Source organism: Granulosicoccus sp. 3-233 (assembly GCF_052681095.1).
The window spans coordinates 8,820-55,822 of sequence record NZ_JBQYLE010000004.1; the positions used below are offsets into that span (position 1 = coordinate 8,820).

The window sequence follows — 47,003 nt, forward strand, 5'->3', positions numbered from 1 at the left end:
TCTGTGCGTCTGTGCGTCTGTGCGTCTGTGCGTCTGTGCGTCTGTGCGTCTGTGCGTCTGTGCGTCTGTGCGTCTGTGCGTCTGTGATGATGCGTTTACAGAGCCAGCGTCCGTCACGACGCAGGATCGTTACTGACGGGCGTTTTCACGCTGTTGTTCTCACTCAGCGCGGCGCGTAGAGCACGCGCTTGAACGGCCAGACATCCGACAACCACGCTGAGACAGTCTCCCAGAGCACGACATCCAGTTGAGCATGGCTGGCCCTCACCCATGATGCTGCTTCCACATCAAAGTCATCCTGCTTCGCCGGGTACAGGTAGACGCATCCAATGACCTCATCACCATCCAGCACCGAGTAGGTGAATCCCTGCCGGGCTGCGAAATCGTCCGCGTGCATTTCAAGGTCGGCGAGATTTTTCTCCAGTGGCATCGCGAAAGGCCAACTGCTCTTGCCGCGAGGAAACCCGGGCGTTGTCCGGATGTGATCGATACTCGACATCCACGCGTCGTGATCACGCGCGTTGTGTTGCGGGCCCAGCGACTCCAACCGAAAGTGGTCGGTATTCAATCCGGGCGGCACGGAAAAGTCATCGGGCACGAAGGGTGCTGACATGGTTGTGACTCTATCGTTGAGAGATTTACCGATTGATCTTTCCATCGGGGAATATGCAACCGGCCTTTATCAAAACGTCGGTGCCACCAGCACCTTGCCCGCGGATGGGCGCTTTCTGAGCCTGTCCACATACGCAATCAGTCGCGGTAGATCAACCAGAAATCCTTCAGCCGCTGGCAAACCTGACAGATAATCGAGCATCGGCGCGGCTATCGCATCGGCGATACTGAAGGTGTCTCCTACGAGATAATCGCCTTCGGCAAGCTGTTCGTCCAGCAGTTTCAGTACGCGAGCCAACTCCGGTTTGGCAGCATCTACCACCTCCTGACGTACGGCACCCTCCTTGCCCTTGGGGAACACGAATTCCAGCAGGTAGCTACGCACGATCACATGGTCGACATACAATGCAAGCATTGAAGTCCATTGATCCACCTGGGCTCGCAACCAGGGGTCTTCCGGCTGCAGCGCTGGTCCTGTAAAGGTAGTATCCAGATAGCGGCAGATACTCGGGGTCTCGATCAGATGCCTGTCGCCGTGCACCAGTACCGGTATCTTGCCGAAGGGGTGAATAGAGTGTATTCGTGTCACCCAGATCTCGACATTCGCTGTAGAGCCGACAATGCCCTGGAAAGAAGATCACAAATCCCTGACTCGCCAACGCATTCCGGAGTCCGTCGCAGTGTTGTTCAGCCGACTGGGTTTCGACGGTATCAGCATCGACAAGGTGATGGAACATGCGGGTCTGAATTGACTCCAATCCAATTGATCGTAACCAGGCAATGCAACAAGTGGTTCTTCTTATCGGCGGTATCGCAATTTCTCGCAATCTGACCGACGAAACTCCAGCGCAGGAGTTGCTTGCTGTGTGTCGCTCGCTTGCATTGGACCTGGTACCCGTGCAGGGCTGAGCCACTTCTCCCGGGCCAAGCACTCTGGCAAAGCCGAATATCGAACCTGAGATGATCAAGATAGGACGACAGGCACCAGAGGTTGATGCAAGTATTTGCCCGGATAATGATTACGTTCACCTCTATCCGCCCAACGTTGCTCAGAACTGGCTTGGACTTCCCCCTCACCCCGAAAGTGTAAGCTGACGGTGTGAAACACAGGGGAATTAGAATGGCACACAGTCATACGATGCCACAGTTGGGCCACGACCTGTATCTCAGTTATATGGGTGCAGAAACCGATCTGAAATTCAATCATGGAGTTGACCTGCCCGGTTTTGCGTCTTACCCATTGCTCGAATCAGAAAATGGAAGAGATATGCTGCGAGGATACTATTCAAGCCTTATCGAGTTGGCTCAACAGTTCAAGGTAGGTGTAATCATTGACAGCGCTACGTGGGTTGCCAACCGTGACAGAGGCGCACAAATTGGCCAGAGCCGGCAATCGCTGGAACGGTTGAACCTGGATGCAATAGAACTGATTGTTCAGATACGTGAACAGCATGACGATGTTCCCATTGTCCTGTGCGGCCAGGTTGGCCCGCGCGGGGACGGATACGCCCCTGAAGAATTGATGACAGCGGATGAGGCCGAAAACTACCACGACGAACAAATTGAAACGTTGTCCCGGACAGATGCCGACTTCATCTGCGCGACGACGTTATGCTACCCGGAAGAGGCGATTGGAATTGTCCGCAGCGGAAAGACATTTGGAAAACCCGTTGCCATTTCCTTTACGGTTGAGAAAAATGGTTGCTTGCCAACTGGAATATCGTTGAAGAATGCGATCATAGCCGTAGATGAGGCGACCGATACCGACGCCATCTACTTCATGGTCAACTGCGCTCATCCAGATCACTTCACACACGTGTTGGCCGACGAACCCTGGTTTCACAGGGTCAAGGGGCTGGTTGTCAATGCTTCGCGCTGCAGCCATGCCGAACTTGACGAAGCCGTATCTCTTGATCACGGCGATCCTGTTGAGCTCGGCGCACAACTGGCGGATCTACGGCGAATGTTTCCACACCTATCCATTCTGGGCGGATGCTGTGGAACGGACATGCGACACATGAAATGCATCGCTGAACAAGCGAAGGCTGTGATTCCGTAGCTGTTCACCATTGCCAACCCACTGACTCCAATGTAATTGATCGTAAACAGGCAATGCAACCAGCGGTACTTCTGATCGGCGGTATCGCAATTTCTCGCAATCTGACCGATGAAACTCCAGCGCAGGAGTTGCTTGCTGTGTGTCGCTCGCTTGCATTGGACCTGGTACCCGTGCAGAGCTGAGGCGCGTGCATCGTCTTGAGCTCGGCAGTCGTCAAGGGTTGCAGGCACCCGCCGGCAAGGAGTACGGTAAACGAATCACCCATTGCATTACGCCACGGAGTTCGCTGATGTTCGACGAAGTCATCACGACCGAGGAACGTCTGCGCGAGATTGTCGGCACGCCCAGCCACCGCATGGCCGGTAAATGCATTGACCATATCGACGATATCTGCCGGCGCTATATCGCCGCCTCCCCTTACATCGTGCTCTCCACTCGCGGCAGTGATGGATTGCTGGATATGTCGCCCAAGGGTGATGCGGCCGGTTTCGTTCACGTTATCAATGACAAGACGCTTGCCATTCCCGAGCGGCTTGGCAACCAGCGGGCCGATACCTTCCACAATCTGCTGACCAATCCCGAGATCGGAATCATTTTCCTGATCCCGGGCTTCCCCTTCATCTTGCGAGTGAGCGGAACCGCTCAGGTGGTGCGGGATGATGCACTTCAAGCCGGATTTGCCGTGAAGGGCAAGGAGCCGGATCTGATTACCGCCGTCACTGTCGAAGAGGCTTTCGTGCATTGTGCCAAGTCCATTGCCCGCTCCAATATCTGGCATCCGAACAAATGGCCAATGACTGACGACATCCCTTCCTATGCCGTTTCCACCGTAGCCCATGCGGCATTGACCGAGAGTGTGGAGGAGATGCAGGCGATGATCGATGACGACTTCGACAATCGGATGTATTGACTTTCCGAGCTTCCAGGCGGTCCCTTGAATGACGGCAATCCGATCATCACCACGTGCATCGTCAGCAGCCTGTTGTGACGCAGCCAGAAACAGTTACACGGGCCATACAGTAACGTGACGCCCATATCAGTAACGTGACACTCATGTTTACAATCGCGTCGTCGATATCATGAAAGTCGGGGCTGTTGTCATCGGCAACACCCGCTCGGCCGGCATTGGATTTCGGCTGATGGCAACCAGAGTCCGGTTTTTCTCTCAAGCCCAAAGTACGGAGGCCACATGACTGACGCGCAATCGACCAACAGCGCTGCCTGGTTCGAGGAGATTCTCGACGCCATGACGGACATGGTTCTGGTCAAGGGACCCAAGTCGCGTCTGCTGTGGGCCAATCGAGAATTTCGTGAGTACTATGGCCTGAGCAATGAACAGCTGCGCGAGCTGATCGACGGCGAACAAAGCGACCCTGACGACACCCTGCAATACGTCAGTGATGATCACAAGGTCTTCCAGACCGGCAAGATGCTCGACATACCGGCAGAACCGGTCACCGATGCCGACGGTGTCGTGCGCTATATGCACACGATCAAGAACCCGATTTTCGAAGATGGCAAGGTGGTCAGGCAGGTAGGCGTCAGCCGCCCCGTGACCGATCCGGATCTGATTGCGCAAATGTCCAGGAACCGGGCGGAGCGCAAGGAGTCCACCGAGTCACTGCGCACCCTGGTCAGGGCCATGCCCAGTGCGGTGGTCATGGTTGATGCATCTCACCGTATTCTGGCCTGTAGTGAAGCATTTGCGCAGCTGCAATCCAGACTGCTCTCGCAACCCATCAGCATCGAAGAGCTTCTGGAAGAGGACTATGCTGAACGGCTGGAAGCCAGATTGCCCCTGCTGAACGATATCGATGCAAGCATGGCGGGCGAGCAGCCACCAAGGCGCATCGAAGCCGTGTCGCCGGCGGACAGCGCGGAGAGCTGGATCGAGATCGAATGCAGGGCTTGGCGTGGCGCCAATGGCGCCGTCTCGGGGAGCGTGGCCGTACTCTACGACGTGACCCAACAGCACCTTGACCAGAAAAACCTGCTGCAGGCCAACGAAGAACTGTCCCAGTTCAACTACCATGTGTCACACGATCTGGTAGCGCCAATCACCACCACACGCGGCCTGCTGAATACCATCGCCGAGGACATCAGCGATGCGCAGTATGAGCAATTGCCCGAGATGATAAGCATGGCACAGGGGCGACTGCTGAAGCTGAACAACCTGGTCACTGACCTGATGATTCTCGCCAGAGCCGATACCGCTTCGGTCAACGCCACCGAGTTCGATCTGGCCGCCGTCGTCGAGGATATCATTACCACGCAGCTGGCGGACTGTGATCCGGATCCGGCTGACAAAGTCGAGCTGCATCTGGACGTGAGCACACTTCATTCCGACAGGACACGCATTACGCAGGTGATGACGAACCTGTTGTCGAACGCGCGCAAGTTTCGTGATGAATCCGAGGACAATCCGACGATCTCGATACGCTCATTCAGAGAAGACGATCAGGTCGTGGTGCAAGTCAGTGACAATGGACTGGGCATCGACAAGGAACTGGGCGATGACGCCTTCACGATGTTCACCCGTGGCTCGTCGCAGCATATCGGCCATGGCCTCGGATTGTATATCGTCAAGAAGCATGTCGACCGATTGGGCGGTCAGGTTCGGATTGCCAGTCTTCGCAAGCCGACGGTGTTCAGCATTCACCTGCCGGAACACGCGAGGCCTTCGACATGAAAAGGCATAGCGTACTCATTGTCGACGACAATGCGATCGACCTCATGGTGCATAGCCGAGCGCTGAAACGCAGTGGTCGATTCGACACGGTCGACACGGCCCAGTCCGGTAAGGAGGCGCTCGCGCTTTTGCAGGATCATGCGGCCAATCGTCTGCAGGATCCGGAACAGTTTCCGGTGCTGCTGATGCTGCTGGACATCAACATGCCGGTCATGAACGGATTTGACTTCCTCGAACGTCTGAAGGAGATAGGGCTGACTGACGATCCGCGATTCATCGTGATGCTGACCTCCTCCAGCGCTGACACCGACAGGCAAAAGGCGTTGAGCAATGCCCGGGTAGCCGATTATCTGGTCAAGCCGTTCAGTACCACTGACGCACATGCCATAGCGGACAAGCTCGACAGCTGGGAAGACAGTCCTCCGGGCAGTTGAAGGCTCTGAGCGAAAACGCTGGCTGACCGGACATCAGGGGCGTGGTCCGAATGCCCTGTGGCTGTCGCCAAGGAATTGTTCGCCTTGATCAATAACGTCAATCTGCCCTGCGCATCGTCGCTGAGGCAGGTTCCACCTGAAAATCCAGCTCCGCGTTGTCCGTCACTTCCTTCATCACGAAGAAGCTGCGGATCTGCCGCACACCCGGAAACGCGATCAGCTGCTCCCCGTGCAGCTTGTTGAAATCGGCCATGTCCCTGACCCGCACTTTCAGGAAATAGTCGAAGTCACCGGCTACCAGGTGGCAATCCAGCACGAAACTCAGTTTCAGAATGGCGGCCTCGAAGGCGGCGAAACTCTCGGGCGTCGAGCGATCCAGCACCACACCTACCATGACGAGAGCGCCGCGCGAAACGCTCGCGGGATTGATCATGGCGCGAAATCCCGAGATGCAGCCTCCCTCGATCAGCCGCTGCGTTCGTCGGTGACAGGTGGCCGCACTGACGTTAACCTGCTGCGCCAGCTCCGCATTGCTCAGCCGTCCATCGGCCTGCAGGAGTTTGAGAATCTTGCGGTCAATACGATCCAGCTCGATGGTGATGATGGAATCTTCCAATTTCAGCCTCTTTTTCGAGCAATCATGGCAATTCGGAACATCCTATCACCCATTCATGATCACTCAGGTAGCTGATTCTGAAAGCAGCTTCCATGCGATTTCCAGCAGACTTTATCTCACGGAAACCGACACCAGAGGCTGCCTCCATGAACCTGTCCCGATTCGAACGCTACCCACTCACCTTCGGCCCCACTCCCATCGAGCACCTGCCTCGTCTGACAGACGCGCTGGGCGGCAAGGTGCAGATCTACGCCAAGCGCGATGACTGCAACTCCGGCCTGGCCATGGGCGGCAACAAGCTGCGCAAACTGGAGTACATCGTGCCCGACGCCATTGCCTCGGGCGCAGACACCCTGGTTTCCATTGGTGGAGTGCAGTCCAATCACACCCGCATGGTGGCCGCTACCGCCGCCAAGATCGGCATGAAATGCGTGGTCATCCAGGAAAGCTGGGTGCCACACGAGGACGCTGTCTACGATCGCGTCGGCAACATCCTGATGACGCGCCTGATGGGGGCTGACAGCCGCATGGTGGACGAGGGATTCGATATCGGCATTCGCCAGAGCTGGGAAGAGGCCATGCAATCGGTGCGTGACGCCGGAGGCCAGCCCTATGCCATTCCCGCAGGTGCGTCCGTACACCAGTATGGCGGACTCGGCTATGTGGGCTTCGCCGAAGAGGTACGGGCCCAGGAAGCCGAGATGGGCATCCGCTTCGACTACATCGTGGTCTGCGTGGTCACCGGCTCCACCCAGGCCGGCATGATTGTCGGCTTTGCCGAGGACAACCGCGCCGACAGGGTCATCGGCATAGACGGTTCAGGCACCCCCGAGCAATTGCGTCGGCAGGTTCGGCAGATTGTGGACAACACTGCCGAACTGGTGGAACTGGGACGCCCAGTGCGCGATGATGAAATCGTCATCAACCCGGATTACGCCTACCCCGCCTATGGTGTGCCCAGCAAGGAGACCAATGAGGCCATCCGTCTGGCTGCCCGCACCGAAGCCATGATCACCGACCCCGTCTACGAAGGCAAATCCATGCAGGGCATGATCGACCTGATCGGCAAGGGCTTCTTCCCGGAAGGCTCGAAGGTGCTCTACGCCCACCTGGGCGGCGCGCCGGCCCTGAACGGTTACAGCTATACCTATCGCAACGGCTGACAGGGCGATCGCCCTCACGATGTGAATTGGCGGAACTGGCGTCGCCTGAACGCCTGTTACTTGCCTCGTCCGGATGGAATGACAACGGACGAGGCATGTGAGCGTCGAACAGCAGGTTGGGCTGTGCGTTGGACTGCGCGACGACCTGAACGCTGAATTGCAAGGCGAATTGCACGGCAAACAGCACGGCAAACAGCACGCCAAACAGCACGCCAGACTGCGCACTGAACCGCAGATTGAGCTGCAAATCGACCTGGAAATTGAACCGAGCAACGAACTGAACATCGAACCAGCCAGAAGGAAGAACGACGCTTTTCTCAATAGTCAATGGGCCATTTGCCCACTACCATACCAGTTCTCTCGCTTGCTACTCTCGAAATCGATCTGAAAGCGCTTGATATACCGCACAATTTCGGTGCATTGGAGGCTGTCTCGGTAATGCTTGCCGAAGGCTTTTGTTCCTCAGGCCGCTAATACCTGACAGTAGTCGCAGATCGGGACTGGTTCGACGGCTTCAACTAGAAAATCGGTCACGACTCCTGTGAGCGTCTGCAATCGTCCTCACGATTGACTATTGCACACTGCATACAACATATTGAGACCACCCTCCAGGCTGGGAGTTTTGCATGAAATATCACACCTACGAGATGGCCCGTTCAGCACTGATGCCCTTGCGCATTCAGGGTCGCTGGATGCGACGTATGGTGAACTCCCCTTTCAACCCCTGGCCTGACAATTACGCACAACGCTGGATCTCTGCCTCGGCCACCATGTTCGAGAACATGACGCGGCGCTATGGCAAGCCGGAATGGGACATCGACAGCACCCGGATTCACGGACTGGATGTGCCTATCACCGAAGAGATCGTGCTGCAGCGCACATGGTGTGATCTGCTGCACTTCGACAGGGACGAGACAGTCTGCGGCAAGCGCTACGACCCCAAGGTGCTGCTGATAGCGCCCATGTCGGGGCATTACGCCACCTTGCTGCGTGGCACCGTCAAGGCGATGCTGCCCGAACACAATCTGTACATCACCGACTGGCGGGACGCCCGGGAAGTCCCGGTGGCAATGGGCTCGTTCAGTCTGGACGACTTCATCACCGAAATCATCGAATGCGTGCGCTGGCTGGGGAACGATGTGCATGTGATCGCGGTCTGCCAGCCTTCGGTGCCGGCACTGGCAGCAACAGCGGTCATGGCGGCCATGCAGGATGAGTGCACCCCCGCCTCCCTGACCCTGATGGGAGGCCCGCTGGATACACGGCGCAACCCCACGGCGGTGAACGAACTGGCCGAGTCCAAGCCCATTGAATGGTTCAGGAACAACGTCATCGAGCATGTGCCCTGGCCCAATGCCGGCTGCATGCGCCGGGTCTATCCCGGTTTCATCCAGTTGTCCGGCTTCATGCAGATGAACCTGAACCGTCATATCGAGGCCCACAAGAACGTGTTCAACGACCTGATCAAGGGCGATTGTGACAGCGTCGAACAGCACAACCGCTTCTACGATGAGTATCTGGCGGTCATGGACCTGCCGGCCGAGTTCTATCTCGACACAGTAGAGCGCGTCTTTCAACAGCACGCACTGCCCAAGGGTGAATTCACCTACAAGGGTGAAGTCATCGACCTCGGTGCCATCAAGGACACTGCCCTGATGACGGTCGAGGGTGAGCGCGACGACATCTGTGGACTGGGTCAGACGGAAGCCGCTCAGGACATGTGTCCGAACATCCCCGACGAGAGTCGCTGGCATTACGTGCAGCCGGGCGTCGGTCATTACGGGGTATTCAACGGCACGCGCTGGCGAACGGAGATTCAGCCGCGCATCCGGGAAATGATCCGCACGGTGCGCTTCCGACGTCAGGCGGGCAACGATACCGAATCCAATACCGATACCGGCGCGGATACCAGCGAGACATCCAGGGCAGCCTGAAGCCCCCCCAGTCGCGGCTGGCAACCGCAGGTCGGCCGTGTTCGCCGGTCGCTTGTGAACGCCGTTCCTGACCCTGAGGGTACGCCTGACCCTGCCTTGTACGGTATGCTGCGCGACCTGCCAATACGCAATATCGTCATCTCGTGATCAGTCCCGAACAACGTGTGCGCGCCACAATGAGCGCAGCCTTCACCCAAGTGGCCAGGAACAGCGGTTCCGATGCGTCCGTCCATCCGGTCGACCCGGTGTTGCAGGCCAGTCGCCATGCCGACTTTCAGGCCAATGCCGCCATGGCCATGGCCAAGGCGCTGAAGAAGAACCCGCGTGAGATCGCCGCGGCGGTTATCGAGGTGGTGGAAGCCGACGAGTTGATCGACAAGCTCGAGATCGCCGGTCCCGGTTTCATCAACATCACTCTGGCAGCCGGCGCATTGGGCGGCATGCTCGAAGAACAGCGTGCCGATACGCTGCTGGGCTTCGAACCACCGGAGCGCCAGACCATCGTCATCGATTACTCGGCTCCGAACGTTGCCAAGGAGATGCATGTCGGCCACCTGCGCTCCACCATCATCGGTGATGCCTGTGTGCGGCTGCTTGAATGGCAGGGACATGAGGTGCTGCGTCGCAATCATCTGGGTGACTGGGGCACCCCCTTTGGCATGCTCATCGAGCATCTGCTGGACCTGGGGGAAACCGAGGCCACTCAGGAGCTGTCACAGGGCGACCTGAACGGTTTCTATCGTGCTGCCAGGCAGAAGTTCGAAGCCTCCGAGGAATTCCAGACCCGCGCCCGCAACCGCGTGGTCTCACTGCAATCGGGCGATGCGGAAACCCTGCGACTGTGGAAGCTGCTGATCGAGCAATCCCAGAAGTACTTCATGCAGGTGTACGGACAGCTGGAAGTGCGTCTCGATGGCTCGGAATTCGTGGGTGAGAGTGCCTACAACGACGAACTGGCCCCGACCCTGGAAGAACTGCGCAATCTGGGCCTGATTCAGACCAGCGACGGTGCCGAATGCCTGTTTCCTCCCGGCTTCAGGAATCGCGATGGCGAGCCCCTGCCCCTGATCGTGCGCAAGCGAGATGGCGGCTATGGCTACGCGGCAACCGATCTGGCCGCCCTGCGCCAGCGCACCCAGGCGCTGCACGCCGATCGCCTGCTGTATGTCGTGGGCTCACCCCAGTCACAGCATCTGGAGATGGTCTACGAGGCCGGACGCATGGCTGGCTGGCTGAAACCGCCCGCCACTGCCGAACACATCGCCTTCGGCTCCGTGCTGGGTGCCGACGGCAAGATGTTCAAGAGCCGCACCGGGGACACCATTCGCCTGTCGGACCTGGTGAACGAGGCCATTGAACGGGCGGCAGCCACCATCGAGGAAAAGAACCCGGAACTCTCGACCGAGGAGCGAGCGGAAGTGGCACAGATGGTGGGCATCGGTGCGGTCAAATACGCCGATCTGTCCAGCGAACGCACCCGAGACTACGTCTTCGATTTCGATCGCATGCTGGCACTGGAAGGCAATACTGCCCCTTACATGCAGTATGCGCATGCACGGGTGCAATCGATCGTACGCCGCGCCATGGCCAGCCACGGCATCGGTGAAGACGAAATCGATCAGGCACCGATGGTCATTGCGGACGAGGCCGAGAAGGCACTTGCCATGCAATTGCTGCGCTTTGCCAATGTGATCGAGGAAGTCAGCGGTTCGCTGTTGTTCCATCGCCTGGCCACCTATCTGTTCGACCTGGCCACGGCCTACTCCAGCTTCTACAACTCCTGCCCCGTGGTGGATGCACCGGATGCGGAAACACGCCTGAGTCGTCTGGCGCTGTGTCGCCTGACGGCACGTACACTGGCAACCGGTTTGTCACTGCTGGGCATACGGGCGCCAGAGAGGATGTAGCGATCGCGTGTGATCGCCGCCGGCATCACGCGATCCTGATGCGGCACTCAGGCCACTGCAAGCTGTCCATGCCCTGCTACTCACACAGGGCATAGGCAGTCTTCATGGTAGTCCGCAGCGAGTCAGCAAGCGGCAAATTCATACCGTTTTACAAGGCGTTTCGACGTCATCCAGTCTCTGCTGCTGCGATCAGCGCGTACCATACACCACAACTGCACGACCTCTGACGTGAATCAAGCCACGGTCTTCCAGTTCCCTGAGTACGGAACCGACCGTGCCGGGAGAGCAGTCGGAAACGCGTGCAAGTTCCTTTCTGGTGATGTCAAGCTGCCTACCGTCAGGATGATCAATGGCATCCGGCATCAGGGTGAGATCCAGCAAGGCGGATGTCACTCGCCTTGTCGCATCGAAAAATGCCAGATCATGCACCTTGTTGTAGTTTGTGTGGAGCCGTGCTGCCATCCGAACGGATAGTTCATACCACAGCTTCGGACTGCTCTCGGCGAGGCGGCGAAAATAATCGCAATTCATTTCGGCCAACGTGCATTCGACACGAGTCTCTACCCGAATGAATGGTTGCGGCTTCTGGTCAAACAAGCCCGACTCTCCGAATATGTCGCCAGCGTATAGATAGGTCAGTACGTATTCTCTATCATCAAGATCATTGACCACGACAGCAACAGAGCCGCTGTCAATGCAATACACGGACTGGGGAACGTCTCCGCCAGACAGAATGACCGAGTTGGCCGGGTATGTTTGTCGGTGGGTTCCATCAAAGAACCGGGTCATGCCGTCAGTATGCGGTGCCACCATTATCACGTGCTCCAGACTCGATGTATGCGCAGCAAACAGATGGTCCACAGGCAAGACCTTGCAGGCGTTTCCTTCAAACAGAAATCAGCAGAAACTGTCAGTCAAGCTACTATAAACGAGTGATCGCGGCAACGATTCGATAGTGAAAGAGCGCTCGTGCTGTCGGCAAGCTGCTCCGCCAGAAGTATCCCCTGTTTCGTGCCGTACGGCGTGGCTCTGGAAGATGTCGACGTCACTGCCAGAACACATGTTCTGGCGGACGCATCTCTGAGCCATGGTCCTGTAGCTGCCTGCTCGACAGCAGGCAAGGCTGGGTTGATCGGCGAGAGAACGGCCAACATTCGATCGGCCTTTACCGTTCAGATCAACGGTCCTGACGATGGCCGCCGAACGCCATCAATTGCCACACAAGCCCCGAATCGTCGTCTGCATTTTCGGCCCGAAGCCTTTGATCCCTGCCAGCTGGCCGGACTTCAAGGCCGCGCACAGGCTTTGCAGGCTGTCGATGCCATGATCCTGGTACAGGGTACGCGCGGTCTTGGGACCCAGCCGGTCGATGGCGGTGAGTTCGAGCACGGACCGCGGCGGAGGTGTGCCGTACTGATCATCATTGAATTTCTCGGTGGTGCCTGTATTCACGATCTCGGTGAGATAACCGGTAATGACACCACCCACGCCATTGATCCGGTGCAATTCGCCGGCCTCGGCCAGCTGATCGATGCAGACAGGCCAGCGGGATATCGCATGCGCCAGTTGTCCATAGCGCCTGGCATGCTCTTCCGGATAGCCGCCAATGATCAGGTACTCGCCCAGTTGCTTGACCACGGCAGCTACCTCATCATTGCGCGTCCAGCGTGTTCGGCCTTTCTCGTCAGTATATGAAGTCTTTTTCATGTCTCTGTTACGGGCTTGCCTGCGCAGAGTATAGGCACACGGCACGATTGGCGGACACTCTATCCTCGTCAGCTGTTCTGCGGCTCGCTAGCGACGTACTGTCGGTCGCTGTGCAGCCTTGGCATGTCCGCTCACCATGCCCCTGGTTCTACGCGAGTTGATCCCTGGATAACGGGAATCATTGAAATTTCGATTGATTACTCCAACCCCGGTCATTGGTACACCTGACCAGAGGTCTGATTTGAAAATTTCTCCCGGTCGGGTGTAAGTCTTTCACGAGATATCGCCAACGATCAGGCAGGACTGAGAATCAGTACACAGTCAGCAACGCAACTATCTGCTTGCGACTACGTTTCTATCTTGAGATGTCGTGTCGATGAAACCTGCCCACACCACGCAATATTCCCTCGGCATCTGCATGGCAAGTCTTGCTGTTCTAACGCTCATTCTCTGGCCGACAGGGTTGGTACTGATCAACGCTACGGCATTGGCACTCTGGATCGCACTGCAGTTCGACAGTCTCTCTGCCAGCCGCCACAAGATGAATGATGCTGCCAGGTTTACCCGTCGTCATGACATCGGTAGCGGAGATAGTCTTGACGATCGCTTCGTGTCCGTGCATCTACCCATCCACAACGAGCCGCCGGACATCGTCAAGAGCACGCTCAACGCTCTGGCGAGACTCAGGCATGACGCCATGGAAATCATCGTCATCGACAACAACACGGATGATCCGGGTTTGTGGCGTCCCATCGAAAGTCATTGTCGTGCGCTGGGACCCGAGTTTCGATTTGTTCACCGGGAGGACGTTGAAGGCGCAAAGGCAGGGGCGCTTGAAATAGCAAGAAGTCTGATGGATGACCGAACGAGCCATATTGCCGTGGTGGATGCCGACTATCAGGTCACGCCTGACTTTCTGCAACTGGCCTTTACCGCACTTGACGAGTCTGGTGCTCAATTCGCGCAATTCCCGCAGTCATACCGCGAGGTCACTGAGCAGCAACAGTGTGTCGAGCTTGAGCTGGGCGACTACTTTCATCGGCACGCAGTAGCAGCTGATCGTCGTGGACAGATGTTACTGACAGGCACCCTGTCCGTGATCGATGCGACAGCCCTGGAAACCGTTGGCGGTTGGCCGATGCAGACCATCACCGAGGACGCCGAACTGGCCATGTCTCTGCAGCGTGCCGGTTTCGCGGGAGTCTTCGTGCCCCAGGTGGCAGGACGCGGCTTGCTGCCGCCGAGTTTGCATGAACTGCAAAGCCAGCGGCATCGCTGGATCGTGGGAAATCTTCAGACACTGCTGCGTGCACTGATTCAGTCCGTGATGGATCATCGTCAACGGGTGTCTGCCGAACATCTGGCCCAGCTGAGTGCGTGGTGCAGCTTCGTCACCATACCGCTGGTGACGCTCCTTGCTGGCGTGTTCCTGTCCCTCGCCGAACTGTCCGACCCCGCCGCCTGGCACCGTGTATCGCTGATGGCAGCAGGCACGATAATCGCGCAGTTTCTGGTCACCGTGTGGCTCTCACGATCCGTACCCGGATTGTGGTTCGTGCGATGGACTCTGGCGTCGAGCAGTGGGATGGCAACGCTGAGCGGCCTGACAATGCGGCGGATGCGTTTCCGTTGCACCAGACGAAGCAGTACCGCAGTCGCTCGAATAGACACATGCCAGGTGCTGGTGCCGCTGCTGCTGCTCACGAGCGCGATCTGCGCTCTCAGCCTGTCGTGGTTCATGGCCACAATTGCTCTTCTTCTCTGCGCGTTGGGCAGTGCATCAACACACTCACTCGACCGCACACTCCGAATATCGTCCTCAGCTCAATGCATGAATCAACCTCAAGGGGTGACAAGCAGTCATGGAAAATAGCGTCAATGTAGTCATACCCACGTTCAATCGTGAATCCATCATCGGTGATGCCATCGAAGCGGCTCTGGCTCAGGATCATGAGGATCTGGTGGTCACGGTAGTCGATGATGGTTCCAGTGACCAGACAACGGAAGCCGTTGCTGGCTACCTGCCTCACCCGCGATTCCGCTACATCTCGCTGATGCACAATGTCGGCACGGCACAGGCAAAGAATGTCGCCATTGCCCTGAACGACTGCAGATTCATCACGTTTCATGATAGCGATGACTTCCCCCACAGCAACAAGATATCCACTCAGGTGGCTGTCGCTGCCAACCCTGATATAGAAGCACACCCGATCCTCAACTGGCGATTGTCAGGCATCGAGCCCGGTTCCAGGCTTGATGTAGATCTGGTGGTCAGCGAACATACGCTCGTCCGAGCCGATGGCTCACGTCATCACATACGTCGTGCACTGAGTCTTGTTGATGACGTGTTCCCGAATCTGCAAATGGCGGCGGGGGTACCAGGCGACTGGATTCTGATCAACTGCGGCCTGTTCCGGTCATCGGTATTCAGAAAGGTCGGCGGCTTCAGGAATTGCATTGAAGAGGACCGCGAAATACGCAATCGTCTCATTTTCGACGGCGGCGTGCTCTGGCTGGTGCCACAGATTCTCCTGACAAAATACGAGTGTGAGGACTCCCTGACGGTTCAGGGTGAGACGAATTACGACAGCGAGCGCCGTTCGCGTGATCGGGCATCGATCTGGTCAGATGCCAGCGCCTTCCGCCAGGGCGAGTCGATAGACCCGGTTGTCATGGATCTCTCTGATGTGCGCTTCAAGTACCTGTCCGATGATCTCGGATTGTCGGACGTACCGATGACTCCCGCATCGCGGCGCAATATGCAGCGGGAGATCGCCCGAGTGCGCACGGATTCGAGAGAATTTCAATGCTCCGCGTAAGCATCGTCGATGGATTCTGTCCACGAGCGTATGACCATCGTAGCCTGACCACCGAGCCCATGGGGGGTACCGAATCGGCTGTCGTACTGCTCGCTGAAGCGCTGGCTGGCAATGCCTGTGTGGAGGTGATACAGCACTGCCGGACAGATAGCTGTACCAGTCCGGGAAACGTGCGCTACAGGGGCCGTATCGGCAACGATTGGCGCACGGAGGCGTCCATGGCAAGAAGAGATGTGACCATCATCATCAACTCGCCGAAACTCATGGCTCTGTGGCGACGGAAGGATCCCGGCTGTCAGATCATCCTGTGGCGCCACAACTTTCTGAGCAATCGTCATCGCCGTCTGTTCGATGAGCTGGAACAGTTCGATACGAGGATGGTCTGCGTTTCCCGCTTCCATCAAATGGACAGTCGGCGCGCGCAGCGCGGATTCATGACATCGGATCGCACTTCATTCATACCGAATCCGGTGCAGGTGTATCACCAGCGCCAGGTACAGCGAAACCCGAATCATCTTCTTTTCTGCAGCTCGCCTCACAAGGGCCTGGAACAGGTGATCGAGCGATTTGACGAGGTGCGCCGGCAGATACCCGAGTTGCAGTTGAGGATATGCAATCCCGGCTATCTGCGCGACCCCGTGGTGAAGAATTCGGGCATCGTGGTTCTGGGCGCGCTTACTCGGCCACAACTTCACACTGAAATGGCCCGAGCGCTGTGTGTGTTCTATCCGCAGACTCGTTTTCGTGAAACCTTCGGTCTCGTCGGCGCGGAGGCCAATGCCCTCGGCACTCCGGTACTGGCACCGGCCGGAATGGGTGCGCTGTCGGAGGTGTTGGGCGGCAGAGAACAATTGCTGAGATCGATCGACACGGCAGCCATCCTGAATCAGCTGGAAAAATGGCGCAGCGGGCTTACCCCGCCTGTACACGGGCGTTCCGAGTTCGACCCTCAGTCCGTCGCCAGACACTGGATGACGTTGATGGGTCGCCGGGATACCGACAAGTCCTCACGCACCACCACTGTCCAGAAGCATCATCGTGCTGTGGCTGAACCGGGAGAAGCCTGATCAACTGCATCATGACAAGTGTCGCCACTGTGGATGCCCTGGCCGCGGAAAGTCGTTCTGCGCCTATGCCGGTTGAACGCCTTCGGCATCTGGCAGCAGCAGAGGATCAGGACAATGGTCGTATAACTGCCTCGGTCGACGCACTGCGCGCCGCTGGCTGGTTGATTCGGTGCCTGCCCCTCTCTCTCGGTGGAGAATCGCTGGGTGCCGGGGGAGCAGTTGCGCGCGCATCCGTTCGGGCGTTGAGCCACATTGCCGAGTACAGCCTTCCCCTGGCGAGACTGCTTGAAGGGCATGTCAATGCGCTGGGTCTGGTCTGTCGATGGGGAACTGCGGATTTGCAGTCTCGGGTGGCGGATCAGGTCAGGAATGGTCTTCTGCTGGGTGTCTGGGGAGCAGATATGGAGACCCCTGTCAGCCTCGACGCTGCCACCAACAGACTCACCGGAAAGAAACGTTATGCCTCAGGTCTGGGCGATGTGGGACAGGCCGTCATCACCGCCAGAACCGACGCTGGTGTGCAACTCTGCCTGGTCGATGTCAGCGATCAGGAACGCGCCGATGTGTCGCCCTGGCAGATGAACGGAATGCGGGCCAGTGCGTCCGGCCACTATGATTTCAGCAACCTGGCTGGGGATTCTGTCGAACCCTTCGGCAAGCCCAATGTGTACCAGATAGAACCGTGGTTTCATGGTGGCGTCTGGCGCATCGCTGCAGTGCAGATCGGTGGAGTGTTTGGCGCACTTGAACTGGCTCGCGACGAGCTGCGACAACTCGGCCGGCTGGATAATGATGCGCAGGTGGCGCGACTCGCCCCGATACTCTTTCGGGCACGTGCAGCACGTGAACTGATCACCACCGTGGCGTCGCATGTGGATGAAATGCGAACTCCGGCTGATCCGGACACGCTCATGGCCGAATCCATTTCGACCCGACTGCTCACCGAGGAAATCGGACTCGACGCGATCAGCGCGGTGCAACGCTCCATCGGCCTGCCCCTGTTCGAATCGAATTCTCACGTGGGCAGACAATGCCGTGATCTTGCCACCTATCTACGACAGGCTGCACCCGACGGGCTGTTGCAGCTGGCGGGACGTGTGGCACTGCTGGGAAACGAATCACTCTCTGGAAGAGACTACCCATGAACGTATCCGATGCAGCATCGCAAGGTGCCTCGAACGAGGCGCAGGAAATGAGCGTTCAGGAGTTGACACTGGGCGCCCCGATACTGGTGCTCGCACCGCATCCCGATGACGAGAGCCTGGGCTGCGGTGCGCTGTTGTCAGCGGCGTTTGCGGACACCGGTGCCAGTGTGGTCTGTGTGACCGACGGGGGTTGCTCTCACCCCGGCTCCCAGCGGTGGGATCAGACCCGGCTCGCCGTCGAGCGTCAAAGAGAGCTGGTCAATGCGGTGGCTGCGCTTGGCGGGACACATGAGGATGTCTTCTGGCTGGGCTTCCAGGATGGTGCGGCGCCACACCATGTTCACGAACTTCAGGGTGCCGTGGACTGGCTCGCACAGCATTGTTCCAGTCGCGGCATTCGTCGCGTGTTTGCGACCAGCCCCGCCGATGCACATGCTGATCACCAGTCAACCGCATTACTGGCCCGGACACTGTGTGAGGAAGTCGCAAGCTTGTCCCTGCTCGAATATCCCGTGTGGTCGCGTTGGGAGAACTTTCGTACGACCGGCGTGGATGAAGTATCCGGCGCGGTGCGGTTTGACACGACGCGCTGGCTGACGCAGAAACGCAAGGCGATAGCCTGCCATCGTTCCCAGCTCGGCCAGGTGGTGACCGATGACCCTGACGGGTTCGTGATGCCCGCCCGGTTCGTGGCACTTTTCGAGTCGGGAGACGAGTGGTTTTTCCAGACAGACTGACAATGAGCTCCGTGACGCAGGCATTCCTCGACGAACTCTATCGTCGCTCATCAGACCCATGGTCATTTCGAACCAGCGATTATGAGCGCAGAAAATATGCTGCGACGCTGGCAGCCCTCGATCGAGAGCACTACTCGACCATTCTCGAAATCGGTTGTGGCAATGGTGAGCTCGCTCGTTCACTGCATCAACGCTGTGAACTCTACGTCGGTGTCGACGCTGTTGCCATTGCACTGGACGAAGCAAGACGGGCAGTACCCTCGGGGCGATTCAGCCAGGTATACCTGCCGGATGAACTGCCGGCATGCGACCCGGAATTGATAGTGCTTTCCGAGATACTGTATTTCCTGGATAGAGAATGCCTGTCAATGCTCGCGGCACAGTTGAATCATCGATGGGCAATGGCGGAACTGCTGTTCGTGAACATGCTCGGGGACACCGGCAACGCGCTCTCAGGAGAAGACGCCTTGCAGCATTTCATCAACGAGCTGAAGAGTGACTACCCACTGGTTGAAGTTGCCCGCACCGGTGACTATCGGATAGACCGACTTCCGCGCGCCGCTGCAGGAGTACGCCTGTGAGTATGACCTCCACAGATTGGCAGACATCGATCACAGTGTATCGATCATTCCGGGAGTATCGCCGTTTTGCCTGCGCGGTTGTCATCCCCGCCATGAATGAGGAACGTCGTATCGATGCCTGTCTGAGTGCCCTTCATCAACAGTCAGGTATGGACAGGTCATCGGTACTGGTAGTCATTATTGCCAACAATTGTACGGACGGGACTGTTCAGGTAGCACAATCGATCATCGAGAAAACGGGCCTGCCCGCACTGATCATCGAGGCCGTAGTCAGTCGTTCCGAAGGTGTCGGCAGAGCCCGCTCACTGGGCATCGATCACGCCATGCCCTATTTGCAGGAGCGCGGAAACGTACTGACCACAGATGCAGACTGTCTGGTCGACCATCGCTGGATAGCACGTTCGATGCGCGCGCTTGACAGCATGGATGCCGTTTGCGGACTGGTCAAGCCCCTTGCGGGCGAAGTGATCGAATTGCCGGTGGAGATCCATACACCGGGCAAACTCGAACATGACTATTGGGAGGTATCACTGGAATATGATGCGATTGTCGACCCCGATCCGCACAACCCGTGGCCCCATCATGGCCGCGCCGCCGGGGCAAGTCTCGGATTCACCCGAACGGCCTATCGGCGTAGCAAGGGATTTGCTCCGATACCCAGTGGGGAAGACAGAGAGCTGATTTCCCGCATGGCAAGTTCAGGATATCGTATTCGCTATGCCTCGGACGTGCTGGTGGAGGCATCCTGCCGCTTGCAGGGACGTGCACCCGACGGCATGGCGTGCGCGCTGGCAAGACGCGTGGCAGACCTGGACAGCCTGGTGGACGAAGCGCTGGAACCTGCGCATACCCGAATTCGTCGAGTCACCGGTCGCGTGCAATGTCGTGAGCTTCTGGATGCAGGCTGCTCGCTCGAACCGCTCCTGAGAGCACTGTCCATAGATCCCGGCATCGCTCCCCCCGGCATGGATACCTGCGCTGCCTGGTGGCACTGGATAGAGAGACACAGTTCGGTTCTCGAACGCGTGCGATTACGCCCGAGCGAGCTTTCGCTGGAAATCGCAAGGCTGAAGAAAGCAGTGACACTTGCGCGACAGTCACATCTGACTGCAGCCCGCCACGCGGTGCAACAAGGACCTTGTGCACCTGCCAACTGATCAGAGAACATGATCGTATGTTTGCAGGTGATGAGCTTATCCGAACCATACTGTTATCCTTGCCCGTCAAGGCCGCAGGCCCACTCAACCGGACTCAGGAACAACGTCATGGAACCCGCAACAAGCACTGAATTCACTCCCTGGCTATCGCTGTCTGGCGGCGTGCTGATTGGCCTCAGCGCTGTCATGCTGATGGGGCTGTTCGGCAAGATTGCAGGAATAAGCGGTATCACCAAGGGACTGACCGGCTTGATTCCCGGGCAGGAAGGGCCATCCGATCGCGGCTGGCGATTATCCTTTCTGGCAGGACTCATCGTCGCACCAGTAGTGTATCTGGTGGTATCCGGCTCGTTCCCGCATCAAAGCGTGCCGTCGAATCTTGTCGGCATGCTCATCGCCGGTCTTTTGGTGGGCGTGGGTACCACGCTGGGTTCGGGATGCACATCCGGTCACGGTGTGTGTGGACTTGCCAGGTTATCACCGCGCTCGTTCGCCGCGGTCGTGACGTTTGTCGTCGCGGCCATTGCAACCACGACAGTCATTCGTCACGTCCTCTGAGGAGAGAAACATGCGCAACGCAACCGGCTTTCTCGCAGGCCTTGTCTTTGGTCTGGGACTGATCATCTCGGGCATGGCTGATCCGGCCAAGGTCCTCAATTTTCTCGACATCTTCGGTCACTGGGATCCCAGTCTGGCCTTCGTCATGGCAGGAGCGTCGCTCACCGCCTTTGTCGGCTATCGATGGGTCTGGCGCATGAAGTCACCGGTCATGGCATCGGAGTTCGATGTCCCTGGCAAGCGCACCATCGATGCGCCGCTGCTGAGCGGCGCCGCTGTTTTCGGGATCGGCTGGGGCCTGGGAGGCTTCTGTCCCGGTCCTGCGTGGACATCACTGGTGATCGGTTCTCCCGGTGTTCTGGTTTTCCTCCCCGCCATGCTGATAGGGATATTGCTGGGTGGCAAGGTGAAATCCCTGCCTGTTTTCTCGAAGTAGAAATATCCAGCGCTCGCCGACTGCGGTGGCAACGACACGATGACCTGTCACACGCTTACCCGACTGGCAATTTGCGATCATCTCGGCGATAGAGCCGACTCTGCTCGATGCATTCGGACATTCGGACATTCGGACATTCGGACATTCGGACATTCGGGCATTCGGGCATTCGGGCAATCGGGCAATCGGGCAATCGGGCAATCGGGCAATCGGACATTCGGTCAATCAGGCCACTGCATCCAGTAAAAATTGCAGCGGGATGGTCTTGCCGTCCGGTTGAGCTAGCTTCTGCCGAAACCGGATGAGAACACCACTGCGGAAACGATAGCTGTTGTGACAGCGTCGAGCGCTGCAGAGCCGACGATGGAAAAGGTATTTTCATCGTTCGAGCCATACAGGTGCAACGCGGCGGAAACTTCCCGGTGCCCTTTCCACAGCAGATACGGAGAAGCGCCTATGAACGATTCCAGCACTGACAAGAATCCTCCCCAGCATCAGGAGCAGCAACCGGGCCACGAACACGAGATGAATCCGGTGCCGGATTACATGCCGAAGTACCCCGGGTCCGGTCGCTTGAAGGGCAAGACCGCCATCATTACCGGCGGTGATTCGGGGATTGGACGAGCAACCGCCGTACTGTTCGCGCGGGAAGGCGCCAATGTGGCCATCGTGTACCTGAATGAGGACGAGGACGCTGAAAAAACCGTGTCCTTGATTGAAGCCGAAGGCGCGCAGGGCTTCTTGATTCGAGGGGATGTCGGCGACAAGACGTTCTGCATGAATGCGGTGACACAGGTCATTGAAAAATTCGCGTCGCTGGATGTCGTGGTTGCCAACGCCGCGGAGCAGCATGCTGTGGAGAATTTCGAGGATATTTCCGAAGACCAGTTGGAACAGACCTTTCGGACCAACATCTTCGGCAACTTCTTCACCCTGCAAGCGGCGTTGCCACATCTGGAGCGTGGGGCATCGATCATCTGTACAACATCGGTAACCGCCTACAGAGGACAGGACCTGCTGGTGGACTATGCGTCGACCAAAGGCGCCATCCTGGCGCTCGTGCGCGCACTGGGGTCCAAGTTCGCTGACAAGGGTATTCGCGTGAACGGAGTGGCGCCAGGTCCCATCTGGACGCCACTCATTCCGGCGTCCTTCTCCGAGGACAAGGTTTCCGAGTTCGGCATGGATTCCCCCCTGGGCCGTCCGGGGCAGCCCAACGAGGTAGCGCCGTCGTTTCTGTTTCTCGCCTGTGAAGACTCCAGCTACATGACTGGACAGGTACTGCATCCGAATGGAGGAGAAGCCGTTTCAGGCTGACCGAATCGAGCAACGCCACGGCAGCTTGACCACGGCGGCCACTTCCTGATTACGTCTCCAGCGTGTTCGGGCTGTTCGGACTGTTCGGACTGTTCGGACTGTTCGGACTGTTCGTCAGTGTCAGATGCGTTCGTCCTGTCTTGAACAAGCCCATGACTATCCTGAGTACCGTCGATGAAGGCAGCACGCAGAGTATGTCAACATCGACAGAATGAGTCTGTCATTCATACCACGCCTGTCGAGCGCCGAGCTATATCTGATAGCTTCTGTTCAAACAATACCCGTAACAGCAGGGAGCACTCACTTGGCTAAACGCATCAAGAAGGAAGACACCTATGAGGCGCTTCGCGAAGAAGGGGCCTCGAAACAGAAGGCCGCGGCAATTGCCAATGCCCAGGCGAACGACTCGGTTGATCACGACTCACGTCCTTACGAACAACGGAGCGTGGACGAATTGAAGGAACTGGCGCGCGAACGGGAAATCCGTGGTCGTTCAACCATGAACAAATCGCAGCTCATCAAGGCCTTGCGTGACGATTGATGGGTAGCCGCGACGCCATCGCATCATCCGACCCCGTATTCGTGATGAACGATATATCGTCTCTCTAAAACTGTTTATTCTACAAGTCCGGATCCAATACGCTAAGGGCGATCGCACTACCACGTCATGGACATTTCGTTCCGTACTCTGCCAAAAAATGCATCCACATTCCGAGAGGAAATCGTTATCAAACCGTCAGTTGGACGGTGGCACTCTATTGATAGTATGCTAACATACCAGGAAGACGCAGCTGATTGGCACCGGAATCGTTAGAATTCTGCAGTGGCAAGCGGAGAGTTTTCGCGCGAACGGCAGCAGAGTTGATCGTGGTTCAGAAACCCAACCCGCAGGTAAAAGCAGCTTGCAACATCGAACCTTGAACGAGGAACGCTCGTGTGCTTACGGCAAGCTTGCTTTTCCAGCTTCCAATCTCCAATACAAGTCAGGATAGAGTGAAAATGAAAACCATCTTAGCGCTCGGCGCGCTGGCAGCATTGAGCACCTTCGCCTTCGCGGATGCGCCAGAGGTACCCACAGACGCTCCCTACATCGTACTGAGCGATAATCTTGACGAACCGAATGGCTTCGGCTTCTGCATTGACACCTATGGCGCAGGTCAAACGGATCTGATGCACACGCATACGTGCAAGCCACAAGATCCCGATCAACCGAATGACAGCATGGGCAACGACACCCGCTTCATGTACAACGTGGAAACCGGGCAGATAGCGTCATACACCTTTGAAGGATTCTGCATGCAGGCCCTGATTGCCACCGACCTGACCGTGTTCGCCATGCTGGAGTGTTCCGATCATCCACGTCAGCAATTCGTCTACGACGAAAACGACATGACGCTGCACCTGGCAGAAGACAGCGAACGTTGCGTCAGCGTGGTATCGGAAACCGTACCCGCAGGACCTTGGGTAAAACGTCCACTGGTATTGGAAACCTGCGAAGAAGTAGATGCCTCACTCAAGCAGTGGACAGTGGTTCAGGAATGACAACCTGAGTATTCGATCGTGTCGGCAACTGGCAGTTCGTGTCAGGAAGCACAATCTGCCAGAGCCTTCTCCAATCTGGTTAAAACCACAGCCTCGGTTGCCGACAGTGTTTTCAGGTGAGCTTGCGTCTCAGCCGGCATGTCCAATTCAAGCGCTTCGGCAATCAAGCGTTCTATCTGTTGCTCATGATCGATGCGGTCTTGCAGGAAGACCTGCGTGCTGTCATCTGCGATGGCGGCCTTCACATGCGTGATGATCTGATGCACCTCTTCACGATCCGCATGCTGAGCTCTGGGCAAGGCTCCTGTTTTCCTCACGGCCTCTGACAGAACATCTGCCGCCTTGGTATGTCCGGTCAGAATATCCTGGAATGTTGCCTGCAGCTGCGTGTCCTCCAGATGATCGATAGCGTCTTCGAAATGATCCGCCGACTCCCGAAAATGGACAATCAGCTCATTGAGCGCAGCTTGATTCTCGTCGAGCAACATGAGCTTCCTCCAAACGTTGATATTGCCGGTGGGCGCGACATTCACTTCACCAGCAGGTTAAGTATCGTCCACACACAGCTACCTTGTCACGTACTTTCCCAAGCTCGGTCTACTGCGCTGTGACGGCTGTCACGCGTCGGTAGAGGAGCGGGAAACACCCCTTCATCACGTGACAACCGTCTGTCAGGAACAAGTAACTACCTACTCATTGAAACCTTGACCAGTACCCGGCAAGACAGAAATCTCCCGTTTTCATCCTGCCAGACATGCGGGCAAACTGCCGTTAGTCGTCAAACTCCGGCAGAGACTCCAACCCTTCCCTGTCCATGCTGGTGACAAGACCTTCTTCACTCACGGTAAGACTTTCCAGCGGTACCACGACATCCTTTTCACCAATGCCCAGAAAGCCGCCGATATCCAGTGACGCGGCCATGCTCGTGCCATCCTCCCCTATCAGCACATCGTCGACCTCGCCCACTTTTTCTCCTGTGCTGTCATAGAGATCCATTCCGTCAAGTTCATCAACCGTCAGATTGAATCCCGGGATCATCATTGCACCGTCTTCAATCTCTATCCAGCGGGTGGCTTGAGCCTGAACCACGCCTGACGCGACCAGAAGAGATGCCAATACCAGGTGTCTGTACATCATGTCCAATACTCCATCATCAAATGAAAGTGACTCACGCCTGTCGCAAGACAATCGTTATTGCGATGGTCTGAGAGTGCGCACAGCATGAAGCAATTGGCTATCCGGAAACGGCGAGTGCAAAATTGTCAACCATCCCTCACGGTTGATTCTGCCCGTGCTCGACGCAGAAGTGGCTCGGTAACTCGGCTGCCATCGGGCCTTTTCGAGCGACGCGTGGCAGATCCTCTGCCAGCGGCGTCCGACGCCCATACGCCAGGCCGGGAGCCGGCATCTTCCGGTCTGGCGAGTTTGGGGCAAGGAAGTATTTGACCATTACGCTGGTATACGAGAGTCTGTCACCATCCACCGACCGATACACCTTGTGTGATGAACTCTGACCTGTATTCCCGATTGCGCCATGCCTCTGTATCCGAGTTGCGCGAAGCCATTCGCCAAGCGGACTATCAGGGCCATACCGCGGGCATGGCCTCGGGCTTTCTGCAAGCCAATCTGGTGATTCTGCCCGCCGAGCATGCGCTGGACTTCATGCGCTTCTGCCAACGCAATCCGAAACCCTGCCCTCTGGTCGGTGTATCGGATACCGGTAATGCCATGATGCACACACTCGGACCGGACATCGACATCCGTACCGATGTTCCCGCCTATTACATCTACCGCCATGGAGCACTTGCAGAAACGGTCACGGACCTGAACTCGTACTGGCAACCAGACCATGTGGCCTTTGCACTGGGCTGTTCCTTCACTTTCGAGAATGCGCTGATCGAAGCCGGCATTCCCATCTGGCATATCGAACACAACAAGACCGTTCCCATGTACCGCTCCAGCATCATGACCGAGCCTGCAGGCGTATTCGGGGGCGAGATGGTGGTTACCATGCGTGCGGTGGAAGCTGACCGGGTCGACGAGGTCATTGAGCTGTGCCGCAGGTTTCCGCTGGCACACGGGGCGCCGGTGCATGTGGGCGATGCACGGGACATCGGTATCAGCGACCTGCAGAAGCCGGACTGGGGGGATGCTCCACCCCCACTGGGAAAACAGACCTCGGTGTTCTGGGCCTGCGGCGTCACCCCTCAGCAGGTTCTGATGCGAGCAGGATTACCGCTGTCGATCACCCACAAGCCCGGACATATGCTGATCACCGATATCGATGATCAGGCAGAGGTGCCGGTGTATTCAGGGTAGGAACAGCGCTTCACAGCGAACAGCCAGATCCAGCAGTGCCTGATCGGACAAGGCACCCGCCGTAAGCATGACGCCAATGGTGTCCTTGCCGTGTGTCAGGGGGAGCGAGATGCTGCAGCCATCCATGACATTGGCAATACTGGGGTTTCGCAAGGCCTGCAGATTGACGCGGTTGTAGGTCTCATCATCCGCCAGTGCTGACACGCGCGGCGGCAGCATGGGTACCGTTGGCATCAGCAGCACTCGGCCCTGCATCTCCTGCTGATGATCGCGTATCAACTGCTGACGCAGATTCAGGGTATGGCGATATTCAATGGCCGAGAGACCATCAGCTCGTGCCATGCGGCTGGAAACGCGCGGATCGATGGCAGCGTGACTGTTTTCGTAGGCCGATGCATGGTTGGCACGCGATTCGACCGCTGAAAAATGCCAGACAGGGAGCGTTTTCAGTGCTTCAAGGCTTTGCAGATGACGCTTCTCGACGCTGTAGCCTGCTTCCGTCAACAGGGCAATGGCGTGTTCGAATGCGGCTGCCACTTCGGGTTCCAAATCGTCCATGCCATAGTTGTCCGGCACAATGAAACGCGGTTCGAGGTGATGCTCGATGGTTTCCGGGTGATCGCGCATGGTCTGAAAGGCCAGTCTGCAGGCTTCAACCGACGCAGCCATGGGACCAATACTGTCCAGACTCTGCGACAGTGGCTTGCAACCTTGTCGCGGTATGGCGGACTGGCTCGGCTTGAACCCGACGATGCCATTGAACGCGGCCGGTATGCGCAAGGACCCTCCGGTATCCGTGCCGATGGCAATATCGGCGACACCTGCAGCTACCGACACCGCCCCACCGGCCGTTGATCCTCCAGCAATGCAACCCGGGTACAGAACACTTTCGGGCGTGCCGTAGTGAGCATTCATGCCCAACCCCGAATAGGCCAGCTCGGTCATGTTGGTGTGACCGATCGGCACAGCGCCCGCTTCGACCATTCGACGAATGGCTGATGCATCCTGTTCGGCAGGCGCATCGTCTTCCATGAAACGGGTACCGGCTCTCGTCACGAAGCCTGCGACATCAAACAAGTCCTTCACGGAGACCAGCGCGCCGCTGATGGGGTGGCTGCCAGGTACCACCAGACTTCGTGAACGTTCCGTAGCCCGCTTCTCGAACATCTGCGTGAATACATGACGCAGCACTGGCTCATCGGACCGGACTCGAGACAGGGCTCTGTCTACTCGCTCCTGCGGGCTCGCAGACGTCCAGGGGAAGGTGACTTTCATGTCTGTTTCTCTCACTCAGCTATTGAGATAATCCTGCGCAACTCTCTGAGCCTGTTCAGCGGCCTGTTTGCACAGTTCGTTCACTGGATCACCGACAAAGGATGCGGTGAATCTCAGCGGTTGCAGTTTCCACCCCGGATCGAATTCGCGAATGCGCTGCTGTCGAATCAAGGCATCACCGAGCCTGCGCGGAAACAGACCCACACCGATGCCCGATGCCACCATTTCCAGCGCGGCATAGATCGAGCTGGACGGAAAGATCTTGATGTCATCACCATAGCGTGTGGTCAGTTGACGCTTCAGTTCCCGGTAGGGTCGTGAGTGTCGATTGTACGATACGATCGGTGTCAAACGAAGGTCGGGCGTTGGTTTGTCGCAGGCGGTGAACCAGGCCAGTTCCACGGCCGGTAGTTCGATATTGTCAACCGAGAACTCGGAGACAGGCCCCATCAGGAAGGCCAGATCAAGCGATCGCTCCATCAGCTGCTGTCGCAGGTTGACAGTCAGGTCGACCGTGATCTCGACATTCAGGTTGGGGTAGCGTTCATACAACGATGACAGGAAGGCCGGCAGCCAGGACTGAACGATTGTTTCCGCCACGCCGATGCGTAACAGACTGTTGACGCTGTCGGCAGGAACCACATTGGATTTGATGCGTTCAACCAGGTCAGCGATCTTTTCAGCATAGTCTCGAAGCAGAACCCCCTGCTTGGTCAGCGATACACCGCGCGGAGTACGTTCGAACAGAGTCGTACCCAATGACTCTTCCAGCGCAGCGATGCGTCCCGAGACAGCCGGTTGGGTGATGTTCATCTCCTGGGCTGCCTTGCGAACGCCGCCCAGACGAGACACCCAGAGAAAGGTCCTGAGCTGCTCGAGTGTCATGTCAGAATCTCCCCCGGGGTGCGGTGTATCGTCAGTTGATGATGGGCAATGTGGATACGTTATAGCTCATGTCGATGCGACGATTGCGCACGGGATCCTCAATGCTCATGCGGTACTCCCGGGCAGGACGTACACCACCGATGGCGCCAAGAGTGCCGCACAACATGGCAGCACCCGCAGCAAGCGCATGACCCGCCAGCAGCTCATCCAGCGGCCGGATGCTGTCCAGCTTTCCCTGCTGGTAATTGACCCATTCACCCTCTTCCCGGATATCGCAAGACAATACCAGCTCGTCGAGGTGATCCCGGACATCGGCGTAACGCCACACGTCACGGGCACAGGGCTTGGCACAGGCCTGCTTGGATGCGGCCACCGAATGCGCTTCCAGTTCGCGGTCGGTATGATCCGATGCCAGACCCAGCCAGAGCTCGCCCTCTGCATGAATCAGCAAGGGCTCCACTTCACCGGAGCTTCCCGAGCCGAGTACCGTGATGTGTTCGTCCTGCGTCAGCAAGGCCTGCGAGACTCGGTAGTAGAGAGGCACTTGTGAGGGAGGCGCGATGCCCAGCGCCTTGAGCTCATCGATATGATGCTGCACGGCATCCGGGTTTCTACCGGTCCAGCCGGCAATTGTCAGTGCCTGCGGTTGCAGTGTGATCGATTGCTTGTCACATGTAAAAATCACGGTTAGTGTCCTCAAAGATGCGTCGGTAGATAGAGTGCGATGGCCGGGAACATGACAAGCAGTGCCGCCATGAGCAGCATGGCTATGGCATAAGGAATGACGCCGATCATCACATCGCTGAAGCTGCCGGATTTTCTGGCCGCTTGCACCACGTACAGGTTCAGGCCGACAGGTGGTGTGATCAGGGCCATCTCGACCAGCATGATCATCAGAATGCCGAACCACAGGGGGTCATAACCCAGCTGCACGACAATCGGTACCACGATGGGAATGGTGGCCACCATCAGTGACAGTGTCTCGATGAAGAAACCCAGCACGATGTACATGAGGATGATCACCAGCAGGGTTTCCAGTGGCCCCAGTCCGAGACCTTGCAGAAACCCTTGCAGGGCACTACTGATACCAGCGGCCGTGAGTACGAAGTTGAGTACATAGGCGCCGATGACCACCAGCATGATCATGGCAGTGGTGCGAACCGTGCCCTTGAGACTTTCAAGGATCATGCGAACCGACAGAGCCTTTTGCAGCATGGCGATGGCAAAGGCCATGGCAACGCCAACGGCTGCCGCTTCGGTAGGAGTCGCCCAGCCGGCATAGATGGAGCCGACAATGGCGCCGAACAGCCCCAGCAGGGGTATCAGATCCTTCAGACCCGACAAGCGACGTGACCAGTCTGCATGGATGCCCGGGCCGCCGAGAGAAGGTCGGACACTGCACAGCAAGGCGGTGACTGCCATGAACAGCAAGGCGAGCAGCAAACCCGGAATCAAGCCGGCCAGAAACAACTTGGGTATCGAGGTTTCTGTCAGGAATCCGTAGACGATCAGATTGATCGAGGGCGGAATCATGATACCCAGTGTGCCACCGGCAGCGATGGCCCCCGAGAACAGTCTCGGGTCATACCCCAGCCGGTCGGCCTGCGGCATGGCGACGGAAGCAACGGTGGCGGCCGTGGCAACCGAGGAACCGGACGTGGCCGAAAACAGAGTTGCAGTGGCAATATTGGCGTGTATCAATCCGCCCGGCATCCAGGATACCCAGGCATCCAGGGCAGCGTAGGTGCGCTTGGCAATCCCGCTTCTGACCAGTATTTCTCCGAGCAACACGAAAAACGGGATGGCAATGAGCGTGGCGCTGTTGGAAGATGACCAGACCACCTGGCCCAAGCCTCGCATCAGAGGGAATGGACTGAACAGTGTATCGATGCCGAATGCCAGCAGGAACAGTACGATACCGACGGGTATGGACAGGGCCAGCAGAACCAGCAGTCCGGTAGAGGTGAACAGAATCATGGTTCGTCTCGCAGTCCGGCGATCTCATTGATGTCGTCGAACTGCCCTCGCAAGATCAGCGTCACGACACAGAGACTGATGAACAGCGCAGAGACTGCGAACCAGACCCAACCCGCCATCCACAGGGATTGCGGAATCCACAAGGGTGTCTCCAGAGTGGTATTGGCCGTGGAATTGTTCTGTATCGATTTTGACAATACAGGCCAGACCCGGTAGGCAATGATCACTGCCGTACCGGTCAGAGAGAGGATGGCGATCAGATCGAACATGGCCCGCCCCAGGGACTGGCAACGGCTGCGCAGCAGGTCGATACGCACATGTGCCAGATGCGTCAATGCATAGCACATGCCCCAACTGGTGGAGATGGCCATGGCATAACCGGAAAGCTCATCCGTGCCTCCCAGCGACAGGGCAAAGTGTCGAGCGAACACATCGTAGACGGTGACCAGAACGCTGCACAGCAGCAGCGCTCCTGCGGCCACCGCCACGCCCTCATTGATGCGTTGCAGCGTTGCGAGTGCCTTGAACATGTCAACGATGACCGATCAGGGCTGGTCGATCGTGATGCCGACTACCTTGCCGACGCTGTCATTCCAGCGCTGCGCCCAGTCTCCGCCGGCTCGTTCGGCCCAGTCCGGCAATACCGTCGACACCAGGGCATCACTGGCCGTCTGCATATCCGCTTCACTGGCCTCAACCAGAATCATGCCGCGCTTGTCCCCGGGGCAGTCGCCTTCACCGCCTGTCAGACAGGCAATATCGGTGCTCAATGCCGATTGAGCCGATGCCCAGGCCGGGGCTTCCAGTTCAGCGGCAACCTGGTCCGCTATCAATGTCTGTTCCTCCGGGCTCAGTGAATTCCACTTGTCCAGGTTCATCGCCGTGACCACCGGATCCCAACCTCCCAGAGGGATGGGCAGCAGATGAGTGGAGACTTCCCACCAACCGGCACTGTAGCCGGATCCGGCACCCGTGACGGCACAGTCCACCACACCACGCTGCAGGGCGCCAGGAACTTCGCCAAAACCGACGTTGACGGCTTCTGCGCCGAGAGCCTCGAGCAGCTTGCCGGTCATGCGACCTGATGCCCGGATTTTCTTGCCCTTCAGGTCAGCCAGATTGGCGATCTCGGCATTGCAGAACACGACTTGCGGTGGATAGGGTGCAATACCAAGCACCTTGGCATTGAAGACATCCTTGTAGATATCATCCACCATGGGCCTGGCAGCTTCCACCATGGCCTTGGCCGCATCGGCATCGTTGGCAATCAGTGGTACATCCAGCCCTTCCAGCGCAGGAGAATCCGACACCGCGTAGTCAGCCACGGTCATGCCGACATCGAACACCCCCGTGCCCAGCATGCGATAGACATCACTGCCCTGAATGCCCATCTGGTCATGGGTGGTCAGATTGGCCGTGATCGTGCCGTCGCTGGCGGCAGGCAGGGTGTCGTTCCAGAATGGCGCTTCGTATTGCTTGTGCAGCGGCAGCCCGGACCAACTGCCAACAACCGACAGCTCCTGATCTGCAACAACGGTGCTGCTGAGAAAGGCAGAAACGATGATTACAAGTTGTCTCTTCATGATTCATTCTCCGTTCGCGAGTGTGGGACTGACATGTCGGTCCATGCCCGAACCGGCCGTCAGCCGGTGTGGTGCAATCGACGAAGCCCTAGCATGCTGCGAGCCGGGTATAAAATCAAATCGTAATTATTTCTACCAAGCGATAAGCAATACTTATCACTCAGGTTCGAGCAACCGGCGGCCACGTGGACAACAGGACCCTCCACGACCGTCGACCGGTGACCCGCGACTGACAACTCACATTGGTCACACCTGGCTGGCTCGCATCAACAGTGAATTCATGGCCGCGCTGCGCGGCAACTTCACCCTGACCTCCGCATTGACGGATCATCAGGAACTGGAGGTAACAACCAGCGAACCCATGACTGCCCATACCACCGGAGATTTCCTCACCGCCTATCCTGAGGCGTGGAGTTTCAGCAGCGGAACCCTCGAGATGACGGCAGAAGATGGTAGCGCCCTGCAATTGAAGGCTGACAGCGGTAACGTGGATACGGCCGAGATATCGCTGATGCAGGACGACGTGGTATTGGAAACCTTCCAGCAACCCTGGTCACTCTGGCACGATACGCTGACACGGGTGCAGGCAGACCCACGCGGTCGCTAGCATTGCTCGCCAGCGGATGCGCGTAATCTTCCAGTCGGTGTCGAACCCACGTATTACGGATATCATTGAATGAGCGAACTGAAGCCGCCGTGGCTACCTGCGTATCAACATGAACAGACGAACCCTGCTGAAGAGCGTCGCCACAGGTCTGGCTGCAACGGCTCTACCAGCGATGGCCTTGAACGACAAGCCACCGTTGCCCACTGGCTCGGCGGCTGATGTCTCGGCAGGCATCAACGCCCTCGCTGATGCCGCGAGACGCATTGATCGACTGCACTCACTGGTGGTCATGCGACAAGGGGAAATCGTGCTCGCAGAAGCCTTCAATGGCCCGCCGCCGGAGCAGGCAGTCAACATCAAATCCGTATCGAAGTCGGTGGTGGCAGCATTGGTCGGCTGTGCGCTCGAGAACGGCAGCCTGGCGGGCATCGACGCCACACTGGACGAGGTTGCCGCCAACCTGATACCCACAGGCGCAGACCCTCGTGTCGCCGCATTGCGCGTGCAGGATTTTCTGACCATGCGTATCGGCCTCGAGCGCCAGTCCGGCCGCAACTATGGCCGCTGGGCCGCGAGCGACGACTGGGTTCGCCATGCCCTGACAAGGCCCTTCACGGCAGCGCCCGGCGGCAGAATGCTGTATTCGACGGCAGGCTGGCATGTCCTTGGCGCGATGCTCTCGACCATGACTGGCAAGAGTCTGCTGACGCTGTCTCGTGAATGGCTGGGCAAACCACTGGACATCGAGTTTGCGCCGTGGACACGTGACCCTCAGGGACGCTACCTCGGTGGTAACGAAATGTCGATGTCACCACTGGAGATGGTGCGCTTTGGTGAACTGTACCGCCTCGGTGGTCGCTGGCAAGGCGAGACAGTGATGGCCGCCGACTGGGCCACGCAGAGTTTCGAACCGCGTACCGTATCGCCCTGGTCCAATGATTCCTACGGCTATGGCTGGTTTCTGCGCACGCTGGACACTCATGCCGTTGCCTATGCACGCGGGTATGGTGGCCAGGTCATTCACGTGGCACCGCAGGCAGGTGTTGTGGTGGCCATCACCTCGGATACCTCGCGCCCGGCAAGAAGCCATGGCTACATGACGACACTGCACTCGCTGGTAGGAAACTATCTGTCAGCACTACAAGCCAAGGACAAAGGGTAGACGCATGCCGATGCACCGCGTCGAGATACGATCACGGGGTGGGGTGGAGGCAGACAGTGAGTAGGTCGACTATTTCAGGCGACGATTCACGAAGAGGCCACTGGTCCATTGTTCGCGTTCCCCACGCAAGCTGACCACCGGGCTGTCGGCCAGATCGTCGGAGAGCCGTCCACGGCTCGTGGTAATCCCGACACTCCAGAGCTGTCCGATTTCGTGATTCACGACCAGACGTACTCGGGTGTCTTTCACACCGGCCTTCGGATTGAACACCGGCAACCCCGTCGCAGCTGACTCGGACTCGCTCACGCCAAAGTAGGCCCGGTTGTAATCGCGGTCGGTACGCGTCACGATGAACTGGACAGTAACGGACGTGGATGAGCCGAAATCACGCATCAGTCCGCCTGAAACTTCCAGCACCTGGCCCTTGTGCCCTGCGCCAACGGCGTCTCTCAGATTGACCGAACCGATCACCAGCGCAGGATCATCCCAGCCCAGCCAGCGGACTGGCAGACCGGACTCGACATACAGCCCCAGCTCCGCTGCAGCTGGCACGGTGGCCAGTTGACGCACCACGACGTCATCAATTCCCTCATCCCTGCCTTCGTCGTACCGGACCATGAAACCGGCATTGACAGCATCAGAGGAGACGAAATCCAGAAACAGTCGCTCGGCTCGCAGTGCAACAGCGACGTTGTCGTTCTGCCAGCTGAAGGACGGCAACAGCACCCACTCCTGCTCGTCCGCGCCGGGATACTGCGGCTTTTCATACACTCCGAATCCGACTTCGGTATCCTCGGCCGCCGTTGCCGGCACATTTGCCAGGCCCAGACAACTGCTCAGCAGCAGAGCGAACGAGGCGAGATGGCGCATGGTCGTGTACTCGCAATCCCTACTGTTTTCATAGCGCATTCAGGAAGCCGATGAGCGCCTCGTTGAATTCATCGGCATGCGTCGTATTGATGCCGTGTGGTCCACCCTCGATCAGTTGCGAGCGCGCGCTGCTGATGCGCTCGGCCGTCCGTTTGCCAGAGCCTTCGAACGGCACAATACCATCGCTGTCACCATGAAGTACAAGCACGGGGCGACACAGTGTATCCAGATCAGCACGAAAATCGGTCTCGGCCCAGGCGTCCATGGTCTCCTCCATGGCACTCTGCTTTGCCTGCTTGCACAGTTGCAGGGCTTTCTGTCGCTCCTCTTCACTGGTCTTCAACTCACCCTCCACCGAAAAGAAATCCCGAGTGAACTGTTCAAGGAAGCCATCGCGATCATTGCTGACAGCATCGCGCATCTGCTTGAAGTCCTCCGGCGACAAGGGTCCATCCGGATTATCCTCCGATTGCATCAGGCAGGGCGGTACCGCTGAAGCGAACACCACTGATTTCAATCTCGACTCGCCATAACGCCCCGGGTAGCGGGCAGCTTCGCCACCTCCCATCGAGAATCCGACCAGAGAAAATTCGGCCAGATCCATCTCATCCACCATAGCCGCCAGATCATCGGCAAGCACGTCGTAACCGTAGCCTGTTTCCGGCTTCTTGCTTTGCCCGAATCCGCGTCTGTCATAGGCAATGGCACGGTAACCGGCAGAATGAAGCGCCGGAAACTGCGCCTCCCATGCGGCGCCGGACAATGGCCAGCCATGCACCAGTACCACGGCATGACCATCGCCACCCGTATCCCTGACATGCAAGCCACACCCTTCCAGCTGTGTCTGTCGAATTTCCATACGTACCTCCATCCATTGAATCGAACACCTGCCGGTCCCATTCGTCTTGCAACAGACTGAACGCCGCATTTGATGAATGAATCCGGACGCGTGATATCGATACTAACAAGTACGCCCGGACTCACCGTGACAACAGGGCTGTATTGCAGGAATTTCACGGCTGGCTCTGCCCCGGTTCGGATCGGCACGTTTCGAGAATCCAGTCTCTGGTCTGTGCTGCAGCCCCCGTCAGCTCATGTTTTTTCGACCACACCAGATAGAATCCCAGCCCGGTTTTCCACGTCCAGTCCTTCCTGGCTGCCAGAACGCCCTGTCTGATGAGCCGATCGGTCACATGCCACCAGCCGAAAGCGATCCCCTCACCGGCAATGGCAGCCTGCAGCACCAGGGCATAATCGTTCAGGATCAATCCATTGTCGGGCGGTCTTGTGGTGTAGTCGAAATGTTCGAACCATTGCCGCCACCCAGGTCGATCGCGCACAGGTTCTTCCAGATGAATCAATGGCTGCTTTTCCAGATTCGGCCTGCCGTGCACGTCCTGCACCTTTGACATGACCTGAGGGCTTGCGACGGGGTAGATTGCCTCATCGGCAATCAGCGCTGCATGGCAGCCCAGCCAGTCACCATTGCCGCGTCGAACCGCCAGAGAGATGTTCTCGGCATCGATATCGGGTTCCCGATCACTGGACTGGATTCGCAAGTCGATATCCGGGTGACGCGCATGCAGTTCCACCAGACGCGGCATCAACCAGTAATGGCTGAATGCCGATGAACTGTTCAGAGTGACGTGATCGGCAACGGTCAGCTGTTGCACTGACCGGGCGGATAGAAGTATCTGCTCCAGCGAACGGGTGACATCGGAATGCAAGCGCGCACCAGCCGAGGTGAGTGCCACCTTCCTGTGTTCACGAATGAACAGCACAACCCCGAGACTTTGCTCCAGCTGTTTGATGGCCGTACTCACGGCAGGCTGATGAGTGTGCAATTCTTCCGCAGCCCGGGTGAAGGACTGATGCCTCGCCGCAGCTTCGAACACCATCAGATGACGCGGGGATGAGACCAGCTTCCACAGATCTTGCATAACCTCAGATTATCCAGAACATGCCTGAGTTAAATATATACAGTCAAAAAAGCATTTTGTAGAATTATCCATCAGAACGGAGCAAAGGGTGTCATCGAGCCACTGTGCAATGGCCTGCAGATTGAGCTGACAGGCCCGGAACCAGCAGACTCACGAGGCACTGTTCAACACGATCACAGCAACCAGAGCAAATCACTGATGCCTGAAGTTCATACGGAAAGCAGCGGCGGATCCAGATCCCTGCCCTCTCATGCCAAGGTGGTCGTCATCGGCGGCGGTGTCGTTGGCTGCTCGATTCTCTTTCACCTCGCCAAATTCGGATGGAAGGATGTCGTACTGCTCGAGCGTGACGAGTTGACATCGGGTTCGTCATGGCACGCCGCTGGCCAGATCCACACGATCAGCTCCGATCCGAACATCAGCCGTCTGCAGAGCTACACGATAGACTTGTACAAGGAAATCGAGGAGACCAGTGGTCATAGCGTCGGCCTGAATATCACGGGCGGCTTCTACGCAGCATCTACCCGGGAATGGTATGACTACCTCAAGCGAGAAAGGTCGAAGGCCCGCTACATGGGGCTGAACCAGGAATTCATCAGTCCCGCTGAACTGGCCGAGCGTCACCCGCTGATTGACCCGAAACACTACTATGCGGCACTGTGGGATGATCAGGATGGCGATCTTGATCCATCCGGCGCAACCTATGCCTTTGCCAAGTCGGCACGGGTACATGGTGCCAGGTATTTCACCCATACCCCGGTTACAGCCTGCACACAACGCCCCGATAACAGCTGGGATGTGAGCACGCCCAATGGCTCCATCAATGCAGAGTTCATCGTGAATTGCGGCGGCTTGTGGGGTCGAGAAGTGGGCCATATGGCCGGGCTGCATCTGCCTGTCCAGCCCATGGAGCACCACTATCTGATTACCGAACCCATTCCCGAGATCGTGGAACGAATGAATCAGCCGGATGCTGTACGGCTGCCTGCCGGTATCGATTACGAGGCCAACATCTACTTCCGCCAGGAACGGCAAGGCATGTTGCTGGGCACCTACGAGCCCACATCCACGCCCTGGAAAGTCGATGGTACGCCCTGGGATTTCGGCCATGAACTGCTTGCACCGGACATCGACCGGATAGCGGAGCGACTGGAAATGTCCTTTGAACGAATTCCTGCCATCGGCAATGCCGGTATCAAGGACATGATCAACGGCCCCTTCACCTTCGGGCCCGATGGCAACCCGATGATCGGCCCGGTACCGGGCATGAAGAACTACTGGGTAGCGGTCGGGGTCATGGCAGGTTTCTGTCAGGGCGGCGGGGTCGGGCTGACCATGGCCGAGTGGATGATCGACGGTGAGCCGTCAATCGATGTCTGGGCCATGGACATCGCTCGCTTTGGTGAGTTTGCAACGCCAGACTGGGGCACCATCAAATCTGCCGAGAACTATGAGCGTCGCTTTGTCATGACGTTCCCGAATGAAACCCTGCCCAAGGGACGCATGCAGAAGACCACGGCCTTGTATGACCGCTTGTGTGCCAGGGGTGCACGCATGGGCCAGAGCTTCGGACTGGAACACGCCCTGTGGTTTGCCGATGGCCCGGAGGATGCGCATGAAGAGCCGACCTTCGAACGGAATCGCAGTCACGTGTATGTGGCGCGCGAAGTGGCCGCTGTGCAGAGTGCTGTCGGCGGCGTCGAAACGGCCAACTTTGCCAAGCACGAATTCAAGGGGAAAAACGCCCGAGCCTTTCTCGATCATGTCCTGGCAGGATTCATTCCCGGACCAGGCAGGCTGACCTTGACACCGATGCTGACGCCAAAGGGCAGATTGTATGGCGACCTGACGGTGGCCTGCCTCGGCGAGGAGCATTTCCTGCTCTTCGGCTCCGGCGCCATGCAGGAGGCACACCGACGCTGGTTCGAGAAAAGTCTGACAGACGGTGTCGAGTACCGCAATGTCAGTGACCACTGGCACGGCGTTGCCTTGTCCGGACCGAAATCACGTGAGTTGCTGGCACGACTGACCCGTGAGGATGTCAGTGCCGATGCTCTGAAGTTTCGTGATGTACGGCAAACCTTCGTGGCCGGTGTACCGGTTATCCTGAACCGGATCGGCTTCTCGGGGGAGCTGGGTTTCGAGTTGCATTGTCGACCCGAGTACCTGCTACGCCTGTCTGACGCACTGGAACAGGCTGGCGCCGATCTGGACTATCGCTGGTATGGAGCCCGCGCACTCATGTCAATGCGGCTGGAAAAGGGCTGGGGGGTCTGGAGTCTGGAGTATCGTCCCGACTTCAACGCCATCGAGTCCAATCTGGACGCTTTCATCAACTGGGACAAGGAGTTCGTCGGCAAAGAGGCATCGCTGTCGTTTCGACAGAACGGACCAGAGCGCAAGCTCGTCACCATGATCATCAACGTCGAGGGAATCGACGTCTCCGGCGATGAAGCGATTCTGAAAGACGGCCAGGCCATCGGTTATGTCAGCTCGGGCGGGTATGCTCACCGAATCGGAAAATCCATGGCCATGGGCTATGTGGCGACTGAACATGCCACTGCGGGAAGCATGGTGCAAGTGGAGATTCTCGGCGTCTTCCATGATGCCGAGATTCTCGGGGCACCGGCCTATGACCCGACCGGTGAACGGATGAGGCTTGCCTGAACAGCAGGCCTCAATGGACGACCGCCTCCTCTTCTTCGTCGCTGGCGAACCAGGGTGGAAACGGATCATCCAGTTGCTTCCAGAGCTTGACACCCAGAGCCATCTCCTCGTCGCTGAGGAGGCAACTGTCCAGCACCTCGCGTGTGTGATCCGGCTCCAGGTTCTGTCCGATGAACACGATCTCCTGACGACGATCCCCGAACTCACCGTCGAAGGCAGCTTCGATGGACGCACGATATTCGGGATCGTCCGGCCAGTGCTCGCGAGGGGTATCCGCCCACCAGTAGCCGGCCGGTCCATGGCGGACAATGCCGCCGGCCTGCGACCACTCACCCACCACCTGGACGCGTGAAGCCAGCCAGAAGAAGCCCTTGGACCGCAGCACATTGCCACGCCACTCCTCCTTCAGGGCAGCGGCGAAGCGAGCCGGATGAAACGGACGGCGAGCACGGTAGACAAAGTTGCCAATACCGTATTCTTCGGTTTCGGGCGTGTGCTCCCCGCGCATTTCCGCCAGCCAGCCGGGCGAACGTGCCGCGCGCTCGAAGTCGAAACGGCCGGTATCCAGCACGGTCTTCAATGGCACATCACTGAAGCGGGCATGCACGATCTCGGCATGCCGGTTCAGTTGACGCAAGGCATGCTCGAGCCGCTCGCGTTCCGCCGCGGTGATCATGTCCATCTTGTTCAGGATGATGACATCGGCAAATTCCACCTGATCGATCAGCAGATCCGCCACCGTGCGCTCATCCCCCTCACCGAGATGCTCGCCTCTCTCCTGCAGGCTGTCCGCACCATCCAGATCGATGCTGAAGTTCACCGCATCGACCACGGTCACCATGGTATCCAGGCGCGCCACATCACTCAGGCTACCCCCCTCATCATCCCGAAAGGTGAACGTCTCGGCGACCGGCAGTGGCTCTGAAATGCCGGTGGACTCGATGACCAGATAGTCGAAGCGACCCTCTCGTGCCAACGTATTGATCTCCACCAGCAGATCCTCGCGCAAGGTGCAGCAGATACAGCCGTTACTCATCTGCACCAGCTTCTCCTCGGCTCGATTGAGTTGCACCTCCCGATTCACCATCGCTGCATCGATGTTGACTTCGGACATGTCATTGACGATGACCGCAACGCGCAGTCCCTCGCGATTGTTCAGGATGTGGTTCAGAAGAGTTGTCTTTCCGGCCCCGAGAAATCCGGATAACACGGTAACGGGAAGTTTGTCGTTCATTGTCTCTGTCATGTTCATGTTGAAAGACGTGATTCGTTTTCGTTGTGATCGCCAGCATCAGCCTCGATCTCATTGCACACCTGACCCTCGCGTCGAACCTGCGGCAAGAGCGATACCGCCCCGCAAGCCGCCAACCCGATGAATGCCAGACACCAGGCAATGGTGGCTCCTGATGGCCAATCCTTCCAGGCAGACACGAACAGACCCAGCAGATAGGCACTGAACCCGACGGTGTAGGCCCAGACAAGTGCCTGCCGCCCCGACAGGCGGCGCACCGCAAGGGCCGGAATGATCAGGCTGGCAAACACCAGGTACACTCCGACGAGCTGCGTGGACAGGGTAATCGTGATGGCAAACAGCGGATAGAACAGCCAGCCACCCTGCCCACTCAGGCGAAACCATGCGAACAGGATGCAGACGTAGACGATGGACACCCACAACAGCTGCGTGGTGTTGGTCCACAGAATCTGCCCCACCAGCAGATCCTTCAGACGTTCACCACCATGAGGGTCCGACGCCAGCAACAGAATGCTGCCGGTAGCCGCCAGCACGAAGGCAACACCAATCAGAGCTTCCTGCTCCCTGGGGTCGTGCTTGCGTAATTGATACAGCAACAGACTCGCCACCACCGCCGTCAGTATTGCAACTGCCTGCCCGAGCACTGGCATATGCTCCACCATGCCGAGGCTGCTCGCCGCAATCAGACCCAGGCCGGCAATCTGCGCAATGGCCAGATCCAGAAAGATGATTCCGCGACGCAGCACTTCCTGCCCCAATGGCACATGTGTGGCGACCACGAGAATACCCGCCAGCATGGCTGGCCAGAGGACATCGATCTGCAGCCACAAGCTGTCCATGTCAGTTCCCAGTCAGCAGCAGGGACAATATCGTGTCATACAGGCCTTGCAGATCGACGGCCTCGTCGCTGCCTCCGACCGTGAAGGGCAGTTCCCGCAATGGCACGCCACTGTTGTCTGCCAGCCAGCGAGCACCGCGATCGTTCTGATAGTTTGCAATCAGAATGAAGTCGGTATCCTGCCCTCGAGTGGTCTGCAACAGATCGGCCAGATGAGCACTGCCGGGCGGGATGCCGGGCTTGGGTTCCAGATCACCAACGGTATCGATCTGCAACCAGTTCAGCAGATAGCTCCAGTTCTTGTGATAGACCACAGCCCGCTTTCCCTGCAAGGGCTCGGCCTGCTCTCTCCAGCCCTCCATCGCCTCTGTCCATGACGAGGAGAATGCCGCGAGACGCTGCTGATAATACTCAGCGTGTTCGGCATCGATCAACTGCAGTCGTGCGCTGAACGCCTCGGCGATGCTCAGCAACCGGTGCGGATCCAGATGCACATGCGGGTTGCCGTCTGCGTGCACATCACCGTGGCTGCGGTCCACCTCTACCGGAACCTCGATGAGATCCACCTGCGAGGCGGCCAGGAAGTATCCCGGCTGACCGACTTGCACACGACGATTGCGAGACTTCTCCAGCAACAGAGGCAACCAGCCGATTTCCAGCTCGGCACCGGTGCAGAACACCATGTCGGCATCACGCGCCTTGACGATCAGTGATGGTCTGGCCTCGATGTGGTGCGGGTCCTGGAAGGCGTTGGTGGCAGACTCGGCCTCCACCCTGTCGCCACCGAGCACCTTTGCCAATGCCTGCCACTCCGGCTCGCAGGCCAGGATGTTCAACGAAGCCTGCGCCGATGCGCTTGCCGACCAGCACAATGCACACAGGGCCAGTATCCGGACACTAGAATTCATGGGCACCATGCGCTCCAAGGGTCATGACGTATTGCAGGCTGAGTGTATCGTTGGCATCATCGAAGCCTTCCGCATCCTGCAGACTGTATTGCATGCGCAGCTGTGAGAAATGGGAACGCGACCAGGTAAGCATGATGTCGGTTTCCCGGAGTGACTGATCATGAAAGTGATCGCCGTGAGCGGCCTTCAGGTCCACTTCGCCATAACGCACTCCTGCCGACCATTGCTGATCGAAGCGATAGACCGTCGAGGCATACCAGCCGTTCTGCCTATCGCTGTCCTGAGCGAATTCACCGAGTTCATCGACATGGAGATACTCGGCCGACACCGTCAGCTGGCTATCTCTGGCGTTACCCTGAGGCGACCATTTCCAGACAAGGTCCGCCAGGTAGAGGTTCTCGCCACTGTAGGCTGCGCTGTGCGAATGGCCGTGAGCGTCTTCATCCGCTTCCTCTTCGGCAGCCAGCTCCTCCTGAACTGCATCGAGACGATTTCGCAAGTATGACACCCCAGCCTGCCAGCTACTGCCATTGGACAGATCGCCACCCCAGCTGGACTTGAGCGTGAAAACACCGATGGCAGAATCACCTTCACCATCGGCCAGCTCCCGACCATTGAAAGCCTCGACGCCAAGTTGCCAGAAGAACGGTACCGGCAACAGACTCGATACACGGACACCGTCGTCGAAATAATGCGAACCGAGAAAGGCGCGATAAAGGGCCGGACGTTCGGCGAAGCTGTCGGCATGCGTGTGCCGGGAATTCAGGTAGCCCACCTGCGACAGAAAGCGACCCGCTCGAATCCCCAGACCGTAAGGCAATGCCACGCTGTCCACGAAGGCCTCCTCGATATCCAGTTCGGTTTCACCTTCATGACTTTCCAGCACCGTCGTCAGGCGGCCACTGAAGACATCATCCACCGCACTGCTCAACGACAGCTCGGTATGGCCCAGACCGAACCCCTTGCCGCGTTCGGACAGGGCGCTGCCTTCGGACTTGAAGAACCCGTCAAGGACAAAACTCAATTCAGGGTTCTCCGCATGAGCGGACCCTGCCGCCATGGCCAGCATCAGGACCACTGACGCGCCGAGATCCGGCGCGTTGATTCTTCCGCTTTTCATGATCTGTCAGTTCTGATGATCGTGTGATTCGCTCAGCCCCAGCCAGGTGACAGCGGATGCCGTGAAATCCAGATCAAGGGTACGGACAATGCTGCCGTCGAGACTGTCCACTTCGATCACTTTCTGTCCGTTGGTATTCAGCACGTACAGCCGCTCAGCCGCCGCAGAGGAGACCACTCTGGGAGAAGCATCGTCTTCGCCGACACTGTCGGCCACCGCAACCGGCTCGAGAGCTGCCCACTGTGCTTCCACGTCATACAGATAAAGCATGCCGTCATCGCCGAGGATGTAGTAGGTTTCCCCGTCCACATTGAAGCCTTGCGCCACCTTCGACACCTCGCTCGGAAACGACAGCTCCTGATAGGCAGGCTCATTGTTCGGGTCGATCACGAAGACCTGCTGACCGGCAACGCCGACGAGTTCGTCAGCCTCTTCATGGGCAATCACGGTACCGATTCGGCCTTCCTCGGCGATCGACTCGGGGTTCGGCAATTTTCGGGCAGGATAGTCTTCCTCTGTCAGATCGATGAGCAAGGTGCCATCACCGCAACCGAATGCGATGTATGACTCATTGGACGCATGGCCGTGCAACAGAGGGCATGCTTCTTCATAACGGTGTTCGAACGTGAAGCTACCGTCTTCGAACGAATAGCGCTCTACAGCCGCCGGCAGGGTTGTATCGGTGATGGAAGGATCCCGATAGGTGGCAAATAGCGTGTCATCGATGAGTCGTGCCGCACCGTGCATGTTGTTGGCAAGCGTCAATTCTCCCGTCACGCTTCCGGCTCCGATATCCGCATCGCTCAATACAGTGACGGTCGATGTCGCTCCTTCCTCGGCATCGAAGAAGACCGAACCGTATTCCTCGAAAGCGCTGTAGTGAGTGGGCCTGATACCGGACAGAGTGAAGTCCAGCATGACCGGATCCTCTGCATAGTCGTGCAAATGGTCAACGTGATCTTCGGTGTACAGGCCGCTATCCACAAAGGAGACCTGATTGTCATTGCGTTGAACAACCACCGCGTAGCGTTTGTCCGGGCTGGCATACAGACTGGGTTGATCGCCCGTCAGCGCGAAGCGTTGCAGCTCACTTTCGGTATCGAGATCGTAGACCACCACGGCTGATTCCTCACTGTCGAACAAGGCCAGGCGACCTGCCGAGTCGATGCTTGCACCAGTGTCCTCCTCTTCCGACGTGGAGCTATCGCTGCACGCACCAAGGAGCAAAGCGACGCTGACTGCACACAGCAATCTGCCGTAGCGTGGAGGAGTGCTTGAACTGGTCTTGCTGACAGACATGGGAATTCTCCGTTTAGTTACGTTATAACATATCTTTTTTTGAATCGCATGAATCCACCGCCACCAGCTTGCGCTCAGGCTGCGCGACACTGTCAGAGTGATGTTTCTGTCAGAGACGCTCGCCGTCACTACGCATTGCGCAATCTCGTCTTCCGGATACGATCGACCGACCCATGCAACCGCGACGCAGTCTACAGGATATGTAATAACATAACATCAACTACTTGAACTCGAACTGCCGCGGTATGGCGGTATGGCGGTATGGGTGTGTGGGTGTGCGGTTGAACGGTTGAACGGTTGAACGGTTGAACGGTTGAACGGCGGAATCGTAGTCAGGCTACGAGATACGCTTTCCGGTCAATCATCGATACCCTGCTTCGCCCTGTCCACGAACGCCCTGAGCCGACTGCTCATGTGACGCTTGCTGCGGTAGTTGAGTGAGTAGCGTGGCAGCGGCGGCAAGAATTCGGTCAGGACTTCGACCAGAGAGCCTGAGTCAATGAACGGAGAGGCAATCTCCTGATAGACATAAGCCAGCCCCAGATCATGCTGTGCATAGCGCATGAGTGAACTCATGTCGTTCGCCACCATTCTGGGGTTCGGTTCCACGGTATAGGCACCCTCCCTTCCCTGAAAGCCCCAAGGTGCAAGCCGCCCGCTCAGACCGAAGGCATAGCAGATGGCATCATGAGCAAGGATATCCTGAGGTTGCTGCGGTACGCCACGTCGGTCCAGATAGTCCGGAGAAGCAACGATCGACATGGCGAGCTCCGGCCCCACGGGAACTGCATGTGTTTCGGGTTCCAACAGTGTACTGGAACGCACGACTGCATCGACACCAGAGGACAGCAGATCCACTTTCCTGTCGTCATAGATGAGCCTGACATCCACTTCCGGATATTCCAGCGCAAATCGGGCGACCAGTTCATCGAGGAAGAAGGGACCGGCGCTGTAGGGTGCCGATAGACGCAAGGTGCCCGCCACCCGCCCTTTCTGGTCATGCAGATCGCTGATGGCCCCTTCCAGGTCATTGACTGCGGGCAGGCTGCGTTGGAAGAATCGCTCGCCAATGGGGGTCAGCGCCACTGCCCGGGTTGAGCGTTCGAACAATCTGACACCCAATCGGTCTTCGAAGCGTTGCACCGCTTCGCTGACCGAGGCGGGTGCAAGCTGAAGGTGCTCGGACGCAGCCCGAAACCCGCCCCTGCGTGCAACTTCAACGAAAATCCGGATGTCGGCAAAGTTACTGCGGCCCATTGTTCGTTTTTCCGATCACTGTGTTATCCATTAATAGGGTTTATTTAATAATAGCAGGCACTTATAGTCTCTTCAAGCCATGAGGCACGGCAGTAATCAGCCAGCGTTGCATTGGCCCATCGATCACCCACAGAAGAGAAACCCATGAACAAACAAAGCGACATCGAAGCCGTCATCAACACCTGGAACAAGGGGCTGGATGCCGGCGATATCGAGCTCATGCTGAGCACCTGCCATGCAGACGTCATGACGGTCAACGAGCGGCAGCCGGTGACAGTCGGCACTCAGGCCATCCGTGACAAGTACTTGCCTCGTATTGCAGCCGCCGAAATCACCTCCGGTTATGACATCGAAGATCTGCAATTCTTCGGCGACGTCGCGGTAGTTTCCGGTCGCTTCTACGGCACAATGAAAATGCGCGAGACAGGTGAAATCCGCAAACCCGAAGGTCGCCTCGTGCTGGTCTACCAGCGTGACGCCGACGGTGCGTGGAAGATGGTCCTTGATATCGACAACAACGGACCCGAGTAGATCACCGGCGGTTCGACAGGCTCGCTGGGGCGA

General features: G+C 57.7%; 48 protein-coding genes. 26 read left to right on the forward strand and 22 right to left on the reverse strand.

Annotated elements, in window-relative coordinates; translation table 11 throughout:
• Positions 1 to 163: 163 nt before the first annotated feature.
• Together ACUNV4_RS11980 and ACUNV4_RS11985 are read right to left on the reverse strand one after the other, a co-directional pair.
• Positions 164 to 613, reverse strand: a complete 450-nt coding sequence (locus tag ACUNV4_RS11980) for a hypothetical protein (protein ID WP_430878787.1) — start codon at positions 611 to 613, stop codon at positions 164 to 166.
• Between the two features lie 69 nt (positions 614 to 682).
• Positions 683 to 1,201 (reverse strand): glutathione S-transferase family protein, encoded by a 519-nt coding sequence (locus ACUNV4_RS11985; RefSeq protein WP_430878788.1) that lies wholly within the window; start codon positions 1,199 to 1,201, stop codon positions 683 to 685.
• Positions 1,202 to 1,232: 31 nt separating this feature from the next.
• Here ACUNV4_RS11985 and ACUNV4_RS11990 point away from each other — a divergent pair, with 31 nt between their 5' ends.
• From ACUNV4_RS11990 to ACUNV4_RS12010, 5 genes are all read left to right on the forward strand, one after another.
• Entirely contained in the window at positions 1,233 to 1,364 is a 132-nt protein-coding gene (locus ACUNV4_RS11990) for a hypothetical protein (RefSeq protein WP_430878789.1), read from the forward strand.
• Positions 1,365 to 1,732: 368 nt separating this feature from the next.
• Positions 1,733 to 2,671 (forward strand): homocysteine S-methyltransferase family protein, encoded by a 939-nt coding sequence (locus ACUNV4_RS11995; protein WP_430878790.1) that lies wholly within the window; start codon positions 1,733 to 1,735, stop codon positions 2,669 to 2,671.
• Between the two features lie 289 nt (positions 2,672 to 2,960).
• Positions 2,961 to 3,581: an MSMEG_1061 family FMN-dependent PPOX-type flavoprotein gene (locus tag ACUNV4_RS12000; RefSeq protein ID WP_430878791.1), complete on the forward strand. Its 621-nt coding sequence runs from the start codon at positions 2,961 to 2,963 to the stop codon at positions 3,579 to 3,581.
• A 279-nt stretch (positions 3,582 to 3,860) separates the two neighbouring features.
• Positions 3,861 to 5,360, forward strand: a complete 1,500-nt coding sequence (locus ACUNV4_RS12005) for a sensor histidine kinase (protein WP_430878792.1) — start codon at positions 3,861 to 3,863, stop codon at positions 5,358 to 5,360.
• On the forward strand, positions 5,357 to 5,794 hold the full coding sequence (locus ACUNV4_RS12010; protein ID WP_430878793.1) for a response regulator: 438 nt from the start codon (positions 5,357 to 5,359) through the stop codon (positions 5,792 to 5,794). The genes ACUNV4_RS12005 and ACUNV4_RS12010 overlap by 4 nt, the downstream gene beginning before the upstream one ends.
• 97 nt (positions 5,795 to 5,891) lie before the next feature.
• Here the strand turns inward: ACUNV4_RS12010 and ACUNV4_RS12015 are convergent, their stop codons facing one another.
• On the reverse strand, positions 5,892 to 6,410 hold the full coding sequence (locus ACUNV4_RS12015) for an Lrp/AsnC family transcriptional regulator (RefSeq protein ID WP_430878794.1): 519 nt from the start codon (positions 6,408 to 6,410) through the stop codon (positions 5,892 to 5,894).
• Positions 6,411 to 6,556: 146 nt separating this feature from the next.
• Between ACUNV4_RS12015 and ACUNV4_RS12020 the strand changes: the two genes are divergently transcribed.
• The 4 genes from ACUNV4_RS12020 (at position 6,557) to argS (ending at position 11,414) form a co-directional block, all read left to right on the forward strand.
• Positions 6,557 to 7,573, forward strand: coding sequence for a 1-aminocyclopropane-1-carboxylate deaminase (locus ACUNV4_RS12020; protein WP_430878795.1), 1,017 nt, complete (start codon positions 6,557 to 6,559; stop codon positions 7,571 to 7,573).
• Positions 7,574 to 7,670: 97 nt separating this feature from the next.
• The gene (locus ACUNV4_RS12025) at positions 7,671 to 7,961 is read left to right on the forward strand and encodes a hypothetical protein (RefSeq protein WP_430878796.1); all 291 of its coding nucleotides are present in this window, start codon (positions 7,671 to 7,673) and stop codon (positions 7,959 to 7,961) included.
• Positions 7,962 to 8,199: 238 nt separating this feature from the next.
• Positions 8,200 to 9,507 (forward strand): polyhydroxyalkanoate depolymerase, encoded by a 1,308-nt coding sequence (locus ACUNV4_RS12030; RefSeq protein WP_430878797.1) that lies wholly within the window; start codon positions 8,200 to 8,202, stop codon positions 9,505 to 9,507.
• Positions 9,508 to 9,683: 176 nt separating this feature from the next.
• A complete protein-coding gene (argS, locus tag ACUNV4_RS12035; RefSeq protein WP_430878798.1) occupies positions 9,684 to 11,414 on the forward strand; it encodes an arginine--tRNA ligase in 1,731 nt (576 codons plus the stop codon).
• Between the two features lie 189 nt (positions 11,415 to 11,603).
• Here argS and ACUNV4_RS12040 read toward each other — a convergent pair whose 3' ends face one another.
• Positions 11,604 to 12,227, reverse strand: a complete 624-nt coding sequence (locus ACUNV4_RS12040) for a cyclic nucleotide-binding domain-containing protein (RefSeq protein ID WP_430878799.1) — start codon at positions 12,225 to 12,227, stop codon at positions 11,604 to 11,606.
• 396 nt (positions 12,228 to 12,623) lie between these two features.
• Positions 12,624 to 13,121, reverse strand: coding sequence for a helix-hairpin-helix domain-containing protein (locus ACUNV4_RS12045; protein ID WP_430878800.1), 498 nt, complete (start codon positions 13,119 to 13,121; stop codon positions 12,624 to 12,626).
• A 376-nt stretch (positions 13,122 to 13,497) separates the two neighbouring features.
• Between ACUNV4_RS12045 and ACUNV4_RS12050 the strand changes: the two genes are divergently transcribed.
• The 12 genes from ACUNV4_RS12050 to ACUNV4_RS12105 all read left to right on the forward strand — a co-directional run bounded on the left by ACUNV4_RS12050 (position 13,498) and on the right by ACUNV4_RS12105 (position 24,480).
• A complete protein-coding gene (locus ACUNV4_RS12050; protein WP_430878801.1) occupies positions 13,498 to 14,994 on the forward strand; it encodes a glycosyltransferase family 2 protein in 1,497 nt (498 codons plus the stop codon).
• Positions 14,984 to 15,940, forward strand: coding sequence for a glycosyltransferase family A protein (locus ACUNV4_RS12055; RefSeq protein WP_430878802.1), 957 nt, complete (start codon positions 14,984 to 14,986; stop codon positions 15,938 to 15,940). The genes ACUNV4_RS12050 and ACUNV4_RS12055 overlap by 11 nt, the downstream gene beginning before the upstream one ends.
• Positions 15,928 to 17,007: a glycosyltransferase family 4 protein gene (locus ACUNV4_RS12060; protein WP_430878803.1), complete on the forward strand. Its 1,080-nt coding sequence runs from the start codon at positions 15,928 to 15,930 to the stop codon at positions 17,005 to 17,007. The genes ACUNV4_RS12055 and ACUNV4_RS12060 overlap by 13 nt, the downstream gene beginning before the upstream one ends.
• Before the next feature lie 11 nt (positions 17,008 to 17,018).
• Complete coding sequence (locus tag ACUNV4_RS12065; RefSeq protein WP_430878804.1) at positions 17,019 to 18,152, forward strand: hypothetical protein; 1,134 nt, start codon at positions 17,019 to 17,021, stop codon at positions 18,150 to 18,152.
• Positions 18,149 to 18,889 carry a PIG-L deacetylase family protein gene (locus ACUNV4_RS12070; RefSeq protein WP_430878805.1) on the forward strand — a complete coding sequence of 247 codons (741 nt, stop codon included), beginning with the start codon at positions 18,149 to 18,151 and terminating at the stop codon, positions 18,887 to 18,889. The genes ACUNV4_RS12065 and ACUNV4_RS12070 overlap by 4 nt, the downstream gene beginning before the upstream one ends.
• A 2-nt stretch (positions 18,890 to 18,891) precedes the next feature.
• On the forward strand, positions 18,892 to 19,470 hold the full coding sequence (locus ACUNV4_RS12075; RefSeq protein ID WP_430878806.1) for an SAM-dependent methyltransferase: 579 nt from the start codon (positions 18,892 to 18,894) through the stop codon (positions 19,468 to 19,470).
• 2 nt (positions 19,471 to 19,472) lie between these two features.
• Positions 19,473 to 20,627, forward strand: a complete 1,155-nt coding sequence (locus tag ACUNV4_RS12080) for a glycosyltransferase (RefSeq protein ID WP_430878807.1) — start codon at positions 19,473 to 19,475, stop codon at positions 20,625 to 20,627.
• A 108-nt stretch (positions 20,628 to 20,735) separates the two neighbouring features.
• On the forward strand, positions 20,736 to 21,185 hold the full coding sequence (locus tag ACUNV4_RS12085) for a YeeE/YedE family protein (protein WP_430878808.1): 450 nt from the start codon (positions 20,736 to 20,738) through the stop codon (positions 21,183 to 21,185).
• Between the two features lie 10 nt (positions 21,186 to 21,195).
• On the forward strand, positions 21,196 to 21,621 hold the full coding sequence (locus ACUNV4_RS12090; RefSeq protein WP_430878809.1) for a DUF6691 family protein: 426 nt from the start codon (positions 21,196 to 21,198) through the stop codon (positions 21,619 to 21,621).
• Positions 21,622 to 22,077: 456 nt separating this feature from the next.
• Complete coding sequence (locus tag ACUNV4_RS12095) at positions 22,078 to 22,938, forward strand: SDR family oxidoreductase (RefSeq protein WP_430878810.1); 861 nt, start codon at positions 22,078 to 22,080, stop codon at positions 22,936 to 22,938.
• A 304-nt stretch (positions 22,939 to 23,242) separates the two neighbouring features.
• Positions 23,243 to 23,479, forward strand: a complete 237-nt coding sequence (locus ACUNV4_RS12100) for a Rho termination factor N-terminal domain-containing protein (RefSeq protein WP_430878811.1) — start codon at positions 23,243 to 23,245, stop codon at positions 23,477 to 23,479.
• Between the two features lie 458 nt (positions 23,480 to 23,937).
• Complete coding sequence (locus ACUNV4_RS12105; protein ID WP_430878812.1) at positions 23,938 to 24,480, forward strand: hypothetical protein; 543 nt, start codon at positions 23,938 to 23,940, stop codon at positions 24,478 to 24,480.
• A gap of 41 nt (positions 24,481 to 24,521) precedes the next feature.
• Here the strand turns inward: ACUNV4_RS12105 and ACUNV4_RS12110 are convergent, their stop codons facing one another.
• Positions 24,522 to 24,968, reverse strand: coding sequence for a DUF2383 domain-containing protein (locus ACUNV4_RS12110; RefSeq protein ID WP_430878813.1), 447 nt, complete (start codon positions 24,966 to 24,968; stop codon positions 24,522 to 24,524).
• A 283-nt stretch (positions 24,969 to 25,251) separates the two neighbouring features.
• On the reverse strand, positions 25,252 to 25,617 hold the full coding sequence (locus ACUNV4_RS12115; protein WP_430878814.1) for a PRC-barrel domain-containing protein: 366 nt from the start codon (positions 25,615 to 25,617) through the stop codon (positions 25,252 to 25,254).
• 366 nt (positions 25,618 to 25,983) lie between these two features.
• On the opposite strand from ACUNV4_RS12115, the gene ACUNV4_RS12120 reads away from it, so the two are divergent.
• Entirely contained in the window at positions 25,984 to 26,799 is an 816-nt protein-coding gene (locus ACUNV4_RS12120) for a putative hydro-lyase (RefSeq protein WP_430878815.1), read from the forward strand.
• Here the strand turns inward: ACUNV4_RS12120 and ACUNV4_RS12125 are convergent.
• Genes ACUNV4_RS12125 through ACUNV4_RS12150 form a run of 6 tightly spaced genes read right to left on the reverse strand, consistent with a single transcriptional unit; the run spans position 26,791 to position 32,519 of the window.
• Positions 26,791 to 28,074, reverse strand: coding sequence for an amidase family protein (locus ACUNV4_RS12125; RefSeq protein ID WP_430878816.1), 1,284 nt, complete (start codon positions 28,072 to 28,074; stop codon positions 26,791 to 26,793). The genes ACUNV4_RS12120 and ACUNV4_RS12125 overlap by 9 nt on opposite strands.
• 15 nt (positions 28,075 to 28,089) lie before the next feature.
• On the reverse strand, positions 28,090 to 28,959 hold the full coding sequence (locus ACUNV4_RS12130) for a LysR family transcriptional regulator (RefSeq protein ID WP_430878817.1): 870 nt from the start codon (positions 28,957 to 28,959) through the stop codon (positions 28,090 to 28,092).
• A 31-nt stretch (positions 28,960 to 28,990) separates the two neighbouring features.
• The gene (locus ACUNV4_RS12135; RefSeq protein ID WP_430878818.1) at positions 28,991 to 29,644 is read right to left on the reverse strand and encodes a DUF2848 domain-containing protein; all 654 of its coding nucleotides are present in this window, start codon (positions 29,642 to 29,644) and stop codon (positions 28,991 to 28,993) included.
• Positions 29,645 to 29,655: 11 nt separating this feature from the next.
• Positions 29,656 to 30,936 (reverse strand): TRAP transporter large permease, encoded by a 1,281-nt coding sequence (locus tag ACUNV4_RS12140; protein ID WP_430878819.1) that lies wholly within the window; start codon positions 30,934 to 30,936, stop codon positions 29,656 to 29,658.
• Complete coding sequence (locus ACUNV4_RS12145) at positions 30,933 to 31,466, reverse strand: TRAP transporter small permease subunit (protein WP_430878820.1); 534 nt, start codon at positions 31,464 to 31,466, stop codon at positions 30,933 to 30,935. Before ACUNV4_RS12145 ends, ACUNV4_RS12140 begins: the two co-directional genes overlap by 4 nt.
• Positions 31,467 to 31,481: 15 nt before the next feature.
• On the reverse strand, positions 31,482 to 32,519 hold the full coding sequence (locus tag ACUNV4_RS12150) for a TRAP transporter substrate-binding protein (protein ID WP_430878821.1): 1,038 nt from the start codon (positions 32,517 to 32,519) through the stop codon (positions 31,482 to 31,484).
• 280 nt (positions 32,520 to 32,799) lie between these two features.
• On the opposite strand from ACUNV4_RS12150, the gene ACUNV4_RS12155 reads away from it, so the two are divergent.
• A complete protein-coding gene (locus ACUNV4_RS12155) occupies positions 32,800 to 33,126 on the forward strand; it encodes a hypothetical protein (RefSeq protein WP_430878822.1) in 327 nt (108 codons plus the stop codon).
• A 109-nt stretch (positions 33,127 to 33,235) separates the two neighbouring features.
• The gene (locus tag ACUNV4_RS12160; protein ID WP_430878823.1) at positions 33,236 to 34,288 is read left to right on the forward strand and encodes a serine hydrolase domain-containing protein; all 1,053 of its coding nucleotides are present in this window, start codon (positions 33,236 to 33,238) and stop codon (positions 34,286 to 34,288) included.
• 69 nt (positions 34,289 to 34,357) lie between these two features.
• Here the strand turns inward: ACUNV4_RS12160 and ACUNV4_RS12165 are convergent, their stop codons facing one another.
• The 3 genes from ACUNV4_RS12165 to ACUNV4_RS12175 form a co-directional block, all read right to left on the reverse strand.
• Positions 34,358 to 35,158: a MipA/OmpV family protein gene (locus ACUNV4_RS12165; RefSeq protein WP_430878824.1), complete on the reverse strand. Its 801-nt coding sequence runs from the start codon at positions 35,156 to 35,158 to the stop codon at positions 34,358 to 34,360.
• Positions 35,159 to 35,186: 28 nt separating this feature from the next.
• Positions 35,187 to 36,017 carry an alpha/beta fold hydrolase gene (locus tag ACUNV4_RS12170; RefSeq protein WP_430878825.1) on the reverse strand — a complete coding sequence of 277 codons (831 nt, stop codon included), beginning with the start codon at positions 36,015 to 36,017 and terminating at the stop codon, positions 35,187 to 35,189.
• Positions 36,018 to 36,171: 154 nt separating this feature from the next.
• Positions 36,172 to 37,098 carry a LysR substrate-binding domain-containing protein gene (locus tag ACUNV4_RS12175; protein WP_430878826.1) on the reverse strand — a complete coding sequence of 309 codons (927 nt, stop codon included), beginning with the start codon at positions 37,096 to 37,098 and terminating at the stop codon, positions 36,172 to 36,174.
• 198 nt (positions 37,099 to 37,296) lie between these two features.
• On the opposite strand from ACUNV4_RS12175, the gene ACUNV4_RS12180 reads away from it, so the two are divergent.
• Positions 37,297 to 39,765 (forward strand): GcvT family protein, encoded by a 2,469-nt coding sequence (locus ACUNV4_RS12180; RefSeq protein WP_430878827.1) that lies wholly within the window; start codon positions 37,297 to 37,299, stop codon positions 39,763 to 39,765.
• Between the two features lie 10 nt (positions 39,766 to 39,775).
• Here the strand turns inward: ACUNV4_RS12180 and zigA are convergent, their stop codons facing one another.
• The 6 genes from zigA to ACUNV4_RS12210 form a co-directional block, all read right to left on the reverse strand.
• Positions 39,776 to 40,999, reverse strand: coding sequence for a zinc metallochaperone GTPase ZigA (gene zigA, locus ACUNV4_RS12185; protein WP_430878828.1), 1,224 nt, complete (start codon positions 40,997 to 40,999; stop codon positions 39,776 to 39,778).
• Between the two features lie 14 nt (positions 41,000 to 41,013).
• The gene (locus ACUNV4_RS12190; protein ID WP_430878829.1) at positions 41,014 to 41,856 is read right to left on the reverse strand and encodes a metal ABC transporter permease; all 843 of its coding nucleotides are present in this window, start codon (positions 41,854 to 41,856) and stop codon (positions 41,014 to 41,016) included.
• A gap of 1 nt (position 41,857) precedes the next feature.
• Positions 41,858 to 42,763 carry a metal ABC transporter substrate-binding protein gene (locus tag ACUNV4_RS12195; protein ID WP_430878830.1) on the reverse strand — a complete coding sequence of 302 codons (906 nt, stop codon included), beginning with the start codon at positions 42,761 to 42,763 and terminating at the stop codon, positions 41,858 to 41,860.
• Positions 42,753 to 43,883 carry a hypothetical protein gene (locus ACUNV4_RS12200; RefSeq protein WP_430878831.1) on the reverse strand — a complete coding sequence of 377 codons (1,131 nt, stop codon included), beginning with the start codon at positions 43,881 to 43,883 and terminating at the stop codon, positions 42,753 to 42,755. Before ACUNV4_RS12200 ends, ACUNV4_RS12195 begins: the two co-directional genes overlap by 11 nt.
• A 6-nt stretch (positions 43,884 to 43,889) precedes the next feature.
• Positions 43,890 to 45,182 carry a hypothetical protein gene (locus tag ACUNV4_RS12205; RefSeq protein ID WP_430878832.1) on the reverse strand — a complete coding sequence of 431 codons (1,293 nt, stop codon included), beginning with the start codon at positions 45,180 to 45,182 and terminating at the stop codon, positions 43,890 to 43,892.
• Between the two features lie 357 nt (positions 45,183 to 45,539).
• On the reverse strand, positions 45,540 to 46,439 hold the full coding sequence (locus ACUNV4_RS12210) for a LysR substrate-binding domain-containing protein (protein ID WP_430878833.1): 900 nt from the start codon (positions 46,437 to 46,439) through the stop codon (positions 45,540 to 45,542).
• A gap of 144 nt (positions 46,440 to 46,583) precedes the next feature.
• Here ACUNV4_RS12210 and ACUNV4_RS12215 point away from each other — a divergent pair, with 144 nt between their 5' ends.
• Positions 46,584 to 46,970: a YybH family protein gene (locus tag ACUNV4_RS12215; RefSeq protein WP_430878834.1), complete on the forward strand. Its 387-nt coding sequence runs from the start codon at positions 46,584 to 46,586 to the stop codon at positions 46,968 to 46,970.
• The last annotated feature ends 33 nt before the right edge of the window (positions 46,971 to 47,003 follow it).

Excerpts from the sequence above, each read along its gene's own strand:
- ACUNV4_RS12050 (WP_430878801.1), top strand. The coding sequence starts at position 13,498 with ATGAAACCTGCCCACACCACGCAATATTCCCTCGGCATCTGCATGGCA.
- ACUNV4_RS12065 (WP_430878804.1), top strand. The coding sequence starts at position 17,019 with ATGACAAGTGTCGCCACTGTGGATGCCCTGGCCGCGGAAAGTCGTTCT.
- ACUNV4_RS12110 (WP_430878813.1), bottom strand. The coding sequence starts at position 24,968 with ATGTTGCTCGACGAGAATCAAGCTGCGCTCAATGAGCTGATTGTCCAT.
- ACUNV4_RS12175 (WP_430878826.1), bottom strand. The coding sequence starts at position 37,098 with ATGCAAGATCTGTGGAAGCTGGTCTCATCCCCGCGTCATCTGATGGTG.
- ACUNV4_RS12125 (WP_430878816.1), bottom strand. The coding sequence starts at position 28,074 with ATGAAAGTCACCTTCCCCTGGACGTCTGCGAGCCCGCAGGAGCGAGTA.
- ACUNV4_RS12205 (WP_430878832.1), bottom strand. The coding sequence starts at position 45,182 with ATGTCTGTCAGCAAGACCAGTTCAAGCACTCCTCCACGCTACGGCAGA.
- ACUNV4_RS12005 (WP_430878792.1), top strand. The coding sequence starts at position 3,861 with ATGACTGACGCGCAATCGACCAACAGCGCTGCCTGGTTCGAGGAGATT.
- ACUNV4_RS12030 (WP_430878797.1), top strand. The coding sequence starts at position 8,200 with ATGAAATATCACACCTACGAGATGGCCCGTTCAGCACTGATGCCCTTG.
- zigA (WP_430878828.1), bottom strand. The coding sequence starts at position 40,999 with ATGAACGACAAACTTCCCGTTACCGTGTTATCCGGATTTCTCGGGGCC.
- ACUNV4_RS12145 (WP_430878820.1), bottom strand. The coding sequence starts at position 31,466 with ATGTTCAAGGCACTCGCAACGCTGCAACGCATCAATGAGGGCGTGGCG.
- ACUNV4_RS12020 (WP_430878795.1), top strand. The coding sequence starts at position 6,557 with ATGAACCTGTCCCGATTCGAACGCTACCCACTCACCTTCGGCCCCACT.
- ACUNV4_RS12075 (WP_430878806.1), top strand. The coding sequence starts at position 18,892 with ATGAGCTCCGTGACGCAGGCATTCCTCGACGAACTCTATCGTCGCTCA.
- ACUNV4_RS12040 (WP_430878799.1), bottom strand. The coding sequence starts at position 12,227 with ATGGTGGCACCGCATACTGACGGCATGACCCGGTTCTTTGATGGAACC.
- ACUNV4_RS12200 (WP_430878831.1), bottom strand. The coding sequence starts at position 43,883 with ATGAAAAGCGGAAGAATCAACGCGCCGGATCTCGGCGCGTCAGTGGTC.
- ACUNV4_RS11980 (WP_430878787.1), bottom strand. The coding sequence starts at position 613 with ATGTCAGCACCCTTCGTGCCCGATGACTTTTCCGTGCCGCCCGGATTG.
- ACUNV4_RS12170 (WP_430878825.1), bottom strand. The coding sequence starts at position 36,017 with ATGGAAATTCGACAGACACAGCTGGAAGGGTGTGGCTTGCATGTCAGG.
- ACUNV4_RS12215 (WP_430878834.1), top strand. The coding sequence starts at position 46,584 with ATGAACAAACAAAGCGACATCGAAGCCGTCATCAACACCTGGAACAAG.
- ACUNV4_RS11995 (WP_430878790.1), top strand. The coding sequence starts at position 1,733 with ATGGCACACAGTCATACGATGCCACAGTTGGGCCACGACCTGTATCTC.
- ACUNV4_RS12090 (WP_430878809.1), top strand. The coding sequence starts at position 21,196 with ATGCGCAACGCAACCGGCTTTCTCGCAGGCCTTGTCTTTGGTCTGGGA.
- ACUNV4_RS12070 (WP_430878805.1), top strand. The coding sequence starts at position 18,149 with ATGAACGTATCCGATGCAGCATCGCAAGGTGCCTCGAACGAGGCGCAG.
- ACUNV4_RS12195 (WP_430878830.1), bottom strand. The coding sequence starts at position 42,763 with ATGAATTCTAGTGTCCGGATACTGGCCCTGTGTGCATTGTGCTGGTCG.
- ACUNV4_RS12115 (WP_430878814.1), bottom strand. The coding sequence starts at position 25,617 with ATGATGTACAGACACCTGGTATTGGCATCTCTTCTGGTCGCGTCAGGC.
- ACUNV4_RS11990 (WP_430878789.1), top strand. The coding sequence starts at position 1,233 with ATGCCCTGGAAAGAAGATCACAAATCCCTGACTCGCCAACGCATTCCG.
- ACUNV4_RS12095 (WP_430878810.1), top strand. The coding sequence starts at position 22,078 with ATGAACGATTCCAGCACTGACAAGAATCCTCCCCAGCATCAGGAGCAG.
- ACUNV4_RS12080 (WP_430878807.1), top strand. The coding sequence starts at position 19,473 with ATGACCTCCACAGATTGGCAGACATCGATCACAGTGTATCGATCATTC.
- ACUNV4_RS12140 (WP_430878819.1), bottom strand. The coding sequence starts at position 30,936 with ATGATTCTGTTCACCTCTACCGGACTGCTGGTTCTGCTGGCCCTGTCC.
- ACUNV4_RS12210 (WP_430878833.1), bottom strand. The coding sequence starts at position 46,439 with ATGGGCCGCAGTAACTTTGCCGACATCCGGATTTTCGTTGAAGTTGCA.
- ACUNV4_RS12060 (WP_430878803.1), top strand. The coding sequence starts at position 15,928 with ATGCTCCGCGTAAGCATCGTCGATGGATTCTGTCCACGAGCGTATGAC.
- ACUNV4_RS12045 (WP_430878800.1), bottom strand. The coding sequence starts at position 13,121 with ATGAAAAAGACTTCATATACTGACGAGAAAGGCCGAACACGCTGGACG.
- argS (WP_430878798.1), top strand. The coding sequence starts at position 9,684 with ATGAGCGCAGCCTTCACCCAAGTGGCCAGGAACAGCGGTTCCGATGCG.
- ACUNV4_RS12000 (WP_430878791.1), top strand. The coding sequence starts at position 2,961 with ATGTTCGACGAAGTCATCACGACCGAGGAACGTCTGCGCGAGATTGTC.
- ACUNV4_RS12120 (WP_430878815.1), top strand. The coding sequence starts at position 25,984 with ATGAACTCTGACCTGTATTCCCGATTGCGCCATGCCTCTGTATCCGAG.
- ACUNV4_RS12155 (WP_430878822.1), top strand. The coding sequence starts at position 32,800 with ATGGCCGCGCTGCGCGGCAACTTCACCCTGACCTCCGCATTGACGGAT.
- ACUNV4_RS12055 (WP_430878802.1), top strand. The coding sequence starts at position 14,984 with ATGGAAAATAGCGTCAATGTAGTCATACCCACGTTCAATCGTGAATCC.
- ACUNV4_RS12130 (WP_430878817.1), bottom strand. The coding sequence starts at position 28,959 with ATGACACTCGAGCAGCTCAGGACCTTTCTCTGGGTGTCTCGTCTGGGC.
- ACUNV4_RS12180 (WP_430878827.1), top strand. The coding sequence starts at position 37,297 with ATGCCTGAAGTTCATACGGAAAGCAGCGGCGGATCCAGATCCCTGCCC.
- ACUNV4_RS12010 (WP_430878793.1), top strand. The coding sequence starts at position 5,357 with ATGAAAAGGCATAGCGTACTCATTGTCGACGACAATGCGATCGACCTC.
- ACUNV4_RS12150 (WP_430878821.1), bottom strand. The coding sequence starts at position 32,519 with ATGAAGAGACAACTTGTAATCATCGTTTCTGCCTTTCTCAGCAGCACC.
- ACUNV4_RS12190 (WP_430878829.1), bottom strand. The coding sequence starts at position 41,856 with ATGGACAGCTTGTGGCTGCAGATCGATGTCCTCTGGCCAGCCATGCTG.
- ACUNV4_RS12165 (WP_430878824.1), bottom strand. The coding sequence starts at position 35,158 with ATGCGCCATCTCGCCTCGTTCGCTCTGCTGCTGAGCAGTTGTCTGGGC.
- ACUNV4_RS12085 (WP_430878808.1), top strand. The coding sequence starts at position 20,736 with ATGGAACCCGCAACAAGCACTGAATTCACTCCCTGGCTATCGCTGTCT.
- ACUNV4_RS12105 (WP_430878812.1), top strand. The coding sequence starts at position 23,938 with ATGAAAACCATCTTAGCGCTCGGCGCGCTGGCAGCATTGAGCACCTTC.
- ACUNV4_RS12160 (WP_430878823.1), top strand. The coding sequence starts at position 33,236 with ATGAACAGACGAACCCTGCTGAAGAGCGTCGCCACAGGTCTGGCTGCA.